Annotated in this window: 54 protein-coding genes, 7 tRNA genes, 2 other RNA genes, 1 pseudogene and 1 riboswitch (1 of these 65 cut by a window edge); of the genes and pseudogenes, 24 read left to right on the top strand and 40 right to left on the bottom strand. The window is 52.1% G+C overall.

Annotation, left to right across the window (positions count from 1 at the left end; all coding sequences use genetic code 11):
- The first annotated feature begins 176 nt into the window (after positions 1-176).
- Positions 177-437 carry a DUF1471 family protein YbiJ gene (gene ybiJ, locus FEK42_RS08360; RefSeq protein ID WP_000849307.1) on the top strand — a complete coding sequence of 87 codons (261 nt, stop codon included), beginning with the start codon at positions 177-179 and terminating at the stop codon, positions 435-437.
- 242 nt (positions 438-679) lie between these two features.
- Here the strand turns inward: ybiJ and FEK42_RS08355 are convergent, their stop codons facing one another.
- The 6 genes from FEK42_RS08355 to rhlE all read right to left on the bottom strand — a co-directional run bounded on the left by FEK42_RS08355 (position 680) and on the right by rhlE (position 7,443).
- On the bottom strand, positions 680-1,750 hold the full coding sequence (locus FEK42_RS08355; RefSeq protein ID WP_135492060.1) for a malate/lactate/ureidoglycolate dehydrogenase: 1,071 nt from the start codon (positions 1,748-1,750) through the stop codon (positions 680-682).
- Positions 1,751-1,889: 139 nt separating this feature from the next.
- Entirely contained in the window at positions 1,890-2,852 is a 963-nt protein-coding gene (gene ybiB, locus FEK42_RS08350) for a DNA-binding protein YbiB (RefSeq protein WP_135492059.1), read from the bottom strand.
- A 27-nt stretch (positions 2,853-2,879) separates the two neighbouring features.
- Positions 2,880-5,030, bottom strand: a complete 2,151-nt coding sequence (gene dinG / locus FEK42_RS08345; RefSeq protein WP_135492058.1) for an ATP-dependent DNA helicase DinG — start codon at positions 5,028-5,030, stop codon at positions 2,880-2,882.
- 170 nt (positions 5,031-5,200) lie between these two features.
- The gene (locus tag FEK42_RS08340) at positions 5,201-5,482 is read right to left on the bottom strand and encodes a type II toxin-antitoxin system RelE/ParE family toxin (protein WP_135492057.1); all 282 of its coding nucleotides are present in this window, start codon (positions 5,480-5,482) and stop codon (positions 5,201-5,203) included.
- Complete coding sequence (locus tag FEK42_RS08335; protein ID WP_001522657.1) at positions 5,482-5,922, bottom strand: hypothetical protein; 441 nt, start codon at positions 5,920-5,922, stop codon at positions 5,482-5,484. The genes FEK42_RS08340 and FEK42_RS08335 overlap by 1 nt, the downstream gene beginning before the upstream one ends.
- Before the next feature lie 156 nt (positions 5,923-6,078).
- A complete protein-coding gene (gene rhlE / locus FEK42_RS08330; RefSeq protein ID WP_130205115.1) occupies positions 6,079-7,443 on the bottom strand; it encodes an ATP-dependent RNA helicase RhlE in 1,365 nt (454 codons plus the stop codon).
- A gap of 228 nt (positions 7,444-7,671) precedes the next feature.
- Between rhlE and cecR the strand changes: the two genes are divergently transcribed.
- Genes cecR through FEK42_RS08305 form a run of 5 tightly spaced genes read left to right on the top strand, consistent with a single transcriptional unit; the run spans position 7,672 to position 13,313 of the window.
- Positions 7,672-8,343, top strand: a complete 672-nt coding sequence (cecR, locus tag FEK42_RS08325) for a DNA-binding transcriptional regulator CecR (RefSeq protein ID WP_024191852.1) — start codon at positions 7,672-7,674, stop codon at positions 8,341-8,343.
- A 2-nt stretch (positions 8,344-8,345) separates the two neighbouring features.
- Complete coding sequence (gene hlyD / locus FEK42_RS08320) at positions 8,346-9,341, top strand: secretion protein HlyD (RefSeq protein ID WP_130205709.1); 996 nt, start codon at positions 8,346-8,348, stop codon at positions 9,339-9,341.
- A complete protein-coding gene (locus tag FEK42_RS08315; RefSeq protein ID WP_135492056.1) occupies positions 9,334-11,070 on the top strand; it encodes an ATP-binding cassette domain-containing protein in 1,737 nt (578 codons plus the stop codon). The genes hlyD and FEK42_RS08315 overlap by 8 nt, the downstream gene beginning before the upstream one ends.
- On the top strand, positions 11,063-12,196 hold the full coding sequence (locus tag FEK42_RS08310) for an ABC transporter permease (RefSeq protein WP_000070131.1): 1,134 nt from the start codon (positions 11,063-11,065) through the stop codon (positions 12,194-12,196). Before FEK42_RS08315 ends, FEK42_RS08310 begins: the two co-directional genes overlap by 8 nt.
- Positions 12,197-12,206: 10 nt before the next feature.
- Positions 12,207-13,313: an ABC transporter permease gene (locus FEK42_RS08305; protein ID WP_000469031.1), complete on the top strand. Its 1,107-nt coding sequence runs from the start codon at positions 12,207-12,209 to the stop codon at positions 13,311-13,313.
- On the opposite strand, the gene FEK42_RS08300 is transcribed toward FEK42_RS08305, so the two are convergent.
- Positions 13,275-13,685, bottom strand: a complete 411-nt coding sequence (locus FEK42_RS08300; protein WP_025237330.1) for a YbhQ family protein — start codon at positions 13,683-13,685, stop codon at positions 13,275-13,277. The two genes, FEK42_RS08305 and FEK42_RS08300, sit on opposite strands and share 39 nt — an antisense overlap.
- 132 nt (positions 13,686-13,817) lie before the next feature.
- On the opposite strand from FEK42_RS08300, the gene FEK42_RS08295 reads away from it, so the two are divergent.
- The 3 genes from FEK42_RS08295 to FEK42_RS08285 are packed head-to-tail and all read left to right on the top strand — an operon-like array spanning position 13,818 to position 16,773.
- Positions 13,818-14,579 (top strand): endonuclease/exonuclease/phosphatase family protein, encoded by a 762-nt coding sequence (locus FEK42_RS08295; RefSeq protein WP_135492055.1) that lies wholly within the window; start codon positions 13,818-13,820, stop codon positions 14,577-14,579.
- Entirely contained in the window at positions 14,576-15,817 is a 1,242-nt protein-coding gene (gene clsB / locus FEK42_RS08290; RefSeq protein WP_135492054.1) for a cardiolipin synthase ClsB, read from the top strand. Before FEK42_RS08295 ends, clsB begins: the two co-directional genes overlap by 4 nt.
- Complete coding sequence (locus FEK42_RS08285) at positions 15,817-16,773, top strand: YbhN family protein (protein WP_135492053.1); 957 nt, start codon at positions 15,817-15,819, stop codon at positions 16,771-16,773. The genes clsB and FEK42_RS08285 overlap by 1 nt, the downstream gene beginning before the upstream one ends.
- 35 nt (positions 16,774-16,808) lie before the next feature.
- On the opposite strand, the pseudogene FEK42_RS08280 reads toward FEK42_RS08285, so the two are convergent.
- The 7 genes and pseudogenes from FEK42_RS08280 to moaA form a co-directional block, all read right to left on the bottom strand.
- Positions 16,809-16,991 (bottom strand): annotated as a pseudogene (locus tag FEK42_RS08280) (BAX inhibitor (BI)-1/YccA family protein); the annotation flags it as partial.
- Between the two features lie 125 nt (positions 16,992-17,116).
- Positions 17,117-17,821, bottom strand: coding sequence for a Bax inhibitor-1/YccA family protein (locus FEK42_RS08275; RefSeq protein ID WP_130205105.1), 705 nt, complete (start codon positions 17,819-17,821; stop codon positions 17,117-17,119).
- A gap of 135 nt (positions 17,822-17,956) precedes the next feature.
- Positions 17,957-18,409 carry a molybdopterin synthase catalytic subunit MoaE gene (gene moaE / locus FEK42_RS08270; RefSeq protein ID WP_135491048.1) on the bottom strand — a complete coding sequence of 151 codons (453 nt, stop codon included), beginning with the start codon at positions 18,407-18,409 and terminating at the stop codon, positions 17,957-17,959.
- A gap of 1 nt (position 18,410) precedes the next feature.
- Entirely contained in the window at positions 18,411-18,656 is a 246-nt protein-coding gene (gene moaD, locus FEK42_RS08265; RefSeq protein ID WP_000598612.1) for a molybdopterin synthase sulfur carrier subunit, read from the bottom strand.
- A complete protein-coding gene (gene moaC / locus FEK42_RS08260; protein ID WP_000080885.1) occupies positions 18,649-19,134 on the bottom strand; it encodes a cyclic pyranopterin monophosphate synthase MoaC in 486 nt (161 codons plus the stop codon). Before moaC ends, moaD begins: the two co-directional genes overlap by 8 nt.
- 2 nt (positions 19,135-19,136) lie before the next feature.
- Positions 19,137-19,649, bottom strand: coding sequence for a molybdenum cofactor biosynthesis protein B (moaB, locus tag FEK42_RS08255; RefSeq protein WP_000084634.1), 513 nt, complete (start codon positions 19,647-19,649; stop codon positions 19,137-19,139).
- A gap of 21 nt (positions 19,650-19,670) precedes the next feature.
- Positions 19,671-20,660, bottom strand: coding sequence for a GTP 3',8-cyclase MoaA (gene moaA, locus FEK42_RS08250; protein WP_001295301.1), 990 nt, complete (start codon positions 20,658-20,660; stop codon positions 19,671-19,673).
- Positions 20,648-20,792, bottom strand: a riboswitch (molybdenum cofactor riboswitch). It overlaps the preceding gene by 13 nt.
- A 265-nt stretch (positions 20,793-21,057) precedes the next feature.
- On the opposite strand from moaA, the gene yvcK reads away from it, so the two are divergent.
- On the top strand, positions 21,058-21,966 hold the full coding sequence (gene yvcK, locus FEK42_RS08245; protein ID WP_130214903.1) for a uridine diphosphate-N-acetylglucosamine-binding protein YvcK: 909 nt from the start codon (positions 21,058-21,060) through the stop codon (positions 21,964-21,966).
- A gap of 175 nt (positions 21,967-22,141) precedes the next feature.
- On the opposite strand, the gene uvrB is transcribed toward yvcK, so the two are convergent.
- The 5 genes from uvrB to bioB form a co-directional block, all read right to left on the bottom strand.
- Positions 22,142-24,163, bottom strand: coding sequence for an excinuclease ABC subunit UvrB (uvrB, locus tag FEK42_RS08240; protein ID WP_130205097.1), 2,022 nt, complete (start codon positions 24,161-24,163; stop codon positions 22,142-22,144).
- Between the two features lie 574 nt (positions 24,164-24,737).
- Positions 24,738-25,418, bottom strand: a complete 681-nt coding sequence (bioD, locus tag FEK42_RS08235; RefSeq protein ID WP_130259783.1) for a dethiobiotin synthase — start codon at positions 25,416-25,418, stop codon at positions 24,738-24,740.
- Positions 25,411-26,166: a malonyl-ACP O-methyltransferase BioC gene (gene bioC, locus FEK42_RS08230; RefSeq protein WP_135492052.1), complete on the bottom strand. Its 756-nt coding sequence runs from the start codon at positions 26,164-26,166 to the stop codon at positions 25,411-25,413. The genes bioD and bioC overlap by 8 nt, the downstream gene beginning before the upstream one ends.
- Positions 26,150-27,307: an 8-amino-7-oxononanoate synthase gene (bioF, locus tag FEK42_RS08225; protein WP_135492051.1), complete on the bottom strand. Its 1,158-nt coding sequence runs from the start codon at positions 27,305-27,307 to the stop codon at positions 26,150-26,152. Before bioF ends, bioC begins: the two co-directional genes overlap by 17 nt.
- The gene (gene bioB, locus FEK42_RS08220) at positions 27,304-28,344 is read right to left on the bottom strand and encodes a biotin synthase BioB (protein WP_000951213.1); all 1,041 of its coding nucleotides are present in this window, start codon (positions 28,342-28,344) and stop codon (positions 27,304-27,306) included. Before bioB ends, bioF begins: the two co-directional genes overlap by 4 nt.
- Positions 28,345-28,430: 86 nt before the next feature.
- Between bioB and bioA the strand changes: the two genes are divergently transcribed.
- The 3 genes from bioA (at position 28,431) to FEK42_RS08205 (ending at position 31,690) form a co-directional block, all read left to right on the top strand.
- Positions 28,431-29,720, top strand: a complete 1,290-nt coding sequence (gene bioA, locus FEK42_RS08215) for an adenosylmethionine--8-amino-7-oxononanoate transaminase (protein ID WP_130259787.1) — start codon at positions 28,431-28,433, stop codon at positions 29,718-29,720.
- Between the two features lie 58 nt (positions 29,721-29,778).
- Entirely contained in the window at positions 29,779-30,255 is a 477-nt protein-coding gene (locus FEK42_RS08210) for a kinase inhibitor (RefSeq protein ID WP_000767391.1), read from the top strand.
- A 151-nt stretch (positions 30,256-30,406) separates the two neighbouring features.
- A complete protein-coding gene (locus FEK42_RS08205) occupies positions 30,407-31,690 on the top strand; it encodes a putative acyl-CoA thioester hydrolase (RefSeq protein WP_130214915.1) in 1,284 nt (427 codons plus the stop codon).
- A gap of 140 nt (positions 31,691-31,830) precedes the next feature.
- Here FEK42_RS08205 and FEK42_RS08200 read toward each other — a convergent pair whose 3' ends face one another.
- From FEK42_RS08200 to FEK42_RS08190, 3 genes are all read right to left on the bottom strand, one after another.
- Positions 31,831-34,092 carry a hydratase gene (locus tag FEK42_RS08200; protein ID WP_138211792.1) on the bottom strand — a complete coding sequence of 754 codons (2,262 nt, stop codon included), beginning with the start codon at positions 34,090-34,092 and terminating at the stop codon, positions 31,831-31,833.
- Positions 34,093-34,274: 182 nt separating this feature from the next.
- Entirely contained in the window at positions 34,275-35,708 is a 1,434-nt protein-coding gene (locus FEK42_RS08195) for an anion permease (protein ID WP_135492050.1), read from the bottom strand.
- Positions 35,709-35,783: 75 nt separating this feature from the next.
- Positions 35,784-36,836, bottom strand: a complete 1,053-nt coding sequence (locus FEK42_RS08190) for a 4-oxalomesaconate tautomerase (protein WP_135492049.1) — start codon at positions 36,834-36,836, stop codon at positions 35,784-35,786.
- 183 nt (positions 36,837-37,019) lie between these two features.
- Here FEK42_RS08190 and FEK42_RS08185 point away from each other — a divergent pair, with 183 nt between their 5' ends.
- The gene (locus FEK42_RS08185) at positions 37,020-37,973 is read left to right on the top strand and encodes a LysR family transcriptional regulator (protein WP_135492048.1); all 954 of its coding nucleotides are present in this window, start codon (positions 37,020-37,022) and stop codon (positions 37,971-37,973) included.
- Positions 37,974-38,014: 41 nt separating this feature from the next.
- Here the strand turns inward: FEK42_RS08185 and pgl are convergent, their stop codons facing one another.
- Positions 38,015-39,010: a 6-phosphogluconolactonase gene (gene pgl / locus FEK42_RS08180; protein ID WP_130209934.1), complete on the bottom strand. Its 996-nt coding sequence runs from the start codon at positions 39,008-39,010 to the stop codon at positions 38,015-38,017.
- Positions 39,011-39,164: 154 nt separating this feature from the next.
- Between pgl and ybhA the strand changes: the two genes are divergently transcribed.
- Positions 39,165-39,983 carry a bifunctional pyridoxal phosphate/fructose-1,6-bisphosphate phosphatase gene (ybhA, locus tag FEK42_RS08175; protein WP_000213425.1) on the top strand — a complete coding sequence of 273 codons (819 nt, stop codon included), beginning with the start codon at positions 39,165-39,167 and terminating at the stop codon, positions 39,981-39,983.
- Here the strand turns inward: ybhA and modC are convergent, their stop codons facing one another.
- The 4 genes from modC to acrZ form a co-directional block, all read right to left on the bottom strand.
- On the bottom strand, positions 39,984-41,042 hold the full coding sequence (gene modC / locus FEK42_RS08170; RefSeq protein WP_130209932.1) for a molybdenum ABC transporter ATP-binding protein ModC: 1,059 nt from the start codon (positions 41,040-41,042) through the stop codon (positions 39,984-39,986).
- 2 nt (positions 41,043-41,044) lie between these two features.
- Positions 41,045-41,734: a molybdate ABC transporter permease subunit gene (gene modB, locus FEK42_RS08165; RefSeq protein ID WP_000604034.1), complete on the bottom strand. Its 690-nt coding sequence runs from the start codon at positions 41,732-41,734 to the stop codon at positions 41,045-41,047.
- Entirely contained in the window at positions 41,734-42,507 is a 774-nt protein-coding gene (gene modA / locus FEK42_RS08160) for a molybdate ABC transporter substrate-binding protein (RefSeq protein ID WP_130209930.1), read from the bottom strand. The genes modB and modA overlap by 1 nt, the downstream gene beginning before the upstream one ends.
- 165 nt (positions 42,508-42,672) lie before the next feature.
- Positions 42,673-42,822 carry a multidrug efflux pump accessory protein AcrZ gene (gene acrZ / locus FEK42_RS08155; RefSeq protein ID WP_000891515.1) on the bottom strand — a complete coding sequence of 50 codons (150 nt, stop codon included), beginning with the start codon at positions 42,820-42,822 and terminating at the stop codon, positions 42,673-42,675.
- A 128-nt stretch (positions 42,823-42,950) separates the two neighbouring features.
- Here acrZ and modE point away from each other — a divergent pair, with 128 nt between their 5' ends.
- The 7 genes from modE to gpmA all read left to right on the top strand — a co-directional run bounded on the left by modE (position 42,951) and on the right by gpmA (position 50,754).
- Positions 42,951-43,739, top strand: coding sequence for a molybdenum-dependent transcriptional regulator (gene modE / locus FEK42_RS08150; protein WP_130214929.1), 789 nt, complete (start codon positions 42,951-42,953; stop codon positions 43,737-43,739).
- 67 nt (positions 43,740-43,806) lie between these two features.
- The gene (gene modF, locus FEK42_RS08145) at positions 43,807-45,279 is read left to right on the top strand and encodes a molybdate ABC transporter ATP-binding protein ModF (RefSeq protein ID WP_135492047.1); all 1,473 of its coding nucleotides are present in this window, start codon (positions 43,807-43,809) and stop codon (positions 45,277-45,279) included.
- Between the two features lie 261 nt (positions 45,280-45,540).
- Positions 45,541-46,557 carry a UDP-glucose 4-epimerase GalE gene (gene galE / locus FEK42_RS08140; RefSeq protein ID WP_001265443.1) on the top strand — a complete coding sequence of 339 codons (1,017 nt, stop codon included), beginning with the start codon at positions 45,541-45,543 and terminating at the stop codon, positions 46,555-46,557.
- A gap of 9 nt (positions 46,558-46,566) precedes the next feature.
- Positions 46,567-47,613, top strand: a complete 1,047-nt coding sequence (gene galT / locus FEK42_RS08135) for a galactose-1-phosphate uridylyltransferase (RefSeq protein ID WP_135492046.1) — start codon at positions 46,567-46,569, stop codon at positions 47,611-47,613.
- A gap of 3 nt (positions 47,614-47,616) precedes the next feature.
- Positions 47,617-48,765, top strand: coding sequence for a galactokinase (gene galK, locus FEK42_RS08130; RefSeq protein WP_135492045.1), 1,149 nt, complete (start codon positions 47,617-47,619; stop codon positions 48,763-48,765).
- Positions 48,759-49,799: a galactose-1-epimerase gene (gene galM / locus FEK42_RS08125; RefSeq protein ID WP_000931389.1), complete on the top strand. Its 1,041-nt coding sequence runs from the start codon at positions 48,759-48,761 to the stop codon at positions 49,797-49,799. The genes galK and galM overlap by 7 nt, the downstream gene beginning before the upstream one ends.
- A gap of 202 nt (positions 49,800-50,001) precedes the next feature.
- Entirely contained in the window at positions 50,002-50,754 is a 753-nt protein-coding gene (gpmA, locus tag FEK42_RS08120; protein WP_001295305.1) for a 2,3-diphosphoglycerate-dependent phosphoglycerate mutase, read from the top strand.
- Positions 50,755-50,901: 147 nt separating this feature from the next.
- On the opposite strand, the gene aroG is transcribed toward gpmA, so the two are convergent.
- Positions 50,902-51,954 carry a 3-deoxy-7-phosphoheptulonate synthase AroG gene (gene aroG / locus FEK42_RS08115; protein ID WP_130209918.1) on the bottom strand — a complete coding sequence of 351 codons (1,053 nt, stop codon included), beginning with the start codon at positions 51,952-51,954 and terminating at the stop codon, positions 50,902-50,904.
- A gap of 315 nt (positions 51,955-52,269) precedes the next feature.
- Between aroG and FEK42_RS08110 the strand changes: the two genes are divergently transcribed.
- On the top strand, positions 52,270-52,650 hold the full coding sequence (locus FEK42_RS08110) for a YbgS-like family protein (protein ID WP_064530615.1): 381 nt from the start codon (positions 52,270-52,272) through the stop codon (positions 52,648-52,650).
- Positions 52,651-52,764: 114 nt separating this feature from the next.
- Positions 52,765-53,706, top strand: a complete 942-nt coding sequence (gene zitB, locus FEK42_RS08105) for a CDF family zinc transporter ZitB (RefSeq protein ID WP_130259796.1) — start codon at positions 52,765-52,767, stop codon at positions 53,704-53,706.
- Here the strand turns inward: zitB and pnuC are convergent.
- From pnuC to cpoB, 12 genes are all read right to left on the bottom strand, one after another.
- Positions 53,703-54,422: a nicotinamide riboside transporter PnuC gene (gene pnuC / locus FEK42_RS08100; protein WP_135406226.1), complete on the bottom strand. Its 720-nt coding sequence runs from the start codon at positions 54,420-54,422 to the stop codon at positions 53,703-53,705. The genes zitB and pnuC overlap by 4 nt on opposite strands.
- A gap of 37 nt (positions 54,423-54,459) precedes the next feature.
- Complete coding sequence (gene nadA / locus FEK42_RS08095) at positions 54,460-55,503, bottom strand: quinolinate synthase NadA (protein ID WP_135492044.1); 1,044 nt, start codon at positions 55,501-55,503, stop codon at positions 54,460-54,462.
- 278 nt (positions 55,504-55,781) lie between these two features.
- Positions 55,782-55,907: non-coding RNA, RtT sRNA (locus FEK42_RS08090), on the bottom strand.
- Positions 55,908-55,937: 30 nt separating this feature from the next.
- Positions 55,938-56,067: non-coding RNA, RtT sRNA (locus FEK42_RS08085), on the bottom strand.
- Positions 56,068-56,091: 24 nt separating this feature from the next.
- Positions 56,092-56,167: transfer RNA gene (locus FEK42_RS08080), tRNA-Lys, on the bottom strand.
- 33 nt (positions 56,168-56,200) lie between these two features.
- Positions 56,201-56,276, bottom strand: a tRNA-Lys gene (locus FEK42_RS08075).
- Positions 56,277-56,422: 146 nt separating this feature from the next.
- Positions 56,423-56,498, bottom strand: a tRNA-Lys gene (locus tag FEK42_RS08070).
- 3 nt (positions 56,499-56,501) lie between these two features.
- Positions 56,502-56,577: transfer RNA gene (locus tag FEK42_RS08065), tRNA-Val, on the bottom strand.
- Between the two features lie 51 nt (positions 56,578-56,628).
- Positions 56,629-56,704, bottom strand: a tRNA-Lys gene (locus FEK42_RS08060).
- 2 nt (positions 56,705-56,706) lie between these two features.
- A tRNA-Val gene (locus FEK42_RS08055) sits at positions 56,707-56,782 on the bottom strand.
- 126 nt (positions 56,783-56,908) lie between these two features.
- A tRNA-Lys gene (locus tag FEK42_RS08050) sits at positions 56,909-56,984 on the bottom strand.
- 164 nt (positions 56,985-57,148) lie between these two features.
- Positions 57,149-57,426, bottom strand: partial view of a cell division protein CpoB gene (gene cpoB, locus FEK42_RS08045; protein ID WP_130209908.1) — the end only. Its footprint extends 511 nt past the window's final position; the window shows 278 of its 789 coding nt (coding positions 512-789); its start codon lies off the right edge, out of view — the gene reads right to left on this strand; the stop codon is at positions 57,149-57,151.

Below are 57,426 nucleotides of genomic sequence, written 5' to 3'. Positions count from 1 at the left end.
AAAACGGGTCCATAAGTACAACAAATAAATGGTTTATCAATATGTTAGATATCAATCAATTTATTTGAACAAGGCGGTCAATTCTCTTCGATTTTATCTCTCGAAAAAAAACGTGATACTCATCACATCGACGAAACAACGTCACTTAAACAAAAATCACCTGCGAGAGATTAATTATGAAAACTATCAATACTGTTGTTGCTGCTATGGCTCTTTCAACTCTGTCATTTGGCGTGTTCGCCGCGGAACCGGTAACGGCATCCCAGGCACAGAGCATGAACAAAATCGGCGTAGTTTCTGCCGATGGCGCATCCACCCTCGATGCCCTGGAAGCGAAACTGGCTGAGAAAGCGGCAGCAGCCGGTGCTAGTGGATACAGCATTACTTCCGCCACCAACAACAATAAATTAAGCGGTACCGCGGTTATCTATAAGTAATTCGTAGGCCGGATAAAGCGTTTACACCGCATCCGACAACAGATGCCTGATGCGACGCTACCGCGTCTTATCAGGCCTACAAAATCCGAACCGTTGGTTGGATATGACGTTTACGCTACATCCAGCAAAAGTATTTCCCTGTCTGTTTGCCGACAGACGCATATGCTCTAACCCTCATTGATCCTATGTTACCCTTGTTTGCCCGTCCGACACTGGACGGGCTTTTTTTAGCTGGCTAATTGTTAGCAGAAAGCCTGCAACGTCTCTTCTGGCATACCAACCTGTCGCGCTGCATCGCAAATGGCCTGCCAGCTCCCGGCATCCAGCGGGATCCCAAACTCCTGCCGCTCACGGCGCATATTCACTTCCCACTCGCCCGGCAGCAAAATCGGTTTATCTTCATCATGCGGCGAGGCTTTCACCCACTGGGTAAAGGCTTCTGTTTGCGCTGTGCATTCCGTCGTACCAAACAACTCCGGATTAACGATAATAGTGGTCATACAGTTAAAACCGGCATCGGGGCTACTCTGCAATGTGTCCTGATGGGTAGTTTTACCGCCAGAAAGCGCACCACCAAGAATTTCGCACATCACCGCCAGAGCATAACCTTTATGTTCAGCAAAACTCAGCAACGCTCCCAACGGTGGCTCCTGCATTACCGCCGGATTGGTCGTTGGCACACCGTTAGCATCAATCAGGCAACCTGGCGGCACGGGTACGCCTTTATGCCAGGCGACACGCGTTTTACCAAACGCAATGGTGCTGGTCGCGTAATCAAGCAGCAGCGGGAAACCATCTTTTCGAGGAAAGACGACGCAAAACGGATTTGTGCCTAAGCGACTGTCCCGGCCACGGAACGGCGCAACAGCCTTACTCCCGACCACACTGACAAAGTGGATAGAGACGAATCCCGCCGCCGCGCACTGTTCCGCCCAATAACCGATACGCCCGATATGATGTGAGTTACTCAGCGCTATGGCGGCAATGCCGTGCTGGCGTGCTTTTTCAATCCCCAGCGCCATTGCCTCATATGCAGCTACCTGACCGCATGCACGATCGCCATCAAGCGTGACCATTGCCCCCGCATCTTTGACAATTTTAGCGTGATGGTTGAGTTGCAAATAACCCTGCTGCCAGGAACGCACATAGTTCGGGATCATGCCAATACCATGTGAATCATGTCCTGCCAGATTTGCCGCAATTAAATGATCTGCTATTAGTTTTGCTTCCTGTTCCTCGCTACCCATCTGACGAAACACAGCCAGGATAAAGTTGTGCAGCGTCTGGGCATCAAAGCGACGACCACTTTCCATGGTTAACTCCTTTTATGTTATATGCCTGTTGCTTTTTTATGCTGCGCGCCGCACACGGGAAGGTCAATCAAGATGCTGCACTTTGATTTTGCTGGGGAGTAAAGACCGGATGACAGTGATCATCCGGCTGGGGGAGAACTTAAAATGATTGTTTAACGCGCGCCAGACCGTCGTTAACGGTTGCCACTTCACCCGCCGCCAGCAGGCAGCAAGCCATCTGGATTTTCAGCGACTCGGGAATCGGTTCGCTGCCAGCCAGGCAACGTTCAATCCACTGCGCCGTGGTTTCCGGGTCTTTGGCTTGTGGCAGTAGCTCGTTGCCAGCAGTGTCCTGTTTTTCATACAGCACCCGCATCCCTTCACGGTCGATCAAATTGATTTGCGGGCAGCGTTGCGGATTAGCATAAACTTCACCTTCGGTGCCATGCATTAACAGCGCTCGTCCGCCAATATCGCTAAAGAATTTTGCGACTCGCCCGATATATTCCGGATGCGAAACGCTGGAAAGACGTAGCGCCTCACCTTCGGCAAATGGCGTCGCCAGTTTCGCCAGGGTATGCGCACTGTTACGCACGCCCATCCGCCAGCGCATCGCCAGTTGTTTTTCCAGCGGCGGGCAAAACGCGCCTACAGGCATAAACACCGGTTGATGTTCGTCGAGCTTCGCCTGCGCCTGCCCGCCGTGCAACGTTGACGTAATACCCATCAGTTCGAAAATGGTTTCTGTCAGCACGCGGGTTGGATCTTCGCTAACCCCGTGAACCACCACAGGAAAACCGAGTTTGTGTAGCAGAAGTGCCAGCAACGGCGTCAGGTTGGCCTGTTTACGCGCACCGTTGTAACTGGGGATGACAATGGGCATCGGCTTGCCGGTAGGCGGCGTCAGCTTGATGGTGTGATTTTGCATGGCTTCGTAAAAGCCGAGCATCTCTGCTTCCCCTTCCCCTTTGATACGCAGCGCAATCAATACGCCGCCCAGCTCGAGGTCAGGGACTTCACCGTTGAGCATATGGGCATACAGACCGCACGCAGTATCCCGGTCTAAATCGCGCGCGTGGTTTTTCCCGCGCCCGATCTCTTTAATGATTTTGCGATAGTCCATTTACGACTCCTTACCTGACTCACATCATTAACGCCGCCGACGGCGTGGGGATTTCGCTTTTTCTTTCTTTTTAACTATACCTTCAGGGACTTCCGGTTGCTCAATCGGAAATACCGGTAATGCATCCAGTAGTCGCTTGCCATAGTTTTTGGTCAGCAAGCGTTTATCGTAAATCACCACTTCCCCCCAGCAGCCGTGGCTTCGGATCAAACGCCCAACCTGCTGGATCAGGTTAAACGAGGCGCTCGGCAGGCTTTGCACCTCAAACGGATAGCGGTTGAGGCTTTTCAGCCATTCTCCTTCGGTGATCACCACCGGGCTGTCAATAGGCGGAAAAGCGATTTTGTGGATATGCACCTGGCTGAGAAGATCGCCTTTCAAATCCAGCCCTTCGGCAAAAGACTGTAAACCCACCAGTACGCTGCGCTCACCGTTGGCGACGCGTTTGCGATGCAGTTCAACTAAACGGTAACGCGGCTGATCGCCCTGCACCAGCAACATCAACCGTAAATCCGTCACATAGTCGAGAAACCGCTGCATCGCACGCCCGCTGGCAAACAGTACCAACATACCGAGATGTTTTTTGCTCTCCACCTGCTCACGGAAGAACGCCGCCATTTCAGCAATGTGCTGTTCTTCGTTGTCAATGGAAGGCTCAAAGCGCATCCGAGGAATAACAATTTTGCCCTGTTCGCAGTGGTTGAAGGGAGAATCCAGCGCCACAAAGCGGTCGCCCGCTTTCTCTTTCAGCCCGCTCATCTCCTGCAAACGCGAAAAACTGTTCAGCGATCGCAAGGTCGCGGAGGTGACAATAATGTGCGGAATGCTGCGCCACAGCAGCCTTTCCAGCTGATCGCTAACACGTATTCCCACGCAGTGAAACCAGAGGTGTAGCTGCCCTTCGCGCTCTTCCCGCGTCGCCCATTTGGTCACCGGCGCACCGGAAGATTGCGCCAGAGACGCCAGCCGCCAGAGTTTGCTTTGCGCCTCGAACATCCCCAACGCGCGGTTCATCTGCAAAATCAACCGATGCAGACGTACAATGTCATGGCTGCCGGTTTTCTCACTTAAATCGTTAAGAAATAACTCCGCCAGGCCACGCAGCATCTCGGTGAGTTTTGCCAGCCGCTGGCAGATCTCCAGCACTTCATCTGGCAGTTCGCCCATCGCAAAACGGTGCTCTGCCTCCTGCCCGGCAGGCATGTAGAGATTGAGAATGTTGTTTAACGAGGCGATAAGCTCATACAACTCTTCACAATGCGCATTCAAACGCTCGGGGATCGCCAGCGGTGGGATCGTCTTCGGGCGAAACTGTTCCATGCAGGTGGCGACCAGTTTGGTGAACAAGTCCAGCTGTAGCCGATACCACGGTGCGGTGATTTCGGCGCTCATCTCCAGCGCATCTCGCGCCACATCCGGCAGGTGATGACCTTCGTCCAGCACCAGCAGCAGATTTTCCGGGTCAGGTAATACGGCTTCGCTTTCCATCGCCGCCATCACCAGCGCATGGTTTGCCACCACCACTTCCGCTTCCTGAATCTCCCGACGGGCAACAAAAAACGGGCATTCGCGATAGTAATAACAGTTGCGGTTAAGGCAACTGGCCTTATCGGTACTCAAACGACGCCAGAGATCGTCATCTATAGCGATATCAGTATGATCGCGCAGACCGTCCCATTTATAAGTGTCGAGATCGCCCTTCAGCTTCGCACAACGTTTTTGCTCTTCCTGATTATTTGGCGTCAGTTCGTCGTCAAGAAACGCCAGCAGATCCTGTTGCGTGGGTTCAGTGCTGGCGAGCGCCGTCAGATTACGCGGGCAAACGTAGCGCCCACGCCCAAAAGCGGCAGTGAATTTAAGATCGGGAATGATCTTTTTCAGCAGCGGTAAATCTTTGCTGTAGATCTGATCCTGCAACGCTACGTTGGCGGTACTCACCACCAGCGTTTTTTGCTCTTCGCGGGCAATGGCGATGCCGGGGATCAAATAGGAGAGTGTTTTCCCAACGCCGGTGGGCGCTTCAATCGCCAGATGGCGCCCTTCTTCTCCGGCCAGCGTTTTGGCGACGTCCGCAATCATCTGCCGCTGCGGCGCACGGGGAATAAAGTCGGGGATCTGTTCCTGAAGCGCCTTATACCAGGCGGCGATTTGCGCTTTAAGCGCGGCGGTTAATGCCATGAGAAAACCTGAAATACTGTATAAACAGCCAATATTGTGGCATTTTTCGGTTTTCAGGGGTAATGGTTTTTCTGTTTCTGGAAAGCGGCTCGCAATAACGTTTACTAGAGGTGAGATTTTCCCGCAGCAGAAGAAGCATCATTGCGTAGTAAAAGACAATGCACGCAGGCTTATTGCGCTGGCGGCCATTGCAGGGCGGTATGTAAAACACGCAATACCGAGAGCGTATCGCCCTCCACTTGATAGATAAGCACATAATGCGGCCTGACAACGGCTTCATGTGTACCAGCGACTCGTCCGGCCCGGTACATATCCGGGCGTTCACAGGCCTGTTCCGCAATGGCTTCAAATTGATTATCCAGGGCAATTGCCGCTTGTGGATTATCTTTACTGATGTATTCCATGATTTTCTCCCTGTCAGACAGGGACATTGGCTTCCATTCCAGACGCATTAATCCCCCTTCAACAAGGCTTTTTTACGGGCAGCAAATAGACTTTTGGCCTCTTCATGAGAGAGCGCCGGGCGTGGATCGTCAATGGCGGCCTGCACCTGTTCACGAAACCAGGCATCATACGCGGCAGCTTCATGAGCTCGTTTTAATGCCTCTGCCCTGTCAGGTCGGGTCGTTTTCTTCTGACCGTCCGGGTCGTAATTAGAGGCGTCGACCTCAAACCGGGCAATACCAACATCTTTCAGGTAGTTGACAACCGTTTCCAGCCGTTTAAACAAGCGAATTTGCCGACTGCGTTGTGCTGCAAGAGGCCGTTCAGTGTGGCCGTATTTCACGGTCAACGACCAACCGCCCTGGGTGCCAATAACGTGTGCTGCATCCACTACGCCAGATTCAACCAGTTTATGTAAGGTTGAGTGATCGATCGTTTCTGGTGCCATAATGCGCTAACCTCTTTGTATACGGCATGCAATTTATAATTAAAGATAGCGCAATTAATAATAAGTTGCAGCACCTTGATCGTAAATTGCCCAGGATATAATTGCGGTAGAAAGAGACTTGTTGCGAAGATGCCGGGCATAGCCCGGCATAAAAGATTACTGCGCAGCGGCAGGTTTACGCGGACGGCGACGACGTTGTTGCTCACCAGCCGGTTTGGCATCGCCGAGGCGACGAGACGGTTTTTCTGCGGGCTTCGCATTACCAGACTTCGCACCACCTTCAGCGCGGCGTGGTTGCTGTTGACCGCGACCACCGCCCTGCCCACGACCGCCGCCACCACGTTGCTGGCGACCATTCTGGATTGGTTCCGCTTTGATTGACGGGTCCGGCTCATAGCCCGGAATCGCAATGCGCGGGATCTCTTTTTTCAGCAGTTTTTCGATATCACGCAGCAGTTTGTGTTCATCAACACATACCAGCGACAACGCTTCACCAGTAGCTGCCGCGCGACCGGTACGCCCGATACGGTGGACATAATCTTCCGGTACGTTTGGCAGTTCATAGTTGACGACGTGCGGCAACTCTTCGATATCCAGACCGCGTGCAGCGATGTCAGTTGCCACCAGTACACGAATATCGCCCGATTTAAAATCGGCCAGCGCACGAGTACGCGCACCTTGCGATTTATTACCGTGGATCGCCGCACTACGGATGCCATCTTTATTGAGCTGTTCCGCCAAATGGTTAGCGCCATGTTTGGTACGGGTAAACACCAGCACCTGCTGCCAGTTCCCTTTACCAATCATATGCGACAGCAATTCGCGTTTGCGTTTCTTATCGACAAAGTGAACGTGCTGGGTCACCTGATCAGACGCGGTATTGCGGCGTGCCACTTCGATTTCCAGCGGGTTGTGTAGCAGCTTTTCTGCCAGCGCTTTAATGTCGTCAGAGAAAGTGGCGGAGAACAGCAGGTTCTGGCGCTTCGCTGGCAGTTTTGTTAACACGCGACGAATATCGTGGATAAAGCCCATGTCGAGCATGCGGTCAGCTTCATCGAGGACGAGGATTTCTATCTGGTCCAGCTTCACCGCATTCTGATGTTCCAGGTCCAGCAAACGCCCCGGCGTTGCCACCAGCACATCAACGCCGCCACGCAGTTTCATCATCTGCGGGTTAATGCTCACACCACCAAACACCACCAGCGAACGAATGTTCAGGTATTTGCTGTAATCACGGACGTTTTCGCCAATCTGCGCCGCCAGTTCACGGGTCGGGGTAAGAATGAGCGCACGAACCGGACGACGCCCTTTGGCGTGCGGCTCGCGGGAAATCAGGTGTTGTAGTAGCGGCAACGTAAAGCCCGCTGTTTTGCCCGTGCCGGTCTGGGCACTGGCCATCAGGTCGCGGCCTTCCAGCACCGCAGGGATCGCCTGCTGCTGAATAGGGGTGGGTTCACGGTAACCTTGCTCGGCAACGGCGCGCAGGATATCAGGGCTTAAACCCAAAGAATCGAAAGACATAACTACTCCGAACCGCCCCGACCGTTACCGGTGTAGTTTTCAGGGAGATACTGAAAAGGAAAATGACAAAAACCACAATGTCATGAGGGAGCGGAGTGTAGCAGTTTTTGTGACGCAGCGCATAAATTATCCCTGTGACTGGCGTTGCTAAAATTCCTGGCCATACTGGACAACGCTAAAAATGAGTCATAATCTTAATCAATCATTTGATTAAGAATGGGCTGTGCTATGAATAGTCCTGCCATGACAACCAAAGGTGAACAGGCGAAAAAACAGCTGATTGCTGCGGCACTGGCACAGTTTGGTGAGTATGGAATGAACGCCACCACCCGCGATATCGCCGCCCAGGCCGGGCAGAATATCGCTGCCATTACCTATTACTTCGGTTCGAAAGAAGATTTGTACCTCGCCTGCGCCCAGTGGATTGCCGATTTTATTGGCGAGCAGTTCCGTCCGCACGCCGAGGAAGCCGAACGCTTGTTCGCACAACCACAGCCGGATCGCGCCGCTATCCGCGAACTGATCCTTCGCGCCTGCAGGAACATGATCCAACTGCTCACCCAGGATGACACCGTCAACCTCAGCAAGTTTATCTCCCGTGAACAGCTCTCTCCCACGGCGGCCTACCATCTGGTGCATGAACAGGTGATTAGCCCGCTACACAGCCACCTGACACGCCTGATTGCCGCCTGGACCGGCTGCGACGCCAATGACACCCGCATGATCCTTCATACCCATGCGTTGATTGGTGAGATTCTGGCGTTTCGTCTCGGCAAAGAAACGATTCTGTTACGTACCGGCTGGACCGCGTTCGATGAAGAAAAGACCGAACTGATTAACCAGACGGTAACCTGTCATATCGACCTGATTTTGCAAGGATTATCGCAAAGGAGTTTGTAGTGATGAAAAAACCTGTCGTGATTGGACTGGCGGTAGTGGTACTTGCCGCCGTGATTGCCGGAGGCTACTGGTGGTATCAAAGTCGCCAGGATAACGGCCTGACGCTGTATGGCAATGTGGATATTCGCACCGTAAATCTGAGCTTCCGTGTCGGTGGTCGCGTTGAATCGCTGGCGGTGGACGAAGGTGATGCGATCAAAGCGGGTCAGGTGCTGGGCGAGCTGGATCACAAGCCATATGAGATTGCGCTGATGCAAGCGAAGGCTGGCGTTTCGGTGGCGCAGGCACAATATGATCTGATGCTTGCCGGCTATCGCGATGAAGAAATCGCTCAGGCTGCCGCCGCTGTAAAACAGGCACAGGCCGCTTATGACTATGCGCAGAACTTCTATGCCCGTCAGCAAGGATTGTGGAAAAGCCGCACCATTTCGGCAAACGACCTGGAAAATGCCCGCTCCTCGCGCGACCAGGCGCAAGCCACGCTGAAATCAGCACAGGATAAATTGCGTCAGTACCGTTCCGGTAACCGTGAACAGGACATCGCCCAGGCGAAAGCCAGCCTCGAACAGGCGCAGGCGCAACTGGCGCAGGCGGAACTGAATTTACAGGACTCAACGCTGGTAGCCCCCTCTGATGGCACGCTGTTAACCCGCGCGGTAGAGCCTGGCACGGTGCTCAATGAAGGTGGCACAGTGTTTACCGTTTCACTAACGCGTCCGGTGTGGGTACGTGCCTATGTTGACGAACGTAATCTCGACCAGGCCCAGCCAGGTCGCAAAGTGCTGCTTTATACCGATGGTCGCCCGAATAAGCCCTATCACGGACAAATTGGCTTTGTCTCGCCAACCGCTGAATTTACGCCGAAAACCGTCGAAACGCCGGATCTGCGTACCGACCTCGTCTATCGCCTGCGTATTGTGGTGACCGACGCCGATGATGCGTTACGCCAGGGAATGCCGGTGACGGTACAATTCGGTAACGAGGCAGGACATGAATGATGCCGTTATCACGCTGAACGGCCTGGAAAAACGCTTTCCGGGCATGGAAAAGCCCGCCGTCGCGCCGCTCGATTGTACCATTCATGCCGGTTATGTGACGGGGCTGGTGGGGCCGGACGGTGCGGGCAAAACCACGCTGATGCGGATGCTGGCGGGATTACTGAAACCCGACAGCGGCAGCGCCACGGTGATTGGCTTTGATCCGATCAAAAACGACGCTGCGCTGCACGCCGTGCTCGGCTATATGCCGCAGAAATTCGGTCTGTATGAAGATCTGACGGTGATGGAGAACCTCAATCTGTACGCGGATTTGCGCAGCGTCACCGGTGAAGCACGTAAACAGACTTTTGCTCGCCTGCTGGAGTTTACGTCTCTTGGCCCGTTTACCGGACGGCTGGCGGGCAAGCTCTCCGGCGGGATGAAGCAAAAACTCGGCCTGGCCTGTACCCTGGTGGGCGAACCGAAAGTGTTGCTGCTCGATGAGCCCGGCGTCGGCGTTGACCCTATCTCACGGCGCGAACTGTGGCAGATGGTGCATGAGCTGGCAGGCGAAGGAATGTTAATTCTCTGGAGCACCTCGTATCTCGACGAAGCCGAACAGTGCCGTGACGTGTTACTGATGAACGAAGGCGAGCTGCTGTATCAGGGAGAACCGACGGCCCTGACGCAAACCATGGCCGGACGCAGCTTTCTGATGACCAGCCCGCACGAGGGCAACCGCAAACTGCTACAACGCGCCTTGAAACTGCCACCGGTCAGCGACGGCATGATTCAGGGGAAATCGGTACGCCTGATCCTCAAAAAAGAGGCCACGCCAGACGATATTCGCCATGCCGACGGGATGCCGGAAATCGACATCAACCCAACCACGCCCCGCTTTGAAGATGCGTTTATTGACTTGCTGGGCGGTGCCGGAACCTCGGAATCGCCGCTGGGTGCAATATTACATACGGTGGAAGGCACACCTGGCGAGACGGTGATCGAAGCGAAAGAACTGACCAAGAAATTTGGTGATTTTGCCGCCACCGATCACGTCAACTTTGCCGTTAAACGTGGGGAGATTTTTGGTTTGCTCGGGCCAAACGGCGCGGGTAAATCAACCACCTTTAAGATGATGTGCGGTTTGCTGGTGCCGACCTCTGGCCAGGCGCTGGTACTGGGGATGGATCTGAAAGAGAGTTCCGGTAAAGCGCGCCAGCATCTCGGCTATATGGCGCAAAAGTTTTCGCTCTACGGCAACCTGACGGTCGAACAGAATTTACGCTTTTTTTCTGGTGTTTATGGCTTACGCGGTCGGGCGCAGAACGAAAAAATCTCCCGTATGAGCGAGGCATTTGGCCTGAAAAGTATCGCCTCACATGCCACCGATGAACTGCCATTAGGTTTTAAACAGCGGCTGGCACTGGCCTGTTCGCTGATGCATGAACCGGACATTCTGTTTCTCGACGAACCGACTTCCGGCGTTGATCCCCTCACCCGCCGTGAATTTTGGCTGCACATCAACAGCATGGTAGAGAAAGGCGTCACGGTGATGGTCACCACGCACTTTATGGATGAAGCGGAATATTGCGACCGCATCGGCCTGGTGTACCGTGGAAAATTAATCGCCAGCGGCACGCCGGACGATTTGAAAGCACAGTCGGCTAATAATGAGCAACCCGATCCCACTATGGAGCAAGCCTTTATTCAGCTGATCCACGACTGGGATAAGGAGCATGGCAATGAGTAATCCGATCCTTTCCTGGCGTCGCGTGCGGGCGCTGTGCGTCAAAGAGACGCGGCAGATCGTTCGCGATCCGAGTAGCTGGCTGATTGCGGTAGTGATCCCACTGCTACTGCTGTTTATTTTTGGATACGGCATTAACCTCGACTCCAGCAAGCTGCGCGTCGGAATTTTACTGGAACAGCGTAGCGAAGCGGCGCTGGATTTCACCCACACCATGACCGGTTCGCCCTACATCGACGCCACCATCAGCGATAACCGTCAGGAACTGATCGCCAAAATGCAGGCGGGAAAAATTCGTGGTCTGGTGGTGATTCCGGTGGATTTCGCCGAACAGATGGAGCGCGCCAACGCCACCGCACCGATTCAGGTGATCACCGACGGCAGTGAGCCGAATACCGCTAACTTTGTACAAGGGTATGTCGAAGGGATCTGGCAGATCTGGCAAATGCAGCGAGCGGAGGATAACGGGCAGACTTTTGAACCGCTTATTGATGTACAAACCCGCTACTGGTTTAACCCGGCGGCGATAAGCCAGCACTTTATTATCCCCGGTGCGGTGACCATTATCATGACGGTCATCGGCGCGATTCTCACCTCGTTGGTGGTGGCGCGAGAATGGGAACGCGGCACCATGGAGGCTTTGCTCTCTACGGAGATTACCCGCACGGAGCTGCTGCTGTGTAAGCTGATCCCTTATTACTTCCTCGGTATGCTGGCGATGTTGCTGTGTATGCTGGTGTCAGTGTTTATTCTCGGCGTGCCGTATCGCGGGTCGCTGCTGATTCTGTTTTTTATCTCCAGCCTGTTTTTACTCAGTACCCTGGGGATGGGGCTGCTGATTTCAACGATTACCCGCAACCAGTTCAACGCCGCTCAGGTCGCCCTGAACGCCGCGTTCCTGCCGTCGATTATGCTTTCCGGCTTTATATTTCAGATAGACAGTATGCCCGCGGTGATCCGCGCGGTGACGTACATTATCCCCGCACGTTATTTCGTCAGCACCCTGCAAAGCCTGTTCCTCGCTGGGAATATTCCAGTGGTGCTGGTGGTGAACGTGCTGTTTTTGATCGCTTCGGCGGTGATGTTTATCGGCCTGACATGGCTGAAAACCAAACGTCGGCTGGATTAGGGAGAAGAGCATGTTTCATCGCTTATGGACGTTAATCCGCAAAGAGTTGCAGTCGCTGCTGCGCGAACCGCAAACCCGTGCGATTCTGATTTTACCCGTGCTGATTCAGGTGATCCTGTTCCCGTTCGCCGCCACGCTGGAAGTGACCAACGCCACCATCGCCATCTACGATGAAGATAACGGCGAGCACTCGGTAGAACTTACTCAACGTTTTGCCCGCGCCAGCGCCTTTACCCATGTGCTGCTGCTGAAAAGCCCACAGGAGATCCGCCCGACCATCGACACACAAAAGGCGTTACTACTGGTGCGTTTCCCGGCTGACTTCTCGCGCAAACTGGATACCTTCCAGACCGCGCCGTTGCAGTTGATCCTCGACGGGCGTAACTCCAACAGTGCGCAAATTGCCGCTAACTACCTACAACAGATCGTCAAAAATTATCAGCAGGAACTGCTGGAAGGAAAACCGAAACCCAACAACAGCGAGCTGGTGGTACGCAACTGGTATAACCCGAATCTCGACTACAAATGGTTTGTGGTGCCGTCGCTGATCGCCATGATCACCACTATCGGCGTGATGATCGTCACTTCACTTTCCGTCGCCCGCGAACGTGAACAAGGTACGCTCGATCAGCTACTGGTTTCGCCGCTCACCACCTGGCAGATATTCATCGGCAAAGCCGTACCGGCATTAATTGTCGCCACCTTCCAGGCCACTATTGTGCTGGCGATTGGTATCTGGGCGTATCAAATCCCCTTCGCCGGATCGCTGGCGTTGTTCTACTTTACGATGGTGATTTACGGTTTATCGCTGGTGGGATTCGGTCTGTTGATTTCATCACTCTGCTCGACACAACAGCAGGCGTTTATCGGCGTGTTTGTCTTTATGATGCCCGCCATTCTGCTTTCCGGTTACGTTTCGCCGGTGGAGAACATGCCAGTATGGCTGCAAAACCTGACCTGGATTAACCCTATTCGCCACTTTACGGACATTACCAAGCAGATTTATTTGAAGGATGCGAGTCTGGATATTGTGTGGAACAGTTTGTGGCCGCTACTGGTGATAACGGCCACAACCGGGTCAGCGGCGTACGCGATGTTTAGACGTAAGGTGATGTAACTTCTTATCTTTCGCCAGTAACGACACTACCGCCGGGCCGGCAAGGATCGCCAGCCCCGCAACGGCCAACAAATAGTTATTTTCCAGTACGCGGGACAGCAACCACAGCACAATCAGCGCCGCGCCAAAATACCAGGTGGTGGTCAGCTCTTCCAGCACATCCGCCACCTCACGCCAGCGTTGCTCGGGGTGACGCTGAAACACCAGCATCATTACCACGGTGACACAATACAGCACGCATAATCCCACGCCGACGTGAACCAGAGTTTTACTCATCCAGCCCACCACCAGCAGCGCCACTACCAGTAAATGCAACATAATCTGCCAGCAACTTAGGCCAGTTGCGACACGAACACGTTGTTGCCACTTCATGGCTTCTCTCCTGAAGAATTTATCTCTACTTACTCAGAGTACCGAACTTTACGGAAAATTCCGTAAGACCGCACCTTTTTGTGACGCCGACTACACTATTTCAATGAGATAAGAGGCCAAAACGGGAAAATTATGCCCGATCAAACACAACACTTTTCGTTCAAGGTACTCACCATCAATATTCACAAAGGCTTTACCGCGTTCAACCGACGCTTCATTTTGCCGGAACTTCGCGACGCCGTGCGCACCGTCGGCGCCGATATAGTTTGCCTGCAGGAAGTGATGGGCGCGCACGAAGTTCATCCGCTACATGTGAAAAACTGGCCCGATACCTCGCACTACGAGTTTCTCGCCGACACAATGTGGAGCGATTTTGCCTACGGTCGCAATGCTGTGTATCCGGAAGGGCATCACGGCAACGCCGTACTGTCGCGCTATCCCATTGAACATTATGAGAATCGTGATGTTTCGGTCGATGGTGCGGAAAAGCGCGGCGTGCTCTACTGCCGCATTGTGCCGCCGATGACCGGGAAAGCGATTCATGTGATGTGCGTACATTTGGGCCTGCGTGAGGCGCACCGTCAGGCGCAGATTGCGCTGCTCGCCGAATGGGTGAATGAGCTGCCGGACGGCGAACCGGTATTGGTGGCGGGTGATTTCAACGACTGGCGGCAAAAAGCTAATCATCCGTTAAAAGTGCAGGCCGGACTGGATGAGATTTTTACCCGCGCCCACGGACGCCCGGCGCGCACGTTTCCGGTGCAATTTCCTCTACTACGACTGGACAGGATCTACGTCAAAAATGCCAGCGCCAGCGCGCCAACCGCGTTGCCGCTGCGGACATGGCGACACCTTTCTGATCATGCCCCTTTAAGTGCGGAGATTCATTTATGAAATGTAGCTGGCGCGAAGGCAATAAGATCCAGTTGCTGGAAAACGGCGAGCAATATTATCCCGCGGTGTTTAAGGCGATTGGCGAGGCGCAAGAACGCATCATTCTTGAAACGTTTATCTGGTTTGAGGATGACGTCGGCAAACAGCTGCATGCGGCGCTACTGGCAGCTGCGCAACGCGGGGTAAAAGCGGAAGTCTTGCTGGATGGCTACGGTTCGCCGGATCTCAGCGATGAGTTTGTCAATGAACTGACGGTAGCTGGCGTGGTGTTCCGCTACTACGATCCCCGCCCTCGCCTTTTTGGTATGCGCACCAATGTGTTTCGCCGGATGCATCGCAAAATTGTGGTGATCGACGCGCGTATCGCCTTTATTGGCGGGCTGAATTACTCCGCCGAGCATATGTCCAGCTACGGTCCAGAGGCTAAACAGGATTATGCGGTGCGCCTTGAAGGGCCGATTGTTGAAGATATTCTCCAGTTTGAACTGGAAAACCTGCCAGGACAGAGCGCGGCCCGACGCTGGTGGCGACGTCATCATAAAGCGGAAGAAAACCGCCAGCCGGGAGAAGCGCAGGTATTGCTGGTCTGGCGCGATAACGAAGAACATCGCGATGATATCGAACGTCACTATCTGAAAATGCTCACTCAGGCGCGGCGGGAAGTCATTATCGCCAACGCCTACTTCTTCCCCGGCTATCGATTTTTACACGCCTTACGTAAAGCGGCACGGCGCGGGGTGCGGATCAAACTGATCATTCAGGGCGAACCGGATATGCCGATTGTCAGAGTCGGCGCGCGCTTGCTGTATAACTATCTGGTTAAAGGCGGCGTTCAGGTGTTTGAGTACCGCCGCCGCCCGCTCCACGGCAAAGTAGCATTGATGGACGATCACTGGGCGACGGTAGGGTCCAGTAATCTCGATCCGCTCAGTTTGTCACTGAATCTCGAAGCAAATGTCATCATCCACGATCGAAACTTTAACCAGACGTTGCGAGACAATCTTAACGGCATTATCACCGCCGATTGCCAGCAAGTGGATGAAAGTATGCTGCCAAAACGGACCTGGTGGAACCTGACCAAAAGCGTGCTGGCGTTCCACTTTTTACGCCACTTCCCGGCGCTGGTGGGCTGGCTTCCGGCGCACACGCCACATCTGGCGCAAGTTGATCCCCCCGCACAACCGGCAATGGAAACGCAGGATCGGGTCGAAACTGAAAGTTCGGGGATGAAGCCCTGATGAGTAAATCACATCCGCGCTGGCGCTTAGCAAAGAAGATCCTCACCTGGCTGTTTTTTATCGCGGTGATTGTGTTGCTGGTGGTCTACGCCAAAAAGGTGAACTGGGAAGAGGTCTGGAAGGTCATCCGCGACTACAATCGCGTTGCGCTGCTCAGTGCGGTTGGGCTGGTGGTCATCAGTTATCTGATTTACGGCTGCTATGACCTGCTCGCCCGCTTCTACTGCGGTCACAAACTGGCGAAACGCCAGGTGATGCTGGTGTCGTTTATCTGCTACGCCTTCAACCTGACACTCAGTACCTGGGTCGGCGGCATTGGTATGCGCTATCGTTTGTACTCCCGGCTAGGGTTACCGGGCAGCACTATTACGCGGATTTTCTCGCTCAGTATTACCACCAACTGGCTGGGCTATATTTTGCTGGCAGGGATTATCTTTACCGCAGGCGTGGTGGAGCTGCCGGACCACTGGTATGTCGATCAAACCACGCTGCGTATTCTCGGCATTGGCTTACTGATGATTATCGCGGTTTATTTGTGGTTTTGCGCTTTCGCAAAGCACCGCCATATGACCATCAAAGGGCAAAAGCTGGTGCTGCCTTCATGGAAATTCGCCCTCGCCCAGATGCTGATTTCCAGCGTTAACTGGATGGTAATGGGAGCGATTATCTGGCTGTTACTCGGTCAAAGCGTGAACTATTTCTTTGTACTGGGCGTGTTGCTGGTTAGTAGTATTGCTGGGGTAATTGTGCATATTCCGGCGGGAATTGGTGTGCTGGAAGCGGTGTTTATCGCGCTACTGGCTGGGGAGCATACCTCCAAAGGCACCATTATCGCCGCCCTACTCGCTTACCGTGTGTTGTATTACTTTATCCCGCTGCTGCTGGCGCTGATCTGTTACCTGTTGCTGGAAAGCCAGGCGAAGAAGCTACGGGCGAAAAATGAAGCGGCGATGTGAAGTTCGGTTAAGTTCTTTAGTATGTGCATTTACGACTAATGAAAAAACCGCGTATGCCTTTGCCAGACAAGCGTTATCGCTATTGCTGCAAGAATCCCAAAGAAGCCGATAAAATAGTAATAGAGTGTTAATGCACCTGTAAAAGCGCAACGAACCGGACTCCATAATTCTTCACTATGGCATTTTCCCGCCAGTGCAAGGAGCTTATTTCGTCCATGAAAGATGGATGCGAAAAACACAACCACCACGCCATAAATTGCTTTTTATACCAGACTCTTGTTTGTTATCGTTTTAAATAAAAAAATCCCGACACATGGCCGGGATATTGGTGGTGAAAAAAGAATTAACGACGATTGCCAAAAATTCGCAGCAACATCAGGAACAGGTTGATGAAGTCCAGATACAAGGTTAATGCGCCAAGAATGGAATATTTGCGCAGGTTCGACGCGTCACGGGTATCAATCTGCTCACCCATATTTTTCAATTTCTGAGTGTCATACGCCGTCAATCCGACAAAGACAATCACTCCGATGTAGGTGACCGCCCACATCAACGCTTCGCTTTTCAGCCAGAAGTTGACCAGCGATGCCAGCACAATGCCGATCAACGCCATAAACAGCATATTGCCGAAGCCGCTTAAATCGCGTTTGGTGGTGTAACCGTACAGGCTCATTGCGCCGAACATCCCGGCAGTAACGACGAAGGTGCTGGCGATAGAGGCAGCGGTATAGACAATGAAAATACTGGAAAGCGTCAGGCCCGTCAGCGCTGAATAAAGCATAAAGAGCATGGTTGTCACACCTGCACTCAGCTTTTGAATCATCGCTGATAACACAATAACCAGAGCTAATTGTGCTATTACCAGACCAATTAAAAAGATGCGGTTGGTGAATAACAGCTCCATAACGGCGGCGGAATTGGCCGCATACCAGGCAACAAACGCAGTAAGCAGCAAGCCTACCGTCATCCAGCCATAGACCTGTGCCATATAGGTTTGCAGGCCAGCTCGGGTTTGTACAATTGAATCAGAACGTGGGAATCTGTCCATGACTTTCTCCTGAAGATATAAGGAATATCTTAAGGATACTGCAAATGATGGGGCTGTGCATCGACGCAGCGTGAAAGCATGTACTGAGCGGTGAAATTGCCGGATGCAGCGGTGCCTTATCCGGCTAACAATAAACTACCAGCGTTTTGCCGCCTGCTGATCGCTCTCCCGAGCTTCGACCCAACGGTCGCCTTCCGGCGTGGCTTCGCGCTTCCAGAACGGTGCGCGGGTTTTGAGATAATCCATAATAAACTGCCCGGCTTCAAACGCACTGCTGCGATGCGCACTGGTAACACCGACAAAAACAATTTCATCACCCGGCCATAATTCCCCGATGCGGTGAATCACCGTGACGCGCCCCAGCGGCCAGCGGTTACGCGCTTCATCAACGATTTCCGCCAGTGCTTTTTCTGTCATTCCCGGATAGTGTTCGAGGGTTAATGCTTTGACGCTGTCTCCCAGGTTATGATTGCGCACCTTACCGGTAAACGAGACCACTGCACCGTCTTCGTCACGCTCCGCCAGCCACGGGTACTCTTCCCCTACACTGAACGGCTGCGGGCCGACAACAATTTTGGTTTCTGCCATTTTAACCTCCGGTTACCGGCGGGAAGAAAGCCACTTCGTCGCCGTCAGTCAGCGGATGGTCAAAACTCACCAGCGTCTGGTTGACGGCAGCCAGCAATTTGCCATCTTCCAGCGCCAGCGCCCAGCGATCGCTCTGCGCAGCCAGGTGCTGGCGTAACGCTTCAACGGTTGGGAAATCCGCAGCCACTTCGGTTGCATCTGTTCCCACCAACTCGCGTACCTGGGCGAAAAAAAGAACTTTAATCATCCGCTTCCACCTTAAAGTCACCTGATTTGCCGCCGCTCTTTGCCAGTAAACGTACCGGACCAATCACCATATCTTTTTGCACCGCTTTGCACATGTCATAAATGGTCAGCGCCGCCACGGAAGCCGCGGTTAACGCTTCCATTTCAACGCCGGTTTTCCCGGTCAGGCGGCATAAGGTTTCTATACGCACCCGATTGTGCTCCGGCTCGGCCTGTAAATTGACTTCGACTTTACTGAGCATCAGCGGATGACACAGCGGGATCAGATCCCAGGTGCGTTTTGCCGCCTGAATACCGGCAATACGCGCTGTGGCAAACACGTCGCCTTTATGGTGGCGACCATCGATGATCATCGCCAGCGTCTCGCTACGCATGGTGACAAAGGCTTCCGCCCGCGCTTCACGTACGGTTTCCGCTTTGGCGGAGACATCCACCATGTGCGCTTCGCCAGCGGCGTTGATATGGGTCAGTTGCGACATACTTATTTCTTCAAATGTGGATGGAAATTACACGGACGCGTACGGGCATCCAGCTGCGGCGCGATGATATTTTCCCACGCGGTGCGGCACGCTTTGGTCGAACCCGGCATGGCGAAAATCAGTGTCTTATTCGCTACGCCCGCTACCGCACGGGATTGCAACGTTGCTGTGCCAATCTCTTCGAACGACAGCATACGGAACACTTCACCAAAACCTTCGACTTCACGGTCGAACAGCGGCAGCAGTGCTTCAGGAGCCTGATCGCCTTCCGTCAGGCCTGTGCCGCCAGTAATCAACACCACTTGTACATCGTCACTGGCTATCCACGCAGATACCTGAGCGCGAATAGCGTAGCGGTTTTCTTTGACAATGGCTTTATCGACAACGTGATGGCCCGCTTCCTGCGCCGAATCGCGCAGATAGTGACCGGAGGTATCGTCTTCTTCACCACGACGATTAGAAACCGTAAGAATAGCAATACGGGTCGGGATAAATTCAGTGCTTACCTGACTCATCTGATCTCTCCTTTTGACGTTTTATCCGCCAATGTACGATAAGTTTTGCGTAATACCGGTATTGTTTTGATGCAGGAAATGGGTCTGTTTTTTCTCCCGCAGCGCCGCTGAAATACGCGCTTCCAGCGCCTGTTGCTGGGTATCGTCTTCCAGCAGATCGCGCAGGTTAACGCCGCCTTCACCAAACAGGCAGAGATGGAGTTTACCAATGGAGGAGACACGCAGGCGGTTGCAAGTGGCGCAGAAGTCTTTTTCATACGGCATAATTAGGCCAATCTCTCCGGCGTAATCCGGATGACAAAAGACTTGCGCGGGACCGTCGCTACGTTGACGTAATTGGTGGATCCAGCCGCGACGCAGTAGCTCGTCACGCAGAACCTGACCAGAGATGTGATGTTTACGGAATAGCTCGCTGCCCTCTCCCGTTTCCATCAGTTCGATGAAACGCAGCTGGATAGGACGATGTTGGATCCAGTTCAGAAAGGTGTCGAGCTGGTGATGGTTGACATCGCGCATCAGCACGGTATTGACTTTGACCTTCTCAAAGCCCGCCTCAAATGCAGCATCGATGCCAGCCATGACCTGATTGAATTTATCCTGGCCGGTAATGGCATGAAACTGACGAGCGTCGAGACTATCAACACTGACGTTAATGCCCGTCAGTCCGGCATCGCGCCAGTTCGCCACGTCGCGTTCCAGACGGTAACCATTAGTGGTGACCGCAATCTGACGGATGGCGTCATTTTCCCGCACTGCGGCGATGATATCGGTAAAGTCGCGACGTAAAGACGGCTCTCCGCCTGTCAGACGAACTTTTTCGGTGCCCAGACTGGCAAAGGCGCGCGTGACCCGGCGAATTTCATCGACGGTCAGAAAGCCTTTATTGGTGACGCCGCTCGGCTTGTAGCCATCCGGCAGGCAATATGTGCAACGAAAGTTACACACATCGGTAATCGACAGGCGCAAGTAATAAAACTTACGCGCAAATGCATCAGTCAGTTGTGAAGCCATGTACACCTTTCCAGATACGGGAGGCGAAGTCATTTCTTCCTTCGCCCTGGTGGCAACCTTTCAAAGCATTGTCACGGCCAAAGCACCATATCAGTTGACCCAGGTGCAGAGGCTAGAGTGTTTAGTGGTTATGCCGATACTAGCGCGTAAATGAGATTTTTACCATTCACCCTTTTCGCTATGTAATCATGTATATAGCGTCATGATCGGCCTATTTCGCTACAGAATAAGGGAAAATGGCGGTTTTACTTTGATATACATCATCAGGGATGCAGAGCGAATATTGTCCTTTGGGGGTAGAAAACCATGAGTTGTATCCTCAATATTGGCAGGCTAATTGCTGTTTCCCCGTAATTTGCGCTACTGTAGCGCGGATAATCTGACTTCAGGAATGTATATGCGCAATCGTACGCTGGCTGACCTTGATCGTGTCGTTGCTCTCGGCGGGGGGCATGGACTGGGACGCGTTCTCTCATCACTTTCGTCTTTAGGCTCTCGCTTAACGGGTATCGTCACCACCACGGATAACGGTGGCTCGACGGGACGTATTCGTCGCTCGGAAGGCGGTATTGCCTGGGGCGATATGCGCAACTGTCTCAACCAACTGATAACGGAACCGAGCGTCGCCTCCGCGATGTTTGAATACCGTTTTGGCGGCAATGGCGAGCTTTCCGGTCATAATCTCGGAAACTTGATGTTAAAGGCGCTGGATCACCTTAGCGTGCGGCCTCTGGAAGCCATCAATTTAATTCGTAATCTGTTGAAAGTGGACGCGCAATTAATTCCGATGTCAGAGCATCCCGTTGATCTGATGGCCATTGACGATCAGGGACATGAAGTTTACGGCGAGGTCAACATCGACCAGCTAACTACGCCGATTCAGGAACTACTGTTAACCCCCAACGTACCTGCCACCCGTGAAGCGGTGCTGGCAATTAATGAGGCTGACCTGATAATCATCGGGCCAGGCAGTTTTTATACCAGCCTGATGCCAATCCTGCTGCTTGAGGAAATGGCGCAGGCACTACGCCGCACGCCAGCCCCGATGGTTTATATTGGCAATTTGGGAAGAGAATTAAGCCTGCCTGCGGCGAATCTGAAGCTTGAAAACAAGCTGGCGATTATGGAGCAGTATGTCGGTAAAAAGGTGATTGATGCGGTTATTGTTGGGCCGAAGGTCGATGTTTCTACAGTTAACGACAGATTAGTCATTCAGGACGTACTGGAGGCCAGCGATATCCCCTATCGTCATGACCGCCAGTTGTTACATAACGCACTGGAAAAGGCATTACAGGCTTTGGGTTAACGGGAAGTCGAAAGAAAATTCCGGCTTCCTATTGAAGACAAAGTACACGTTGTTCAAACGCCTTATCCGGCCTACAAACCGCGCAAATTCAATGTATTGCAGAGATCATGTAGGCCTGATAAGCGTAGCGCATCAGGCAATTTTGCTTTTGCCATCTCTCTTCTTCGTTATCCTGTCACGAAGCCGCAATAAACAACTCACGCAGCTGATGCAACTGGTCACGAATTTGCGCCGCCTCTTCGAACTCCAGATTTTGCGCGTGTTGCATCATCAGCCCTTCCAGTTCATGGATTTTCTGCTGCAACGCTTTAGGCGACATATCCATCGGTACATTATCCGGCTCAACAATCGGGCGCGATTTTCCTCTGCCCTTCGCTTTGGTTTTGGCAATGTTCTGCCCCAGCGCCAGGATATCGACCACTTTCTTGTTCAAGCCTTGCGGCGTAATGCCGTGTTCCTCGTTGTACTTCTGCTGCTTCTCACGGCGACGTTCGGTTTCGCCAATCGCTTTCGCCATTGATGGGGTGATCTTATCGCCGTAGAGAATCGCTTTACCGTTGACGTTACGCGCCGCGCGACCAATGGTCTGAATCAATGAACGTTCGGAACGCAGGAAGCCTTCTTTGTCTGCGTCGAGGATCGCCACCAGCGAAACTTCTGGCATATCCAGACCTTCGCGCAGTAAGTTGATCCCCACCAGCACATCAAACTCGCCCAAACGCAAGTCGCGGATGATTTCCATACGCTCGACGGTGTCGATATCCGAGTGAAGATAACGCACGCGTTCACCGTGTTCTTCCAGATATTCGGTGAGATCTTCCGCCATCCGCTTAGTCAACGTCGTGACCAGTACGCGTTCGTTAATTGCCGCCCGCAGGCGAATTTCTGAGAGAAGATCATCAACCTGGGTCGCTACCGGGCGCACTTCGATAATCGGGTCCAGCAGCCCTGTTGGACGCACGACCTGATCCACCACGTCGCCACCGGATTTCTCCAGCTCGTAATTACCGGGTGTTGCAGAAACATAGATGGTTTGCGGGGCTAACGCTTCGAACTCTTCGAATTTCAGCGGACGGTTATCCAGCGCCGATGGCAGGCGGAAACCGTACTCCACCAGCGTCTCTTTACGCGCCCGATCACCTCGATACATGCCGCCAATTTGCGGAATAGTCACGTGGGATTCATCGACCACCAACAGGCCATCGGCGGGGAGATAATCAAACAGCGTCGGCGGTGGCTCACCGGGTCCACGACCGGAAAGAAAGCGCGAATAGTTTTCAATGCCTGAGCAATAACCCAGCTCGTTCATCATCTCCAGATCAAACTGGGTACGCTGAGTCAGGCGTTGTTCTTCCAGCAGCTTGTTATTTGCCAGCAGCACTTTGCGCCGATCGGCCAGCTCTTCTTTGATCTCTTCCATCGCCTGCACAATACGTTCACGCGGGGTAACGTAGTGTGTTTTCGGGTAAATGGTAAAGCGGGGAATGGTTGAGATAATCTGCCCTGTTAACGGGTCGAAAAGCGACAACCGCTCTACCTCTTCGTCGAACAATTCAACACGTAGCGCAACGTCGTCGGACTCCGCCGGAAAAATATCAATCACTTCCCCGCGAACACGGAAAGTCCCGCGCTGGAACGCCTGGTCGTTACGGGTGTATTGCAGTTCCGCCAGGCGCCGCAGAATCGCGCGCTGATCGATAATCATGCCGACCGTCAGATGCAGCATCATCTTAAGATATAAGTCAGGGTCGCCCAGACCGTAGATGGCTGAAACAGAGGCGACCACCACCACATCGCGCCGCTCCAGCAAAGCTTTGGTCGCTGAAAGCCGCATCTGTTCAATATGTTCGTTTACCGAGGCATCTTTTTCAATGAAGGTGTCCGAGCTCGGCACATAGGCTTCCGGTTGATAGTAGTCGTAGTAAGAGACGAAGTATTCCACCGCATTTTCCGGGAAAAATTCTTTCATCTCGCCGTACAACTGGGCTGCCAGCGTTTTGTTGGGCGCCAGCACCATCGTCGGGCGCTGAAGGTCGGCAATGACGTTAGCAATGGTAAATGTTTTCCCGGAGCCCGTTACGCCGAGTAGAGTCTGGTGAGCCAGGCCATCTTCAAGCCCTTCTTCGAGGCGTCGAATTGCCTCAGGCTGATCGCCAGAAGGTTTAAAAGAGGAATTCAGTTTGAACGGTTTACTCATGAGTCGCTACCTGAAGGAGTGGGCGGGCAGGTATGTAATTTTACTCGTCGTGCTTAATAATGCCAACAAATTATACTGGATAAAAAAACAGTTTCACGCCACATTATTTCTGTTACACCGTCAACGAAGGTATCAATCATGAGCATAATTTGCTCAGTGACGAGATAAAACTCCAGGATTGCGGGGTTATCCCCAAAGCAACGGCTTTTTTAACAATTGTCAAGATGGCTGATGACGGATTTATGGCAAGAGATGTCACTTTCATGACTGCCATTGCTTTTATATAATTAATTGAAAGATAACAAATATTTCCTTAAGCCTTCTTTCGCGTCAATTCGCGTGCAAGCCGCGTATTCTCTCGCTTGCATCGCGTTTTCTAACTCTAATGCACATGGTTATCCACAGGAATAGTGGATAACTGCCTGCAGCCCGTATGCCCTGCCGCCTGGGCAATTCCCACACTAACCGCATATTGTGGGGGTAAATATTTTTTCTCAATTCTTTTGAAATTTAATTGGTTGAATTGCAGGCAGCAGACGACGCGATCTCGCTCGCAATTTAACCAAATATATTGCTACAACAATGCGGTGAGATTGAGGTACTTTCCGGTTAGCGCGTTTTCAGGGGGTTCATCAAGCCATGGGATCTCCCCAAGCAGCGGTGCGGAAATCATCCGCTTGAGCGTGGCCATATATTCAGCGTGACGTTTGCCTGGTGGAGTGACATCGTTCGCTACCCACCCTGCAAGGGTAAGTCCGGCTTGCTGTACAGCCTGTGCGGTCAGCATCGCGTGATTAATACAGCCGAGTTTCACGCCCACAACCAGTATCACTGGCAGTTGTTCTTGCGTTACCCAATCCGCGAAAGTGAAAGACTCAGAAAGCGGCGTAAACCAGCCTCCTGCACCTTCTACCAGTACCCAGTTTGCCTGCTGTGCCAGCGCGTGTAACCCGGCGCTCATAACCACGGGGTCGATGGGTCTGCCCTCTTCCGTACTGATGATATGCGGCGAGGTCGGTTCTGCGAAGGTGTAAGGGTTTACCGTGGCGTAATCCAGCTGCAGGCTACTGTTGCGTTGCAACGCCAGTGCGTCGCTATTACGTAAGCCTTCTACTGTCATTTCGCTGCCGGAGGCAACAGGTTTGTAACCTGCCGTCCGGTAGCCTGCCGCCTTCGCGGCCTGTAAAAGCGCACAACTGGCGACGGTTTTCCCTACTTCGGTATCCGTTCCGGTGACAAAATAACGTTTACTCACGAGCAATCACTCCCAAAAAAAGATGATACGTCAGAGGATATCGCCCCTGTTGTTGCGGCCAGGCTAGTTGCAATCGCTGCAACTGCGAACGCGTTAATATTCGCGGGTCGCGCCCTTCATGAAGATGCGTTGCGCCAATGCCTTTGAGCGAGCGCATGGCACTGAGCGCATCATCAAACCACAGTGTGACGGGCTGCATATTGTATTGATAACGAAAGTCTTTCAGCGCCTGTTCAATTTCTGCTGGCGGTAAAAAACGATTGGCATGCGGACGTTCGTCTACCGCCAGCCACGCCTGATGCAGTTCGGGTAACGATCCCTGCGCCAGCGTGGTAAACGCGACCATGCCTCCGGGGCGCACCACCCGATACAGCTCGCGGAGTGCCGTGGATAAATTACCGCACCACTGCACCGCGAGATTGCTCCATGCAAGATCGAACGTCGCATTCGCCAGCGGTAAGGATTCGATATCGCCTGCCAGATAATGATCTGCGGCATCTTGTTGGCGTGCCTGCGCAAGCATAAGTGGCGAGAGATCTAACGCCGTCACCTGCGCGTGACGTTCTCGCCAGTGGCGGCTCATCCAGCCAGGTCCACAGCCAGCGTCCAGCACACGGGGGTATTTACGCTGTGGGAGCATTGCCAGTAAGGCATCGGCACTCTGGCGCTGTAACTCTGCGTGTTGCTCATAGTGCGCGGCTGCCCGACCAAATGCCGCCGCAATGGCTTGTTTATTGACCGTTGCCATGCAGCACCTCCAGCAGACGGTCGATATCCTGTGTTTCATGTGCCGCAGTCAACGTCAGGCGCAGTCGCGCAGTGCCGACGGGTACGGTTGGCGGGCGAATCGCCGTGACCCAGCAGTCTTGCTGGCGCAGTTTTTCTGCCAGTTGTAACGCACGGCTGTTATCACCGACGATTAATGGCTGGATGGCGCTGCATGAATCCGCAAGCGTAAACGGCAAACCCTGCACTCCGGCACGAAAACGCGTAATGAGTGCCGCCAGTTTTTCGCGCCGTGCATCACCCTCATCACTGCGAATGACCGCCAGCGATGCACGTAATGCCTGCGCCTGAGCGGGCGGCATACTGGTGCTGTAGATAAGATGGCGGGCGAATTGCAGCAGATAATTCGCCACGCTATCAGAACAAAGCACCGCCGCGCCGCTGACACCAAATCCTTTGCCAAAAGTGACTACCAGCAGTTCCGGCTTCACCTTTTGCTGCCAACAACTGCCTCGCCCCTGTTCACCGATAACCCCCGTGCCGTGGGCATCATCGACCATCAACCAGCCATTGTGCTGTTGCGTTACCTGTTGAATTTCCGTAAGCGGCGCGCTATCGCCGTCCATACTAAACACACCTTCTGTCACCACCAGTTGCTGCCCCAGACAGGAGGCAGCAAGCAGACGTTCCAGATGAGCGACATCGTTATGAGTAAAACGGCGAAGCGGCGACGGGCTTAAACTGGCAGCCTCCAGCAAGGAGGCGTGGCTAAGCCGGTCGGCAACAATACGATCCTCTTTCGCCATCATCGCAGTAATGACCGCCTGATTAGCGGCAAAACCAGAGATAAACAACAGCGCCCGCGAATAGCCCAGCCACTCGGCCAACTCTTCTTCCAGCGACTGATGCGCCACGCTATAACCGCTGACATGACCGGAACCGCCGCTACCGACGCCAAATTGTTCCGCCCCCTTCTGCCAGGCACGGATAATTTGCGGATGATGGCTTAAACCGAGGTAATCATTGCTGGAAAAGTTCAGATACTGGCGCTCGTCCGCCACCAGCCAGCGTCCGGCTCCTTGCGCCACCGGATAACGGCGACGCAGGGCATCGGCAGCACGCCGCGCATCGAGCGCCGCGTTGATTTTCTCCTGCCAGCTCATAGTGCTGCCGCGTTGTAATATTCGTCGGTGTCCGGGGTCATCAGCGCCTGCTCCAGACGCTGTTGTTGCTCGTTATCGCCCGCCAGAACGGCGGTTTGCTGCGGATTCAGCCCCAGTTTGCGGAACAGTTGCAGGTCTTTATCTTCTTCCGGATTCGGCGTAGTCAGCAGTTTGCAGCCGTAGAAAATCGAGTTTGCGCCAGCCATAAAGCACATTGCCTGAGTCTGTTCGTTCATCTGCTCACGTCCGGCAGAAAGGCGCACGTAAGAGGTCGGCATCATGATCCGCGCTACGGCAATGGTGCGAATAAAATCAAAGGCATCGACATCATCGTTATCGGCCAGAGGCGTGCCTTTCACCTTCACCAACATGTTGATTGGCACGCTTTCCGGCGGCGTCGGCAGGTTTGCCAGTTGCAGCAATAATCCGGCGCGATCTTTTACTGTTTCGCCTAAGCCGACAATGCCGCCAGAACAGACTTTGATCCCGGCATCGCGCACTTTTTCCAGCGTATCGAGACGTTCCTGATAAGTGCGTGTGGTGATGATATTGCCGTAAAACTCCGGCGAGGTGTCGAGGTTGTGGTTGTAGTAATCCAGCCCGGCATTCGCAAGGCGCTGCGCCTGAGATTCACTCAACGTACCCAGCGTCATACACGCCTCCAGGCCCATCGCTTTTACCCCCTGCACCATTTGTTCCAGGTACGGCATATCGCGTTCGTGGGGATTCTTCCACGCCGCGCCCATACAGAAACGCGTCGATCCCGCCGCTTTCGCTTTGCGCGCCGACTCCAGCACCTGTTCGACTTCCATCAACCTCTCGGCTTCCAGTCCGGTTTTGTAGCGCGAGCTTTGCGGGCAATATTTGCAATCTTCCGGACAAGCTCCGGTTTTAATCGACAGCAAAGTGCTGACCTGCACCTGACGAGGATCAAAATGCTGGCGGTGGACCTGCTGTGCTTCAAACAGCAGATCCAGCAACGGTTTTTCAAATAATTCTGTGACTTGCGACAATGTCCAGCGTGGGCGGTGAGCCATGGGGCTTCTCCAAAACGTGTTTTTTGTTGTTAATTCGGTGTAGACTTGTAAACCTAAATCTTTTCAATTTGGTTTACAAGTCGATTATGACAACGGACGATCTTGCCTTTGACCAACGCCATATCTGGCACCCATACACATCCATGACCTCCCCGCTGCCGGTTTATCCGGTGGCGAGCGCCGAAGGTTGCGAGCTGATTTTGTCTGACGGTAGACGCCTGGTTGACGGTATGTCGTCCTGGTGGGCGGCGATCCACGGCTACAATCACCCGCAGCTTAATGCCGCGATGAAGTCGCAAATTGATGCCATGTCGCATGTGATGTTTGGTGGTATCACCCATGCGCCAGCCATTGAGCTGTGCCGCAAACTGGTGGCAATGACGCCACAACCGCTGGAATGCGTTTTTCTCGCGGACTCCGGTTCCGTGGCGGTGGAAGTGGCGATGAAGATGGCGTTGCAGTACTGGCAGGCCAAAGGCGAAGCGCGCCAGCGTTTTCTGACCTTCCGCAATGGTTATCATGGCGATACCTTTGGCGCGATGTCGGTGTGCGATCCGGACAACTCAATGCACAGCCTGTGGAAAGGCTATCTGCCAGAAAACTTGTTTGCTCCGGCTCCACAAAGCCGTATGGATGGCGAATGGGATGAGCGCGATATGGTGGGCTTTGCCCGCCTGATGGCAGCGCATCGCCATGAAATCGCGGCGGTGATCATTGAACCGATTGTCCAGGGCGCAGGCGGGATGCGCATCTACCATCCGGAATGGTTAAAACGAATCCGCAAAATGTGCGACCGTGAAGGTATCTTGCTAATTGCTGACGAGATCGCCACCGGATTTGGTCGTACCGGCAAACTGTTTGCCTGCGAACATGCAGAAATCGCGCCGGACATTTTGTGCCTCGGTAAAGCCTTAACCGGCGGCACGATGACCCTTTCCGCCACGCTTACCACGCGTGAGGTTGCGGAAACCATTAGTAACGGCGAAGCCGGTTGCTTTATGCATGGGCCAACGTTTATGGGCAATCCGTTGGCCTGCGCAGCAGCAAACGCCAGCCTGGCGATTCTCGAATCTGGCGACTGGCAGCAACAGGTGGCGGCAATTGAAGTACAACTGCGCGAGCAACTTGCCCCCGCCCGTGATGCCGAAATGGTTGCCGATGTGCGCGTGCTGGGGGCAATTGGCGTGGTCGAAACCACTCGCCCGGTGAATATGGCAGCGCTGCAAAAATTCTTTGTCGAACAGGGCGTCTGGATCCGGCCTTTTGGCAAGCTAATTTACCTGATGCCGCCCTATATTATTCGCCCTGAACAGTTGCAGCGCCTGACCGCAGCAGTTAACCGAGCGGTACAGGATGAAACATTTTTTTGCCAATAACGAGCAGTCAGCCTGAAGGTTTCTGGCTACACTTTCTGCAAACAAGAAAGGAGGGTTCATGAAACTCATCAGTAATGATCTGCGCGATGGCGATAAGTTGCCACATCGTCATGTCTTTAACGGCATGGGTTACGATGGCGATAATATTTCGCCGCATCTGGCTTGGGATGATGTTCCTGCGGGAACGAAAAGTTTTGTTGTCACCTGCTATGACCCGGATGCGCCAACCGGCTCCGGCTGGTGGCACTGGGTAGTGGTTAACTTACCCGCTGATACCCGCGTATTGCCGCAGGGCTTTGGCTCTGGTCTGGTAGCAATGCCAGACGGCGTTTTGCAGACGCGTACCGATTTTGGTAAAACCGGGTACGATGGCGCCGCGCCGCCGAAAGGCGAAACGCATCGCTACATTTTTACCGTTCACGCGCTGGATGTAGAACGTATTGATGTCGATGAAGGTGCCAGCGGCGCGATGGTCGGGTTTAACGTCCATTTCCACTCTCTCGCCAGCGCATCGATTACCGCGATGTTCAGTTAATCACTCTGCCAGATGGCGCAATGCCATCTGGTATCACTTAAAGGTATTAAAAACAACTTTTTGTCTTTTTACCTTCCCGTTTCGCTCAAGTTAGTATAAAAAAGCAGGCTTCAACGGATTCATTTTTCTATTTCATAGCCCGGAGCAACCTGTGAACACATTTTCAGTTTCCCGTCTGGCGCTGGCATTGGCTTTTGGCGTGACGCTGACCGCCTGTAGCTCAACACCGCCCGATCAACGTCCTTCAGATCAAACCGCGCCTGGTACCTCTTCTCGCCCGATTCTGTCGGCAAAAGAAGCGCAGAATTTCGATGCTCAACACTATTTTGCGTCCCTGACACCAGGTGCTGCAGCGTGGAATCCTTCCCCGATTACCCTGCCTGCGCAACCTGACTTTGTTGTCGGCCCGGCGGGTACCCAAGGTGTAACGCATACCACGATTCAGGCAGCGGTGGATGCGGCAATTATCAAGCGTACCAACAAGCGCCAGTATATTGCCGTGATGCCTGGTGAGTATGAAGGCACGGTCTATGTCCCTGCCGCTCCGGGTGGAATTACTCTGTACGGTACAGGCGAAAAACCGATTGATGTGAAGATTGGGCTTTCACTTGATGGTGGCATGAGTCCTGCCGACTGGCGTCACGACGTCAACCCGCGCGGCAAATATATGCCAGGTAAACCAGCGTGGTATATGTACGATAGCTGCCAGAGCAAACGCAGCGACAGTATCGGTGTTCTCTGCTCTGCGGTCTTCTGGTCACAAAACAATGGCCTGCAACTGCAAAACCTGACCATCGAAAACACGCTGGGCGATAGCGTAGATGCGGGTAACCATCCGGCGGTGGCACTGCGTACTGATGGCGACAAAGTGCAGATCAATAACGTCAACATTCTCGGTCGTCAGAACACCTTTTTTGTCACCAACAGTGGTGTGCAAAACCGTCTGGAAACCAATCGTCAACCGCGTACTCTGGTGACGAATAGCTATATTGAAGGGGATGTGGATATCGTTTCTGGTCGCGGCGCGGTGGTGTTCGATAACACCGAATTCCGCGTGGTGAACTCCCGTACCCAGCAAGAAGCGTATGTGTTTGCACCGGCTACGCTGTCTAACATCTATTACGGTTTCCTCGCCGTAAACAGCCGTTTCAATGCTTCCGGTGATGGCGTGGCGCAACTGGGCCGCTCGCTGGATGTTGATGCCAATACCAACGGTCAGGTGGTGATCCGTGATAGCGCCATCAACGAAGGTTTTAACACGGCTAAACCGTGGGCCGATGCGGTGATTTCCAATCGTCCATTTGCGGGTAATACCGGCAGCGTTGACGATAGCGACGAAGTACAGCGCAATCTGAATGACACTAACTACAACCGCATGTGGGAATACAATAACCGCGGCGTGGGTAGCAAAGTGGTTGCAGAAGCGAAGAAGTAAGAGCTATTAACTATTTGCCGGATGCGGCGTAAACGCCTTATCCGGCCTACGGTTCGATGCGATTTGTAGGTCGGATAAGATGCGCAAGCATCGCATCCGACAATAAGTGCCGGATGCGACCTACATTCACATGGCGCTTTTTACATCTGACGGTTTTTATTGAAGTTAATCAAACTACCCGCTTTGATAATCTCGCGCTCTTCAGCAGTCAGACTTTCCATATAGAGCGTAATCTCCGTTACCGGCGCATCTTTATGGATCACATAACCTTTAAACGTCGTACCTGGATTATCCAGCGCCGCTTTAATCCCAGGGATGTAAATGTAATCACCTACGTCAAAATTCGGTGCTTCCGCCATTTGCAGCGGTAACATCCCCCAGTTGATGACGTTAGAACGGTAGCGTTTAGTCGCGTACTCCTCGGCAATATTCGCCAGACCGCCAATCACACGCTGGCAACTCGCCGCCTGCTCACGCGCAGAACCATCGCCTGGTTTGACCGCATAGACCATGCTGCCAATTTCAGTTTGCAGCGGATCAATATTTTCCTGACCAGCAATCTGCTTAATACGCGCAAAAACGTCTGCCAGTTCGCTGACATTCCCCGCCAGACGCTGATTTTCCAGCTCGGCAGTGGCTTTACTTCTGCCAACATAACCCGGATCACGGCGTGACAGGGTAAACTCCGCCAGACCAATTGGATTTGAACGATACGAAGAGGTTTCACCGGAAGGAATCAATTCGTCAGTGGTGGTCACTTCGTCGAGGATCTTCGAGCACACTTTGAGGACGATATTGTCAGTCAGCGCGCCTAATTCCGGCCAGTCTTTAATGTTCGGTCCGTAGATCAGCGGTTGCTGAGTCGCCCCTTTCACAAAACCCTGATAAACACGGTTTTTATACGGCGTTACATCAAAGGCGTACTCCGGCACGTTGTCCCAGCAATCGAGTTCGCTGGCAGAGGTTAAATAGCCACCGTTTGCCGCAGTCGCAGCGATAGAACGAGCGTCCATCAACGCTACCGCTGACATCTGCCCATTGGCTGGCTTAGAGCCTTCACGGTTCGGGAAGTTACGCGTGGTGTGGCGAATACTCAAACCGTTGTTGATTGGCGTATCGCCCGCGCCAAAGCATGGGCCGCAGAACGCAGTTCTGATGATTGCGCCTGCGCCAATCAAATCTGCTACCACACCTTTTTTGGCGAGATCCATAAACACCGGCTGTGATGACGGGTAAACCGCCAGCGAGAAGGTGTCATTGCCACAGGATTGACCGCGCAGCGCATTTGCTGCGGCGATAACGTTTTCATAGTTACCGCCAGAACAGCCAGCGATAATCCCCTGCTGTACTTTCAGGCGACCATTTTCCACTTTATCCAGCAGCGAGAGTTTGGCTTTACCGTGCGCCACGCGTTCGGACTCAATTTCAATCTCACGCAGAATGTCAGTCAGATTCTGGTTCAGCGTGTCGATTTCATACACGTTGCTCGGGTGGAACGGCAGCGCAATCATCGGTTTGATGGCACTTAAATCAACGCTGATGCAGCCATCGTAGTACGCCATTGGCTGAGGATTAAGCTGGCAGTAATCCTGGCCGCGACCGTGCAGCGCCAGCCAATTATGCACTTCTTCATCGGTTTGCCAGACAGAACTTAAACAGGTAGTTTCAGTGGTCATCACGTCAACGCTGTTACGGAAATCGGTAGAGAGCGCAGCAACACCGGGACCTACGAATTCCATCACTTTGTTTTTGACGTAGCCGTTTTTGAACACTGCGCCGATGATAGCCAGCGCCACATCCTGCGGCCCCACATACGGCGCAGGTTTTCCGGTCAGATGCACCGCAACCACGCCCGGATAGTCGATATCCCAGGTGTCATTAAGCAGTTGTTTTACCAGCTCGCCGCCGCCCTCACCGACTGCCATTGTCCCTAATGCACCGTAACGGGTGTGGCTGTCTGACCCGAGGATCATTTTGCCGCCGCCTGCCATCATTTCACGCATATATTGATGGATGACCGCAATATGCGGAGGCACAAAAATACCGCCATAACGCTGGGCTGCCGATAAACCAAAAATATGGTCATCACCGTTAATAGTGCCGCCCACAGCACAGAGTGAATTATGGCAGTTGGTCAGCACATACGGCAGCGGGAAACGTTCCATACCGGACGCTTTAGCGGTCTGTACAATACCAACAAAGGTAATATCGTGAGAGGCTAATGAATCAAACTTAATTTTAAGTTTATCCATATTTCCGGACGTATTATGTGAAGAGAGTATTGACCAGGCAATAGTGCCTTTTTTTGCTTCTTCTTTTTTTATTTCGCCGGTGAAATGTTCTTCGGCAATTATTTCGTTATTACTGGCGAGAAACACGCCTTTTTCAGATAACTTGATCATCAAATGCTCCAGATGTCTGCGCACCGTGAAGTGCGCAGAAAAATAATGAAGGGATATACTCTAAATAATTCGAGTTGCAGGAAGGCGACAAGTGTGTGAATCCCCAGGAGCTTACATAAGTAAGTGACTGGGGTGAGCGAACGCAGACGCAGCACATGCAACTTGAAGTATGACGAGTATATTTACAGCATGTTCCAGCCGATCAGCATATTCCACCACCATACGCCGAGGGTGATATGCACCAGGAAGGTTAATATCGTCAGTACCGCACCGACCAACCACCAGGATTTAATATCGTTGTAACCCACACCAAAGATGACCGGACCAGCCGCGCCACCATAGTGAGTAACCATGCCGCCATAGGAGTTGGAGAACAACAGTGCCAGCGCGGTTAACATTAACGGTGCGCCGGAGACGTTCGCCAGCATGGCAAATACCGGCAACATGGCAACGATATAGGCACTACCGGAAGCGAAGAAATAACGCACGATGATGCTAAGGAAAATAATAACGAAGAAAGCAACGTTACCGTGACCATCAAATGCCAGGTTATTTTTAAAGACTTCAGCTAACCATTCGAAGAATTTAACTTTCGATAATAATGAGCTTAAGCCGATAATACCGCCGTACCAGATTAAGGTATTCCAGCCGCCTTTATTTTTAACCACGTCTTCCCAGGTCACAATGCCCAGCAACAACATGGTCGCCATAACAACAATTGCCACTGAAGATTCATCAACACCCAGGCTCTTACTGAAAATCCAGCCCAGCAGTGCCAGCACAAAGACAACGAGCAGCATTTTTTCACGGATTTTCATCGGCCCCAGTTCAGCAAGGCCCGCTTTGGCGATGGTTTTGTTATCCACCTTTTTAATTTCTGGCGGATACATGGTGTAAATCACCAGCGGAGTAACCAGCAGCATAATGATGCCCGGCAATCCGGCGGCCAGCGCCCATCCACCCCAGCTAATTTGCAGGTGCAGAATGTCGTTGATCATTTTCAGCGCCAGAATGTTCCCTGCCATTGCGGTAAAGAACATATAGCTGGTGGTTTTGGTGACCATGTAAATGGACATCATCAAGTAATGTCCGACACGACGCGGGCTTTTTTCAGGTTCTGACCCCAAAGCCACCGCCACGCTGTTGATGATCGGTAACACAATGCCGCCCGCACGCGCGGTGTTAGACGGTGTTGCCGGAGCCAGTACCAGATCGAGGAATACCGTAACGTAACCCAGACCCAGGGTAGTGCTACCAATTTTACCAATCAGCAAATAGGCAATACGTTTGCCTAAGCCGGTGGTCACAAATGCGGCGCTTAAGGTAAACGCCGAGAACACCAGCCAGGTGGTACCTGAAGAGTAACCGCTTAATACGGCGGTGGTTTTAAACGCACCGTCAGATAAGTTACCGACCACCACCATCGAGGCAGCAACGGCAATTAACAGTACGACAGGTTCCGGGAAAGGCTTGATAACCAGCCCCACAATGGCCGCCAGGTAAATACCAAAAAGCACCCACGCCAGTTCGCTTAATCCTGCCGGAGCTGGCATAAAGCCAATAATACATGGGATCGCTAATATCAGAATTAGCTTCCATAACGATTTCTTATTCATTTAAAATCCTGTTCTTTCTGTATGACTCATACAGAAGTCCTTTATTGATTGTCCTTATCCTGACAACGAATTTTTTCAGGGAAGATAAACTTCACCGGAAAATATTTTTCTGGTTGTCCGAATAACAGATGCGCGTAACGTTGTGGCATCCTGACCTTCATTACTTAAATGAACGTCGAGCGCACCACTGGGGTGTTCAATATTGATATTGCCGTATCCTACAGAAGGGACGATTTGTCGGGTGACGGTGCCTTCCAATGCACAGCTACTGGAAATGGCAATAGCGCCAGTTATCGCCAGTGCGCGATGGCAAGAATGCGGCATAAAATAACGCACATTAATTGCCCCGCCTTTCTGCGCTGGAGAAATAAGCACAGGTTTAGGGATAACCATATTACTAACATCGCCTAAGCCCATTGCTTTACCCGCTTGCAGACGGATAGATTCAATGCGGGCTAATAATGCTTTGTCGGCATCCAGTTCAGCCGGTAATTCATAGCCTGTTTTGCCCAGATATTCAGCCGGAATAATGACGACTGGCATCGCCATATCAATACAGGTCACTGGAACATCGTCAAAATAATCAATCTGTTTATCAGTCGGGAAGACTTTTCCGGTTTTTGTTCCTGCTGCATTCAGGAAAGTGAGAGCGACCGGTGCGGCTGTCCCTGGCACACCATCAATTCTGGCGCTACCCTCGTACTTGACAACACCATTTGGCGTTTGCACATCAGCTTCGATGAACGTACCAGTATTGACGTTGCGGATACGCACACGGGTGATCGGTGATGTCGCTGCAATCAAACCATTTTCAATGGCGAATGCCCCAACCCCAGACAGCATATTGCCGCAGTTTGGTGTCGTATCAACACGCTGCTCATGGACGATAACCTGAGCAAACAGATAATCGACATCAGCACGCGGATCGTCGGAACGGCTAATAATGGCGACTTTACTGGTCAGCGGATTACCGCCGCCGATACCGTCTATTTCCAGATCGTTACCGGAACCCATAATTGCCATCAATATTTTATCGCGCTGCGTTTGATCTTCGGGTAAATGTTCCGCTAACAGGAACGCGCCCCTCGAGGTTCCACCTCGCATCATCACGCAGGGTATTTTTTTCATAATAATGCCCTCAATTTAAAAACATAACTTATTGCGATATGGTTACATTAAGGGCAAAGCATCTCTAATGACTTTAGCTCCACGATTAATAACATTTTTTCATTAATTTAAGTGATTAAATTGCAGTTAAACTGTTTAACTGTAAATCACTAAAATGCACCGCTTCCATTTTTCGGAGTAATAATGAAGCATGAATTATCAGGTATGAAGGCATTTGTCATACTGGCAGAGTCCAGTTCATTTAACAATGCCGCTAAATTACTCAATATTACGCAACCTGCATTAACGCGCAGAATAAAAAAGATGGAAGAAGATTTACATATTCAACTTTTTGAGCGTACAACTCGCAAGGTTACGTTAACAAAAGCAGGAAAAAGGTTGCTCCCGGAGGCGCGGGAATTAATAAAGAAATTCGATGAAACGCTTTTTAGTATTCGTGATATGAATGCTTATCATCGTGGTATGGTGACGTTAGCGTGTATTCCGACCGCCGTATTTTATTTTTTACCGCTGGCAATCGGTAAATTTAATGAGCTGTATCCCAATATTAAAGTGCGGATTCTGGAACAAGGTACGAATAATTGCATGGAATCGGTGCTGTGCAATGAATCTGACTTTGGCATAAACATGAACAATGTCACAAATTCATCCATTGACTTTACCCCACTGGTCAATGAGCCGTTCGTTCTGGCCTGTCGGCGTGACCATCCATTGGCCAAAAAGCAGCTGGTGGAATGGCAGGAGTTAGTAGGTTACAAAATGATTGGCGTGCGTTCCTCCAGCGGCAACCGACTGCTAATTGAGCAAAAATTGTCCGATAAGCCCTGGAAACTGGACTGGTTTTATGAAGTGCGTCATCTTTCGACGTCATTAGGATTGGTGGAAGCGGGACTGGGGATTTCGGCGCTTCCTGGCCTGGCAATGCCGCATGCGCCCTATTCTTCGATTATTGGTATCCCATTGGTGGAACCCGTTATACGTCGGACATTGGGAATAATTCGCCGTAAAGATGCCGTACTTTCTCCAGCAGCAGAACGCTTTTTTGCCTTGCTGATTAATTTATGGACTGACGATAAAGACAATTTGTGGACCAATATCGTCGAACGCCAGAGACACGCGTTACAGGAGATGGGCTAATACTCCCGGCGCAGGAGATTCAGCGCCGGGTAAATCAGCGGTTAGTGTGCGTTCACCACAACCCACATTGGCCCCTGCCCTACCGCATAGCGGCCTTTTTCATGCAGCAGCCCCTGCTCGCCGACAATTTCGTATACCGAGATATGGTGCGATTTTTGCCCGGCGGCAATCAGATATTTGCCACTGTGATCAACATTAAAGCCGCGCGGCTGAGTTTCCGTTGGCTGGAAGCCTTCTTTACTCAACACGCTGCCATCTTCCGAAACGCTGAAAACGGTAATCAGACTGGCGGTACGGTCGCAGGCGTATAAATGACGACCATCTGGGGTGATATGAATATCAGCCGCCCAACGGGTGTCGGAGAAGTTTTCCGGCATCATATCCAGCGTCTGGACACATTCGATATTGCCGTGCGGATCTTTCAGTTCCCAGACATCCACTGAGCTGTTTAACTCATTGACGCAATATGCATATTGTTCGTTTGGATGGAACACCATATGACGCGGACCGGCCCCTTCAACGGTAGTCACTTCTGCGGGGTCCTGCGCCACCAGATGACCGTCATCGCTGACCGTAAACAGGCAAATACGATCCTGCTTTAATGCCGGAACCCACAGGGTGCGGTTATCTGGTGAAATATTGGCGGAATGACAGCCGTCCAGTCCCTCAACCACATCGACAACGCCCACAGGCAGGCCATCTTCCAGTCGCGTTACGCTCACGTTACCCGCATTATAAGAGCCGACAAAGACAAACTGCCCATGGTGATCGGTGGAAATATGCGTCGGGCTACCCGGCAGCGCAGACTCTGCGGCAAATGTCAGTGCGCCATCATCTGGTGCAATGCGATACGCCAGAACGCGAAATTCGGGACGAACGCCAACGTAGAGGTAACGTTTATCCGGGCTGACCACCATCGGCTGCACCTGCCCCGGCACATCGACAACCTGTGTCAGCGTCAGCACGCCTTCATGATTCAGGTTCCAGACGTGAATTTGCTGGCTCTCAGGGCTGGCGATATAAACTGTTTGCTTCATGAATGCTCCTTTGCATTTAGCAACTGACTTTAACAGCTAAAATTAGTCGCTTTTGGCGGTGAATGCTGAATTAAAACGCAGAATTTTGTCCGATAGTGGTATCGGTGTACCATTCGCGCAGACGAAAATTCTTAACCTTAATCTGGAAAACGCCATGACCACACGCGTGATTGCTCTCGACTTAGACGGCACCTTATTGACCCCGAAAAAGACTCTGCTTCCCTCATCGATTGAAGCGCTTGCCCGCGCTCGCGAAGCAGGTTACCAATTGATTATCGTCACGGGTCGCCATCACGTCGCTATTCATCCTTTTTATCAGGCGCTGGCGCTGGATACACCTGCTATTTGCTGTAATGGCACCTATTTGTATGATTATCATGCAAAAACTGTGCTTGAAGCCGATCCAATGCCCGTTAACAAAGCCCTGCAACTCATCGAGATGCTGAATGAACACCACATTCACGGTCTGATGTATGTGGATGACGCAATGGTCTATGAGCATCCGACCGGACATGTCATTCGCACGTCTAACTGGGCGCAGACTTTGCCGCCGGAACAACGCCCGACTTTCACACAAGTCGCTTCTCTGGCTGAAACGGCGCAACAAGTTAACGCCGTGTGGAAGTTCGCTCTGACGCACGATGACCTGCCGCAGTTACAGCATTTTGGTAAGCATGTTGAACATGAGTTGGGTCTGGAGTGTGAATGGTCCTGGCACGATCAGGTTGATATTGCACGCGGCGGCAACAGTAAAGGCAAACGCCTGACGAAATGGGTTGAGGCGCAAGGCTGGTCGATGGAAAACGTAGTCGCATTCGGCGATAACTTCAATGATATCAGTATGCTGGAGGCTGCCGGAACGGGTGTAGCGATGGGCAATGCCGATGACGCGGTAAAAGCACGCGCCAATATCGTGATTGGTGACAATACCACCGACAGCATCGCCCAGTTTATTTATAGCCACCTGATTTAATCAGGCGGTTATCGACACACTTTTAATTTGCGCGTATAGCCACAGGCCAGGTTTGATCGCCAGTTCATCCCTGGCCCACGGGCTTATTCGCGCCCACAGCGTTTTACCGCCGACTTCCAGTTCCACTTCCACCTGGCCGTTATCGTCATAGCTATTGACGACTTTTGCGCGCAGCACATTGCGGATGCTGGTTTGTTGCGGCGGTTGTAAAACCAGAGAAACATCGGAAGCCTGGATGCGGATGCGTAGCGCGGCTTGCAGCGGTTCATCCAGCTTATTAACCCATAAATGCTGATCGCCCAGCGCCAGCGCGGTCATTGCGTAACGCGGATGATGTTCCAGTACCGTTACTTTCAGAATGCTGCTTTGTTGCTCTTTCGGCAGCCACGGATTCATCACGCTACTGCCCCACACTTCTTCCAGCGCCCCGAAAGCTTTCACCTGGCCGTTTTCCAGTACCATCACTTTGTCCGCCAGATGGAGGATTTCATCCAGCGAATGACTGACATACAGCATCGGAATGTTGATTTCCCGCGTCAGCCGTTGCAGATAAGGCAATAGCTCGCGTTTGCGCGGAAGATCCAGCGACGCCAGTGGTTCATCCAGCAATAATAATTCCGGAGCCGTCAGCAATGCCCGACCAATTGCCACACGCTGTTTTTCGCCTCCGGACAGGCTGCCCGGTAAACGGTCAAGCAACGGTTCAATGCCTAAAAGCGCCACCAGCTTATCGAACTGATCGACCATACTTTTCGACATGCCGTAGCGCAGATTGCCACGCACTTTGTAATGCGGGAACAGCCGTGCATCCTGAAACACATAGCCAACGCGACGCTTTTCCGGCGTCAGGCAGATACCTTTTTCGGCATCATTTAGTACCCGACCATTGAGGACAATCCGCCCTTTTTGCGGGCGCGTCAGTCCACTAATGGCGTTAATCAGCGAAGTTTTTCCGGCACCGGAGACGCCAAAGATAGCAGTGATGCCATTGGCGGGCAGCGTTTCATTAATGGTCAGGCAATGGTTGCCCAAGGTCTGGGAAAAATTCAGTTCCAGCATGATTAGCGCCCCGCCCGTTCACGGCTGATTCTGGCCAGCCATTCTGAAATCAACAGGGAGATCATCGCCAGCGCAATAGAAATAATGCAGAGTCTCGCCGCGCCGCTTTCACCGCCTGGGGTCTGGATCAGGGTATACATGGCAGAAGGAATGGTTCGCGTTTCACCTGGAATGTTAGAAACAAAGGTGATGGTTGCGCCAAATTCACCGAGCGAACGAGCAAATGCCAGTACTGTACCGACGATAATTCCCGGCAACGTCAGCGGTAACGTGATAGTAAAGAAAACACGCCAGCGCCCAGCCCCCAGCGTTCTTGCGGCCTGTTCCAGTTTGACATCAACCCCTTCCAGCGCCAGACGAATCGCCCGCACCATCAACGGAAAAGACATGACTGCGGCAGCGAGAACCGCGCCGCGCCAGCTAAACGCGAAGGTAATGCCAAACCAGTCATACAGGCGTTCGCCGATAAATCCGCGCCGTCCCATAGAAACTAACAGCAAGTAACCGACAACCACGGGCGGTAACACCAGCGGTAGATGCAGTACGCTGTCGAGCAGAGCTTTGCCCGGAAACGTGCAACGCACCAGTAACCAGGCAAAAAAGATCCCAAACGGCAGGCTAAACAGCACAGCCAGGGAAGAAACTTTCAGGCTTAATAAAACCGCCTGCCATTCTGGATCGGTCAGTATCATTACTTAGTTGTAAATCCGTAACGTTTAAAGATTTCCGCAGCCTGCGGTCCCTTCAGATAATCGTAAAATGCTTTCACTGTCGCGTTGTTATGCCCTTCCACGACGGCAACCGGATATTCCACTTTTTTATGCGAATCTTCCGGGAAAGTGGCGACCACTTTTACCCCTTTGCTGGCAACTGCGTCAGAACCGTAGACAATACCCAGCGGCGCTTCATTACGTTCGACCAGCGCCAGCGCCCCACGAACATCTTCTGCGGGAGCCAGTTTCGGGGAGAGCGTATCCCATGCGCCCAGTTTTTGCAGAGCTTCTTTCGCATAAATGCCAGCCGGAACATGTTCCGGATCGCCAACCGCCAGGCGGCCGCCATTCAGCAGAGAGGTCCAGTTAGTTTTGCTGTCGATGGTGAACTCTTTCTGCTCGCTGGTTTTCGGTGCTACAACGACCAGGCTATTGCCGAGCAAGGTTTGACGCGTGGCGGTATCAATTCCTTTTTTATCAATTGCATAATCCATCCATTTCTGATCGGCAGAAATAAACAGATCCGCAGGCGCACCTGCTTCAATCTGACGAGCCAGAGTAGAAGAGGAGGCGAAAGAAGAAACGACGTCTACGCCTTTCTCTTTTTTATACTGCGTAGCGATATCCTGCATCGCGTTGGTCAGTGATGCTGCGGCAAAAACCGTGATTTTCCCTTCATCCGCCAACGCATTGCCAGCAACAGTGAAAGAGAGCGCCGCCCCGGCAAACAGGTTTAACCATTTACGAGCCATTTGTAACCCCTTTATTTAACGTTATGTAGGCGTCAATATAACGGCAAGTTCAGAATTTTCCCAGCAGTTATTGTTAACCTTTGAGAGGTAGATAGAAAAAATATCGGCAGGAAAAGCAGGAAGTTGAGAAAAAGAAAATGCCCGACTCAGCGGGCATTCATGGAATCAATGATTTTGTCCGGGCTGGTCTTTTTTACCAACACCAGAAAAGATGTTGAATACTTCACCAAGACCGTAAATCAGACCCAGGATGATGGCCATCACGACAGGTACCATGATTACGGCGAATACCAGACTTTTTAATAACTCTAACATGGTCAACTCCAGATGTAGTCCTGTGACTATTCTAACCGTTAAGCACAGAAAAGCACTCCCCTTTTGTGCGGTCAGCTTTGCGTGGCGCTCATTTTCCGTCACAATAAGACTTTTGCCAGGACATTGTTATGCAGGCCGAAATCCTTCTCACTCTTAAGCTGCAACAAAAGCTCTTTGCCGACCCACGCCGCATTTCGCTACTAAAACACATCGCGCTTTCCGGTTCCATCAGCCAGGGGGCGAAAGATGCCGGTATCAGCTATAAAAGCGCCTGGGATGCCATTAACGAAATGAATCAGTTAAGTGAGCATACGCTGGTTGAACGAGCTACGGGCGGAAAAGGCGGTGGCGGTGCTGTGCTGACCCGCTATGGTCAACGACTGATTCAGCTTTACGATCTTCTCGCCCAGATCCAGCAAAAAGCCTTTGATGTGTTAAGTGACGATGACGCCCTGCCGCTGAACAGCCTGCTGGCCGCGATCTCACGTTTTTCACTGCAAACCAGCGCCCGTAACCAGTGGTTCGGTACCATCACAGCCCGCGATCATGATGACGTTCAACAGCATGTTGATGTCTTACTGGCCGACGGCAAAACACGCTTAAAAGTCGCGATTACCGCGCAAAGTGGCGCGCGTCTGGGGCTGGATGAAGGCAAAGAAGTGTTGATTCTACTGAAAGCGCCGTGGGTGAACATTACCCAGGATGACACCGTAGCCCAGAGTGCCGACAACCAATTGCCGGGCATTATTCGCCATATAGAGCGCGGCGCAGAACAGTGCGAAGTATTAATGGCGCTACCCGACGGGCAAACCTTGTGCGCCACGGTGCCGGTAAATGAAGCGGCTTCTCTTGAGCAAGGACAGAATGTCACGGCCTACTTTAATGCCGACAGCGTGATTATCGCCACGCTGTGCTAAGCGTGTTGACAATTTGTTATGAAACACGTATCCCTGTCAGTAATCGCTGCACAAAATGGGATATAAAATGTCATCGTTGCAAATTTTGCAAGGCACGTTTCGTCTTAGCGACACAAAAACGCTGCAATTGCCTCAGCTAACGTTAAACGCGGGCGATAGTTGGGCGTTTGTCGGTTCTAATGGCAGCGGGAAATCGGCGCTGGCCCGCGCGCTGGCGGGAGAACTTCCGCTTTTGAAAGGTGAACGGCAAAGCCAATTCTCCCACATCACTCGTCTCTCCTTCGAGCAATTGCAAAAGCTCGTCAGTGACGAATGGCAGCGCAATAACACCGATATGCTTAGTCCTGGCGAAGATGACACCGGGCGCACCACGGCTGAGATCATTCAGGATGAAGTTAAGGATGCACCGCGTTGTGCGCAGCTGGCGCAGCAGTTTGGCATTACCGCCCTGCTCGACCGACGTTTTAAATATCTTTCCACTGGCGAGACGCGTAAAACCCTGCTCTGTCAGGCGCTGATGTCGAAGCCTGACTTATTGATTCTTGATGAACCGTTCGATGGTCTTGACGTTGCCTCACGTCAGCAGCTGGCAGAATTACTCGCCTCGTTACATCAGTCCGGTATTACTCTGGTACTGGTGCTCAATCGCTTCGATGAGATCCCGGAATTTGTCCAGTTTGCTGGCGTGCTGGCGGATTGTACGTTAGTGGAAACTGGCGCTAAAGAGGAACTGCTCCAGCAAGCACTCGTCGCGCAACTGGCGCATAGCGAACAGCTTGAAGGTGTGCAACTGCCGGAGCCGGATGAACCTTCAGCACGTCACGCCTTACCCGCCAACGAACCGCGCATTGTGCTGAACAATGGCGTGGTTTCTTATAACGATCGCCCCATTCTTAATAACCTTAGCTGGCAGGTGAATCCAGGTGAACACTGGCAAATTGTCGGGCCAAATGGCGCGGGAAAATCGACGTTATTAAGCCTGATTACTGGCGATCATCCGCAAGGTTACAGCAACGATTTGACGCTTTTCGGACGACGTCGTGGCAGCGGCGAAACCATCTGGGATATCAAAAAGCATATCGGTTACGTCAGCAGTAGTTTGCATCTGGATTACCGGGTCAGTACTACTGTGCGTCATGTGATTCTTTCTGGCTATTTTGATTCGATTGGCATTTATCAGGCCGTTTCGGATCGTCAGCAAAAGCTGGTGCAGCAGTGGCTGGATATTCTCGGCATTGATAAACGCACGGCTGACGCCCCTTTCCATAGTCTTTCCTGGGGGCAACAACGCCTGGCGCTGATCGTCCGCGCACTGGTGAAACATCCGACTTTGCTTATTCTCGATGAACCACTACAGGGACTGGATCCGCTCAATCGCCAGCTTATCCGCCGTTTTGTTGACGTGCTAATTAGCGAAGGTGAAACGCAATTATTGTTTGTTTCGCACCATGCGGAAGATGCGCCTGCCTGTATTACCCATCGTCTGGAGTTCGTGCCGGACGGTGACCTTTATCGCTATGCGCTGACAAAAATAAACTGAGTAGGAAATGCTGACTGTGCCGGATGTGGCGTAAACGCTTTATCCGGCCCACGGTTCGACGCATCCAGGCATGAAACCGCGTCTTTTTTTCAGATAAAAAGCGCAATCATTCATAAACCCTCTGTTTTATAATCATTTAATCACGCATAAAAAACGGCTAAATTCTTGTGTAAACGATTCCACTAATTTATTCCATGTCACACTTTTCGCATCTTTGTTATGCTATGGTTATTTCATACCATAAGCCTAATGGAGCGAATTATGAGAGTTCTGGTTACCGGTGGTAGCGGTTACATTGGAAGTCATACCTGTGTGCAATTACTGCAAAACGGTCATGATGTCATCATTCTTGATAACCTCTGTAACAGTAAGCGCAGCGTACTGCCTGTTATCGAGCGTTTAGGCGGCAAACATCCAACGTTTGTTGAAGGCGATATTCGTAACGAAGCGTTGATGACCGAGATCCTGCACGATCACGCTATCGACACCGTGATCCACTTCGCCGGGCTGAAAGCCGTTGGCGAATCGGTACAAAAACCGCTGGAATATTACGACAACAATGTCAACGGTACTTTGCGCCTGATTAGCGCCATGCGCGCCGCTAACGTCAAAAACTTTATTTTTAGCTCCTCTGCCACCGTTTATGGCGATCAGCCCAAAATTCCATACGTTGAAAGCTTCCCGACCGGCACACCGCAAAGCCCTTACGGCAAAAGCAAACTGATGGTGGAACAGATCCTCACCGACCTGCAAAAAGCCCAGCCGGACTGGAGCATTGCCCTGCTGCGCTACTTCAACCCGGTTGGCGCGCATCCGTCGGGCGATATGGGCGAAGATCCGCAAGGCATTCCGAATAACCTGATGCCGTACATTGCCCAGGTTGCTGTAGGCCGTCGCGACTCGCTGGCTATTTTTGGTAACGATTATCCGACCGAAGACGGTACTGGCGTGCGCGATTACATCCACGTAATGGATCTGGCGGACGGTCACGTCGTAGCGATGGAAAAACTGGCGAACAAGCCAGGCGTACACATCTACAACCTCGGCGCTGGCGTGGGCAGCAGCGTGCTGGACGTGGTTAATGCCTTCAGCAAAGCCTGCGGCAAACCGGTTAATTATCATTTTGCACCGCGTCGCGAGGGCGACCTTCCAGCCTATTGGGCGGACGCCAGCAAAGCCGATCGCGAACTGAACTGGCGCGTAACGCGCACACTCGATGAAATGGCGCAGGACACCTGGCACTGGCAGTCACGCCATCCACAGGGATATCCCGATTAAGGAACGACCATGACGCAATTTAATCCCGTTGATCATCCACATCGCCGCTACAACCCGCTCACCGGGCAATGGATTCTGGTTTCACCGCACCGTGCTAAGCGCCCCTGGCAGGGGGCGCAGGAAACGCCAGCCAAACAGGTGTTACCTGCGCACGATCCAGATTGCTTTCTCTGCGCAGGTAATGTGCGGGTGACTGGCGATAAAAACCCCGATTACACCGGGACTTATGTTTTTACCAATGACTTTGCGGCCTTGATGTCTGACACGCCAGACGCGCCAGAAAGCAACGATCCGTTGATGCGTTGCCAGAGCGCGCGCGGTACCAGCCGGGTGATCTGCTTTTCACCTGATCACAGTAAAACACTGCCAGAACTCAGCGTTGCGGCATTGACGGAAATCGTCAAAACCTGGCAGGAGCAAACCGCAGAGCTGGGAAAAACGTACCCGTGGGTGCAGGTATTTGAAAACAAAGGTGCAGCGATGGGGTGCTCTAACCCGCATCCGCACGGACAGATTTGGGCAAATAGCTTCCTGCCTAACGAAGCTGAGCGCGAAGACCGCCTGCAAAAAGAATATTTTGCCGAACAGAAATCACCAATGCTGGTGGATTATGTCCAGCGCGAGCTGGCAGACGGTAGCCGTACCGTTGTCGAAACCGAACACTGGTTAGCCGTAGTGCCTTACTGGGCTGCCTGGCCGTTCGAAACGCTACTGCTGCCCAAAGCCCATGTTTTGCGGATCACCGATTTGACCGACGCCCAGCGCAGCGATCTTGCGCTGGCGTTGAAAAAGCTGACCAGTCGTTATGACAACCTCTTCCAGTGCTCCTTCCCCTACTCTATGGGCTGGCACGGTGCGCCGTTTAATGGCGAAGAGAATCAACACTGGCAGCTGCACGCGCACTTTTATCCGCCTCTGCTGCGCTCCGCCACCGTACGTAAATTTATGGTCGGTTATGAAATGCTGGCAGAAACCCAGCGTGATCTGACGGCAGAACAGGCAGCAGAGCGTTTGCGCATAGTCAGCGATATCCATTTTCGCGAATCCGGAGTGTAAGAAATGAGTCTGAAAGAAAAAACACAATCTCTGTTTGCCAACGCATTTGGCTACCCTGCCACTCACACCATTCAGGCGCCTGGCCGCGTGAATTTGATTGGTGAACACACCGACTACAACGACGGTTTCGTTCTGCCCTGCGCGATTGATTATCAAACCGTCATTAGCTGTGCGCCACGCGATGACCGTAAAGTTCGCGTAATGGCAGCCGATTATGAAAATCAGACTGACGAGTTTTCCCTCGATGCGCCCATTGTCGCGCATGAAAACTATCAATGGGCGAACTACGTGCGTGGCGTGGTGAAACATCTGCAACTGCGTAACAACAACTTCGGCGGCGTGGACATGGTGATCAGCGGCAACGTGCCGCAGGGTGCCGGGTTAAGTTCTTCCGCCTCACTCGAAGTCGCGGTCGGAACCGTATTGCAGCAGCTTTATCATCTGCCGCTGGACGGCGCACAAATCGCGCTTAACGGTCAGGAAGCAGAAAACCAGTTTGTTGGCTGTAACTGCGGGATCATGGATCAACTCATTTCCGCACTCGGCAAGAAAGATCATGCCTTGCTGATCGACTGCCGCTCGCTGGGGACCAAAGCGGTTTCCATGCCGAAAGGCGTAGCTGTGGTCATCATCAACAGTAACTTCAAACGTACCCTGGTTGGCAGCGAATACAACACCCGTCGTGAACAGTGCGAAACCGGTGCGCGTTTCTTCCAGCAGCCAGCTCTGCGCGATGTCACCATTGAAGAGTTCAACGCTGTTGCACATGAGCTGGACCCAATCGTGGCGAAACGCGTGCGTCATATCCTGACTGAAAACGCCCGCACCGTTGAAGCTGCCAGCGCGCTGGAGCAAGGCGACCTGAAACGTATGGGCGAGTTGATGGCGGAGTCTCATGCCTCTATGCGCGATGATTTCGAAATCACCGTGCCGCAAATTGACACTCTGGTAGAAATCGTCAAAGCTGTGATTGGCGACAAAGGTGGCGTACGCATGACCGGCGGCGGATTTGGCGGCTGTATCGTCGCGCTGATCCCGGAAGAGCTGGTGCCTGCCGTACAGCAAGCTGTCGCTGAACAATATGAAGCAAAAACAGGTATTAAAGAGACTTTTTACGTGTGTAAACCATCACAAGGAGCAGGACAGTGCTGAACGAAACTCCCGCACTGGCACCCGATGGTCAGCCGTACCGACTGTTAACTTTGCGTAACAACGCAGGGATGGTAGTCACGCTGATGGACTGGGGTGCGACTTTACTTTCAGCCCGTATTCCGCTTTCCGATGGCAGCGTCCGCGAGGCGCTGCTCGGCTGTGCCAGCCCGGAATGCTATCAGGATCAGGCCGCGTTTCTGGGGGCCTCTATTGGTCGTTATGCCAACCGCATCGCCAATAGCCGTTATACCTTTGACGGCGAAACCGTGACGCTTTCGCCAAGTCAGGGCGTTAACCAGCTGCACGGCGGCCCGGAAGGGTTCGACAAACGTCGCTGGCAGATTGTGAACCAGAACGATCGTCAGGTGCTGTTTGCCCTGAGTTCAGATGATGGCGATCAGGGCTTCCCGGGTAATCTCGGCGCGACGGTGCAATATCGTCTGACCGACGATAACCGTATCTCCATTACTTATCGCGCCACAGTTGATAAACCTTGCCCGGTGAATATGACTAATCACGTCTATTTCAATCTTGACGGCGAGCAGTCTGACGTGCGCAATCACAAGTTGCAGATTCTGGCGGACGAATATCTTCCGGTTGATGAAGGCGGCATTCCGCACGACGGCCTGAAATCTGTCGCCGGAACGTCTTTTGATTTCCGCAGCGCCAAAATCATCGCCAGTGAGTTTCTTGCCGATGACGATCAGCGCAAAGTGAAAGGTTACGATCACGCATTCTTGTTACAGGCCAAAGGCGATGGCAAGAAAGTGGCGGCGCATGTCTGGTCAGCAGATGAAAAATTGCAGCTGAAGGTCTACACCACCGCTCCGGCTCTGCAATTCTACTCCGGCAACTTCCTCGGCGGCACGCCATCAAGAGGAACTGAACCTTACGCCGACTGGCAGGGGCTGGCACTGGAAAGCGAGTTTCTGCCGGACAGCCCGAACCACCCTGAATGGCCGCAGCCGGACTGCTTCTTGCGTCCTGGCGAAGAATATTCCAGCCTGACGGAATATCAGTTTATTGCTGAGTAATGTTAAGCCCTCGTCATGAGGGCTTTATCCTCGTATTGTTCAAATCACCAGCAAATACCGACATATTTGCAACTCAATATTCACAACAACCTTACACTGCGACACTATTTTCGCTATGGTTATGCGTAAGCATTGCTGTTGCTTCGTCACGGCAATATAATGAGAATTATTATCATTAAAAGATGATTTGAGGAGTAAGTATATGGCTGTAACTAAGCTGGTTCTGGTTCGTCATGGCGAAAGTCAGTGGAACAAAGAAAACCGTTTCACCGGTTGGTACGACGTGGATCTGTCTGAGAAAGGCGTAAGCGAAGCAAAAGCAGCAGGTAAGCTGCTGAAAGAGGAAGGTTACAGCTTTGACTTTGCTTACACCTCTGTGCTGAAACGCGCTATCCATACCCTGTGGAACGTGCTGGACGAACTGGATCAGGCATGGCTGCCCGTTGAGAAATCCTGGAAACTGAACGAACGTCACTACGGTGCGTTGCAGGGTCTGAACAAAGCGGAAACTGCTGAAAAGTATGGCGACGAGCAGGTGAAACAGTGGCGTCGTGGTTTTGCGGTGACTCCGCCGGAACTGACTAAAGATGATGAGCGTTATCCGGGTCACGATCCCCGTTACGCGAAACTGAGCGAGAAAGAACTGCCGCTGACGGAAAGCCTGGCGCTGACCATTGACCGCGTGATCCCTTACTGGAATGAAACCATTCTGCCGCGTATGAAGAGCGGTGAGCGCGTGATCATCGCTGCACACGGTAACTCTCTGCGTGCGCTGGTGAAATATCTCGATAACATGAGCGAAGAAGAGATTCTTGAGCTGAATATCCCGACTGGCGTGCCGCTGGTGTATGAGTTCGACGAGAACTTCAAACCGCTGAAACGTTATTATCTGGGTAATGCTGACGAGATCGCGGCGAAAGCAGCGGCGGTTGCTAACCAGGGTAAAGCGAAGTAAACGTCATTCGTTTAATAATGAGAAAGCCGACTGCAAGTGAGTCGGCTTTTTTGTTTGTCGTTGCTAACAATGGAGCACATTGCCTGATGCGACGCTACGCGTCTTATCAGACCTACAAACATACAGTCATGGCGATTTGACTATAAATTATCCACGACGCGCTTTTACTGCATTTGCCAGCTGACGTAACAGAGCATCGGTATCGTCCCAGCCAATGCAGGCATCAGTGATACTCTTGCCATAAGCCAGCGGCTCCCCGCTCTCCAGACTCTGATTGCCTTCTACCAAATGACTTTCCACCATCACGCCAATAATGGCCTTTTCGCCACCGGCAATCTGCTGGCAAACGTCAGCACAAACATCCATCTGCTTTTTGAATTGTTTGGACGAGTTAGCATGGCTGAAATCGATCATCACCTGTGCTGGCAGGCCTGCTTTGTTCAGCCCTTCTTTCACTTCAGCAACGTGTTTTGCACTGTAATTAGGCTCTTTACCGCCGCGCAGAATGATATGGCAATCGCCGTTACCGCTGGTATTCACAATCGCCGAATGACCCCATTTGGTCACTGAAAGGAAGCAGTGCGGCGCACCGGCGGCATTAATGGCATCGATAGCCACTTTAATCGTACCGTCTGTGCCATTTTTGAAACCTACCGGGCAAGAAAGACCAGACGCCAGTTCGCGATGCACCTGCGATTCGGTTGTTCGCGCCCCAATTGCGCCCCAGCTCATCAGGTCAGCGAGATACTGAGGGGTGATCATATCGAGAAATTCGCCCGCCGCTGGCAGACCGCTGTCGTTAATATCGAGCAGCAATTTACGGGCAATTCGCAAACCGTCGTTGATCTGGAAGCTGTTGTCCATATGCGGATCGTTAATCAGCCCTTTCCAGCCCACCGTGGTGCGCGGCTTTTCAAAATAAACGCGCATTACGATTTCCAGGTCGTCTTTTAGCTCTTCACGCAGCGCCAGCAAGCGAGTGGCATACTCTTTAGCCGCGACAGGATCATGAATTGAGCACGGACCAATCACCACTAACAGGCGATCATCATTACCTTTCAGGATCTTATGGATCGCTTTTCGGGCATGGGCAACCGTATTCGCGGCATTTTCAGTAGCGGGGAATTTTTCCAACAGTGCGACAGGAGGAAGTAACTCTTTGATTTCTTTGATGCGTAAATCGTCGTTCTGATAATTCATGTCTGTTCCAGTGTTGCCATACTTATCTTGGTGAATGCAATCCTTCCAATCTATATCTTCCGTCAGAATGTGTAAACGGGGTTTTACACTATGGACGGAATAATCCTGGAATCGGCAAGAAATACGCCAGATTGTCGCGAAAAACGAGATCTCTCCTACAATTTCTAACTGTAACTTCTCTATTTATTAATTTTTTCAAGATTCTCAGCTGGATCTCTTCTTCTGGCTGAAATCTTAAACCATTGCCTGATATTCACCTGCAAATGCACTGTTGGAAGAGGTTATCCGACATAACGACCATAACAGGAGCATCCTATGAAAATGACAAAACTGGCCACACTATTTCTGACTGCCACTCTGAGCCTTGCCAGCGGTGCCGCACTGGCTGCCGATAGCGGGGCGCAAACCAATAACGGCCAGGCAAACGCCGCAGCTGATGCGGGCCAGGTAGCCCCTGACGCCCGTGAAAATGTCGCACCAAATAACGTCGACAATAACGGGGTTAATACCAACTCGGGCGGGACGATGCTGCACCCGAATGGTTCATCCATGAATAATGACGGCATGACCAAAGACGAAGAGCACAAAAACACCATGTGCAAAGACGGTCGCTGCCCGGACATCAATAAAAAGGTACAAACCGGTGATGGCATCAACAATGATGTCGATACCAAAACCGACGGTACTACGCAGTAAGCCAGGATATATGGCTGATAATGGGAGAGCGGAGGCTCTCCTTTTTAATTTTTCCCTTCTAAAAGAAGTATGATGTCATAAAGTTAAGTGAGATAAATTAAGGGATGACTCGTCATGGCGCACTCACACTCACACACTTCCCCACACCTACCAGAAGATAATAATGCTCGTCGCTTGTTGTATGCTTTCGGCGTAACTGCCGGATTTATGCTGGTAGAAGTCATTGGCGGTTTTCTTTCCGGTTCTCTGGCATTGCTGGCTGATGCCGGACATATGTTGACCGATACTGCCGCCCTGCTTTTCGCCCTACTCGCAGTGCAATTTTCACGTCGTCCTCCCACCATTCGCCACACTTTCGGTTGGCTAAGATTGACCACGCTCGCGGCGTTTGTGAATGCCATCGCCCTGGTGGTGATTACGATTTTGATTGTCTGGGAGGCAATAGAACGTTTCCGCACGCCGCGTCCGGTTGAAGGCGGTATGATGATGGCGATTGCCGTGGCGGGATTGCTGGCAAATATACTTTCTTTCTGGTTACTTCATCACGGTAGTGAAGAGAAAAACCTCAACGTGCGAGCAGCGGCACTGCATGTGCTTGGGGACCTGCTGGGTTCCGTTGGTGCTATCGTCGCCGCGTTGATAATTATCTGGACCGGCTGGACACCTGCGGACCCCATTCTCTCGATACTCGTGTCGCTTCTGGTTCTACGCAGCGCGTGGCGATTATTGAAAGACAGCGTGAATGAATTACTTGAAGGTGCGCCCGTTTCGCTGGATATTGCTGAAATGAAACGCCGCATGTGCCGGGAAATCCCGGAAGTCCGCAATGTGCACCATGTACATGTGTGGATGGTGGGCGAAAAGCCAGTGATGACGCTGCATGTGCAGGTGATCCCGCCACACGATCACGACGCGTTGTTGGATCAGATCCAACACTATCTGATGGATCACTATCAGATTGAGCACGCCACCATCCAGATGGAATATCAACCTTGTCATGGGCCAGACTGCCACCTGAATGAAGGGGTGTCTGGCCATTCACATCATCACCATTAATGGGACAGCGCGCGTGAACCTCTTTCGCGTGCGCTGTTGATCCACATCCGGCTGCCGTTGAGGGCAATAAAGGTCAGGATCAGATACTCCAGCGACATGGCATAGACGCCCTGCAAGGCGAAAATCACCACGCTAATCACGTTAATGATGACCCACAATAACCAGTTTTCGACGTATTTACGCGTCATCAGGATCATTGCCACGATGGAGAGTACCATCATGCAGGAGTCCCAGAATGGGAAGGCGTCCGGTTGCAATTCTGGCATCACTACCTGCAAACCCAATGCTTGCATAATCGTGACTGCCACGCGGGTCAAAAATGCAAACACCGGATTGATAAATACCGTCATCAGACCAATCGAAACCACGCAAACCGCCAACCAGCTTAGCGCCTTCGGCAATGGCAACCAGCGAATTTTTAACTCAGCTTCATGTTGACTGGTTTGTCGCGACCAGGCATACCAGCCATAAATGTTAGCGGCAAAGAAAAACACCTGTAACAGCAGGCTGGCATACAGCTGAATCTGAAAGAAAATAATGCCAAACAGGGTAACGTTGATCAGGCCAAAAAAGTAGTTGCTGATCTTCTCCAGACTGGCAAGGCCAATACACAGTAACCCAGCGATCGTCCCCACCGCTTCGATCCATGAGAGATCGTAACCGCCAGCACCGATCGGTATATGAACCAGAATGCTCTGTGTGCTAAAAAAATCCATCTTTCCCCCAATGCGTAGCGTGACGCCTTATTGTCAGTTATCCACGTAGTGTAGCCGCAAAATCCAGCATACGGTTGAGCGGCACCAGCGCCCTCTCTCGCAGATTTTCGTCAACATGAACCTCGTGATTGCTTCCTCCCTGTTCCAGCGCCTCTGCGATGGCCTGAAGGCCATTCATTGCCATCCACGGACAATGAGCGCAACTTCGACAGGTAGCGCCCTCGCCTGCGGTTGGCGCTTCCAGCAATTCTTTATCTGGCACTGCCTGCTGCATTTTGTAGAAAATACCCCGGTCAGTCGCCACAATCAGCTGCTGATGCGGCAATGTTTTTGCAGCGTTAATCAACTGACTTGTGGAACCAACAGCATCGGCCATATCGACAATAGCTTGTGGTGACTCCGGATGCACCAGTATGGCAGCATCAGGGTACTGTTTTTGTAAGCGGGTTAACGCCTGAGTCTTAAACTCGTCATGAACGATACAGGCACCTTGCCAGCATAAGATGTCTGCGCCTGTCTGTTTTTGCACGTAACGCCCCAGATGTTTGTCTGGTGCCCAGATAATTTTTTCACCCAAACTATCCAGATGATCAATGAGTTCGACGGCAATGCTTGAAGTTACCACCCAATCTGCACGCGCTTTTACCGCAGCAGAAGTGTTGGCGTAGACAACGACAGTACGATCGGGATGGGCATCGCAAAATGCGTTGAATTCTTCAATCGGACATCCGAGATCCAGTGAACATTCAGCCTGAAGTGTTGGCATCAGAATTGTTTTTTCCGGGCTGAGAATTTTGGCGGTTTCCCCCATAAATCTCACCCCAGCGACTAACAGCGTAGAAGCGGGATGCTTTGCACCGAAGCGGGCCATTTCCAGAGAATCAGAGATACAGCCATCGGTTTCTTCAGCCAGCTGTTGAATTTCGGGATCGGTATAGTAGTGGGCGACCATCACCGCATTACGTTCTTTCAGCTGCCGTTTGATTTTCTTGCGATAATACGCTTTTTCATCAATGCTTAACGGCGTTGGCTTCGGTGGAAAAGGATATATCGCCGTTTCAGGATCAAACATCACGCTCATTTGGCCATCTCGTTTTACAGACTTAACGTTTATACCGACATGAAGCGTTCAACCCGCTGCAATCGGCCTCAATTGTTTTATATGCTAAACAAAATAGCCGAATGGTGAGGAAAAGTCACACGTATTACGCCTGATGTGCAGGATGCGTCATTTTACGCCTAATTCCACCGACGTAGAGTTGCTTGCACAGCAAGCTCTGACTATGTCATCAGGTTTACAACTTGAAATTGTGGGATGCCTGAATAGCAAAAAAGCGCCTTTAGGGCGCTTTTTTACATTGGTGGGTCGTGCAGGATGACTCGCTTCGCTCGCCCTTCGGGCAGTCGCCGCAAGCGGCTCCGTTGTTTCGCTGCGCTCAACTCGAACCTGCTGCAGGTTCGAATCTTTGAGTATCGCAGATAGCAAAAAAGCGCCTTTAGGGCGCCTTTTTACATTGGTGGGTCGTGCAGGATTACTCGCTTCGCTCGCCCTTCGGGCCGTCGCCGCGAGCGGCTCCGTTGTTTCGCTGCGCTCAACTCGAACCTGCCAGGTTCGAATCTTTGAATATCGCAGATAGCAAAAAAGCGCCTTTAGGGCGCTTTTTTACATTGGTGGGTCGTGCAGGATTCGAACCTGCGACCAATTGATTAAAAGTCAACTGCTCTACCAACTGAGCTAACGACCCCTTGCGGGATTATGCTGCTTTAATCATTCAGGATGGTGGGTCGTGCAGGATTCGAACCTGCGACCAATTGATTAAAAGTCAACTGCTCTACCAACTGAGCTAACGACCCATATGGGTGTTACCTGAAAGATTTCTACTCGAATCCAATCTTTAAGATTGGTGGGTCGTGCAGGATGACTCGCTTCGCTCGCCCTACGGGCCGTTGCTGGCGCAACGTTATCCTTCACGCTTAACATCTGAGTTTGATGTTAAAATTGGTGGGTCGTGCAGGATTCGAACCTGCGACCAATTGATTAAAAGTCAACTGCTCTACCAACTGAGCTAACGACCCGAGTGGTGGGTGATGACGGGATCGAACCGCCGACCCCCTCCTTGTAAGGGAGGTGCTCTCCCAGCTGAGCTAATCACCCGATACTACGCTGGATACTACAAACTACTTCCACCAAACCCACCGCAATTAGTGGTGGGTCGTGCAGGATTCGAACCTGCGACCAATTGATTAAAAGTCAACTGCTCTACCAACTGAGCTAACGACCCGGTGGTGGGTGATGACGGGATCGAACCGCCGACCCCCTCCTTGTAAGGGAGGTGCTCTCCCAGCTGAGCTAATCACCCGATACTACGCTGGATACTACTTAAAATGGTGGGTCGTGCAGGATGACTCGACTTCGTCTCGCCCTTCGGGCCGTTGCTGACGCAACGTTATCCTTCACGTTTTACTACCGCTTCCACCTTAGCGATTGGTGGGTCGTGCAGGATTCGAACCTGCGACCAATTGATTAAAAGTCAACTGCTCTACCAACTGAGCTAACGACCCACTTTTTCGTTGCTTTCGGTTTGTTTGATATCCCGTGGCAACGGCGGCATATATTACTGATTTCAGACTTGAGCGCAACAAAAATTTCGATGTAGATCACTCAACTGCTTATGAATCGCACGACACGACCAGAAATAATGCGACTTCTGGTCGCGTGTTATGCATTACATGGCGTTCAGACGTTTTTGCGCCTGTTTAGCACCATCAGTACCAGGGTATTTACTGATAACCTGCTGGTACACGGCTTTTGCTTTCGCGGTGTCACCTTTGTCCTGCATGATGACGCCAACTTTAAACATCGCATCTGCAGCCTTCGGTGACTTCGGATAGTTTTTCACTACCGAAGCAAAATAGTACGCCGCATCATCTTTCTTACCCTTGTTGTAGTTTAACTGACCCAGCCAATAATTGGCGTTGGGCAGGTAAGTTGAATCAGGATAAT

The sequence above is a fragment of the Escherichia sp. E2748 genome, assembly GCF_005781125.1.
Classification (GTDB): Bacteria; Pseudomonadota; Gammaproteobacteria; order Enterobacterales; family Enterobacteriaceae; genus Escherichia.
Note: the sequence above shows the minus strand (reverse complement) of the source record. Positions and strands in the feature narration are given on the sequence as shown.

Coding starts and splice junctions, on each gene's coding strand:
- ybiB (WP_135492059.1), bottom strand. CDS start 2,852: ATGGACTATCGCAAAATCATTAAAGAGATCGGGCGCGGGAAAAACCAC.
- FEK42_RS08275 (WP_130205105.1), bottom strand. CDS start 17,821: ATGGACAGATTCCCACGTTCTGATTCAATTGTACAAACCCGAGCTGGC.
- FEK42_RS08200 (WP_138211792.1), bottom strand. CDS start 34,092: ATGATCAAGTTATCTGAAAAAGGCGTGTTTCTCGCCAGTAATAACGAA.
- ybhA (WP_000213425.1), top strand. CDS start 39,165: ATGACCACACGCGTGATTGCTCTCGACTTAGACGGCACCTTATTGACC.
- clsB (WP_135492054.1), top strand. CDS start 14,576: ATGAAATGTAGCTGGCGCGAAGGCAATAAGATCCAGTTGCTGGAAAAC.
- FEK42_RS08110 (WP_064530615.1), top strand. CDS start 52,270: ATGAAAATGACAAAACTGGCCACACTATTTCTGACTGCCACTCTGAGC.
- modE (WP_130214929.1), top strand. CDS start 42,951: ATGCAGGCCGAAATCCTTCTCACTCTTAAGCTGCAACAAAAGCTCTTT.
- moaB (WP_000084634.1), bottom strand. CDS start 19,649: ATGAGTCAGGTAAGCACTGAATTTATCCCGACCCGTATTGCTATTCTT.
- FEK42_RS08190 (WP_135492049.1), bottom strand. CDS start 36,836: ATGAAAAAAATACCCTGCGTGATGATGCGAGGTGGAACCTCGAGGGGC.
- uvrB (WP_130205097.1), bottom strand. CDS start 24,163: ATGAGTAAACCGTTCAAACTGAATTCCTCTTTTAAACCTTCTGGCGAT.
- ybiJ (WP_000849307.1), top strand. CDS start 177: ATGAAAACTATCAATACTGTTGTTGCTGCTATGGCTCTTTCAACTCTG.
- bioF (WP_135492051.1), bottom strand. CDS start 27,307: ATGAGCTGGCAGGAGAAAATCAACGCGGCGCTCGATGCGCGGCGTGCT.
- moaE (WP_135491048.1), bottom strand. CDS start 18,409: ATGGCAGAAACCAAAATTGTTGTCGGCCCGCAGCCGTTCAGTGTAGGG.
- galK (WP_135492045.1), top strand. CDS start 47,617: ATGAGTCTGAAAGAAAAAACACAATCTCTGTTTGCCAACGCATTTGGC.
- aroG (WP_130209918.1), bottom strand. CDS start 51,954: ATGAATTATCAGAACGACGATTTACGCATCAAAGAAATCAAAGAGTTA.
- FEK42_RS08310 (WP_000070131.1), top strand. CDS start 11,063: ATGAGTAATCCGATCCTTTCCTGGCGTCGCGTGCGGGCGCTGTGCGTC.
- modF (WP_135492047.1), top strand. CDS start 43,807: ATGTCATCGTTGCAAATTTTGCAAGGCACGTTTCGTCTTAGCGACACA.
- pnuC (WP_135406226.1), bottom strand. CDS start 54,422: ATGGATTTTTTTAGCACACAGAGCATTCTGGTTCATATACCGATCGGT.
- bioA (WP_130259787.1), top strand. CDS start 28,431: ATGACAACGGACGATCTTGCCTTTGACCAACGCCATATCTGGCACCCA.
- FEK42_RS08305 (WP_000469031.1), top strand. CDS start 12,207: ATGTTTCATCGCTTATGGACGTTAATCCGCAAAGAGTTGCAGTCGCTG.
- pgl (WP_130209934.1), bottom strand. CDS start 39,010: ATGAAGCAAACAGTTTATATCGCCAGCCCTGAGAGCCAGCAAATTCAC.
- FEK42_RS08315 (WP_135492056.1), top strand. CDS start 9,334: ATGAATGATGCCGTTATCACGCTGAACGGCCTGGAAAAACGCTTTCCG.
- galE (WP_001265443.1), top strand. CDS start 45,541: ATGAGAGTTCTGGTTACCGGTGGTAGCGGTTACATTGGAAGTCATACC.
- galT (WP_135492046.1), top strand. CDS start 46,567: ATGACGCAATTTAATCCCGTTGATCATCCACATCGCCGCTACAACCCG.
- nadA (WP_135492044.1), bottom strand. CDS start 55,503: ATGAGCGTGATGTTTGATCCTGAAACGGCGATATATCCTTTTCCACCG.
- FEK42_RS08210 (WP_000767391.1), top strand. CDS start 29,779: ATGAAACTCATCAGTAATGATCTGCGCGATGGCGATAAGTTGCCACAT.
- moaC (WP_000080885.1), bottom strand. CDS start 19,134: ATGTCGCAACTGACCCATATCAACGCCGCTGGCGAAGCGCACATGGTG.
- zitB (WP_130259796.1), top strand. CDS start 52,765: ATGGCGCACTCACACTCACACACTTCCCCACACCTACCAGAAGATAAT.
- acrZ (WP_000891515.1), bottom strand. CDS start 42,822: ATGTTAGAGTTATTAAAAAGTCTGGTATTCGCCGTAATCATGGTACCT.
- hlyD (WP_130205709.1), top strand. CDS start 8,346: ATGAAAAAACCTGTCGTGATTGGACTGGCGGTAGTGGTACTTGCCGCC.
- modB (WP_000604034.1), bottom strand. CDS start 41,734: ATGATACTGACCGATCCAGAATGGCAGGCGGTTTTATTAAGCCTGAAA.
- yvcK (WP_130214903.1), top strand. CDS start 21,058: ATGCGCAATCGTACGCTGGCTGACCTTGATCGTGTCGTTGCTCTCGGC.
- FEK42_RS08300 (WP_025237330.1), bottom strand. CDS start 13,685: ATGAAGTGGCAACAACGTGTTCGTGTCGCAACTGGCCTAAGTTGCTGG.
- rhlE (WP_130205115.1), bottom strand. CDS start 7,443: ATGTCTTTCGATTCTTTGGGTTTAAGCCCTGATATCCTGCGCGCCGTT.
- moaD (WP_000598612.1), bottom strand. CDS start 18,656: ATGATTAAAGTTCTTTTTTTCGCCCAGGTACGCGAGTTGGTGGGAACA.
- FEK42_RS08340 (WP_135492057.1), bottom strand. CDS start 5,482: ATGCGTCTGGAATGGAAGCCAATGTCCCTGTCTGACAGGGAGAAAATC.
- FEK42_RS08195 (WP_135492050.1), bottom strand. CDS start 35,708: ATGAATAAGAAATCGTTATGGAAGCTAATTCTGATATTAGCGATCCCA.
- bioC (WP_135492052.1), bottom strand. CDS start 26,166: ATGGCAACGGTCAATAAACAAGCCATTGCGGCGGCATTTGGTCGGGCA.
- FEK42_RS08285 (WP_135492053.1), top strand. CDS start 15,817: ATGAGTAAATCACATCCGCGCTGGCGCTTAGCAAAGAAGATCCTCACC.
- dinG (WP_135492058.1), bottom strand. CDS start 5,030: ATGGCATTAACCGCCGCGCTTAAAGCGCAAATCGCCGCCTGGTATAAG.
- cecR (WP_024191852.1), top strand. CDS start 7,672: ATGAATAGTCCTGCCATGACAACCAAAGGTGAACAGGCGAAAAAACAG.
- bioB (WP_000951213.1), bottom strand. CDS start 28,344: ATGGCTCACCGCCCACGCTGGACATTGTCGCAAGTCACAGAATTATTT.
- FEK42_RS08185 (WP_135492048.1), top strand. CDS start 37,020: ATGAAGCATGAATTATCAGGTATGAAGGCATTTGTCATACTGGCAGAG.
- modC (WP_130209932.1), bottom strand. CDS start 41,042: ATGCTGGAACTGAATTTTTCCCAGACCTTGGGCAACCATTGCCTGACC.
- gpmA (WP_001295305.1), top strand. CDS start 50,002: ATGGCTGTAACTAAGCTGGTTCTGGTTCGTCATGGCGAAAGTCAGTGG.
- FEK42_RS08355 (WP_135492060.1), bottom strand. CDS start 1,750: ATGGAAAGTGGTCGTCGCTTTGATGCCCAGACGCTGCACAACTTTATC.
- moaA (WP_001295301.1), bottom strand. CDS start 20,660: ATGGCTTCACAACTGACTGATGCATTTGCGCGTAAGTTTTATTACTTG.
- modA (WP_130209930.1), bottom strand. CDS start 42,507: ATGGCTCGTAAATGGTTAAACCTGTTTGCCGGGGCGGCGCTCTCTTTC.
- FEK42_RS08295 (WP_135492055.1), top strand. CDS start 13,818: ATGCCCGATCAAACACAACACTTTTCGTTCAAGGTACTCACCATCAAT.
- FEK42_RS08335 (WP_001522657.1), bottom strand. CDS start 5,922: ATGGCACCAGAAACGATCGATCACTCAACCTTACATAAACTGGTTGAA.